This is a genomic window from Pseudomonas umsongensis (genome assembly GCF_002236105.1).
Taxonomy (GTDB): Bacteria; Pseudomonadota; Gammaproteobacteria; order Pseudomonadales; family Pseudomonadaceae; genus Aquipseudomonas; species Aquipseudomonas umsongensis.
Genome location: NZ_NIWU01000005.1, coordinates 57672 through 115076, shown reverse-complemented (window position 1 = coordinate 115076; position 57405 = coordinate 57672). Strand labels below are relative to the sequence as shown.

Here is a 57405-nt window from a genome sequence, read left to right as displayed (position 1 = left end):
TCTGCTCCGCCACCTGGATCAGCTTCTGCTGGCGGCTCATCGCCTGGCGACGCATCAGGGTGTAGGCCTCTTCTTCGTTGCAGTCCTTCATCTTCATCAGCAGCCCCTTGGCCAGCTCGATGCGCTTGCGCTCGGCCAGTTGCTGGTCACGGGCGTGCAGTTGGGCGCGCAGGGCCTGGTCGCTTTCGAAACGCGCCATGGCCACGTCGAGAATCGGTTGCAGGCGCTGTGCGTGAATGCCTTCGACAATGTAGGCACTGACCCCGGACTTGATCGCCTGGCGCATCACGTCGGGGTCGTGTTCGTCGGTGAACATCACAATCGGCCGTGGCTGGTCACGGCTGACCAGCACCACTTGCTCCATGACATCGCGGCTCGGTGACTCGGTATCGATCAGGATCACGTCCGGGCGCACCGTTTCGACGCGTTCGGGCAAGTCGATGGTCAGCCCGGATTCGTCGATAACCTCGAAACCGGCCTCGGTCAGGGCGGCTTTCAAGCGGCCGACTTTTTTCGCGGTGTCGTTGATCAGCAGGATACGCAACATGTCTGCAGTCTCCTGTCAGCGGCTGGCGAGTAGAGGCAAGCTGTCGCTCATGGCGTGCAGCTTGAAGCTGCGGGCATAACTGGCCGGGTCCGAACCGTCCCAGACCCTGCCGTCGATCAATTGGCTGCTGCGCATCTCATTGCCTGGGATGGCAACACCGACGGCGCTGGCAGCCTCTCGGTATAAGTCTAGTTGTTGAACCTGACGGGCCACGGCGAGGTAATCGGGGTCGTCGCGCAACAGCCCCCAGCGACGAAACTGGGTCATGAACCACATGCCATCGGACAGGTAGGGCAAGTTGACCGCCCCCTGCCCATGGAAACGCAGGGCGTGCGGGTCTTGCCATTCGTTGCCCAGGCCGTCGGCATAGTCGCCCAGCAGCCGTGGTTCGATACACGACAACGGCGCATCGAGGTACTGCGCAGCGCTGAGCAATTGCGCGGTACTGCGGCGATTTTCGACACTGTCGTCGATGAAGCGGCTGGCTTCGAGGATCGCCATCACCAAAGCTCGGGCGGTGTTGGGGTATTGCTCGACGAAAGCGCGCGTACAGCCGAGGATTTTTTCCGGGTGGTCTGGCCAGATGGCCTGGGAGGTCGCCAGGGTAAAACCGAGGTTTTGCTTCACCGCGCTGTCAGCCCAGGGCTCACCGACACAGAAGCCGTCGATACGCCCGGCTTGCAGGTGCGCCACCATTTGCGGCGGCGGCACTACGACGCTGTCGACGTCGTGCAGCGGATGAATGCCCTGGCTTGCCAGCCAGTAGTACAACCACATGGCATGGGTGCCGGTGGGAAAGGTCTGGGCGAAGGTCAGTTTTGGGCGAGTTTGGTGCACGTGACGGTCCAGTGCTTCAGGACTGGTCACGCCGACGGCCTGCAAGCCATGGGAGAGGTTGATGCTCTGGCCGTTCTGGTTCAGGCCCATGAGCACCGCCATGTCGGTGGGGGCCACGCCGCCGATGCCCAGGTGCACGGCGTAGATAAGGCCGTAGAGGCTGTGGGCGGCGTCGAGTTCGCCGCTCACCAGTTTGTCCCGCAGGTTGGCCCAGGACGACTGGCGCTTGAGGTTCAAGGTCAGTCCGTAGGGCTGGGCGAAGCCCTGGGTGGCAGCGACCACCACCGAAGCGCAGTCGCTCAGGGCCATGAAGCCTAGGTTGATTTCGGTCTTTTCCGGGGCATCGCTGCCATTGACCCAGGCCAAGGGGCCGATTGAGGGTTCGTTCATCGATTTCGCACCTTCCAAAAAAAACGTCGTCCCGGACCCCGTATGAGCAGGGGCGGCTGACGACGCCGTTGTCCTGGCACGCATTCCGCCGTTGGCCTGCGTGCTGATGCGTGAACCGGTGCAAGGCATATGCCAGCCCGGATTTCATCACATTTACATCAGGATTCGACACGCCCCACCCCGCATCCTGCCGACCTACATCGTCAGGACGCAAAGGAGGTTGGCGTGCCCATCGAATCACTACACGCCACACGTGCCTCTAATACCCGCTCCTGTGAGCGGCTGTTGCATCTGCGTGTCAACCAAATCGCCGTTTGTCTGGCCCCGGCGCAGTGCGTCTCGACCTGCTGCCTACCGATGGGCTGGGAAGGGCTGATTGCAGTCACCAGCGGATTTGAGGTCAACGGCAGTGTGTCGATCCTGCCAGCTGGCCTGGCACCGCTGGTGAAATTGCAGGTGTTCATCGATCTGGGCCATGCGCCGATCACTGCGCGAGATCGTCAGGCACCTTGGGCGGCATTGCCAGTGCCTTTTTCCCAGGTTCAGTCGGAGCAGGCACTAGAGCGCTGGTACCTCGAACAGGCGATGGCTGGCGGAACGGCCTATCAGGCCTTTGCCAGTGTGTTGCGCCAGACTGAGAGTTACGGGCTTGTGCGCTTTCTGCTGGAACAGGGTACCCACAGTGAAAAACTCACGACTCTGGCGCATCGCTATGGGGTGTCGGTATCGCATTTTCGTCGATTGTGCTGGCAGGCGCTCGGTACGGCGCCCAAGCCCGCATTGCGCGGTTGGCGGACGGCCCAGGCGCTGTTGAACATGAGTCTGCAGGACTGTTCCCTGACAGATCTGGCGTTGGAGTTCGGTTTTTCCTCTTCTTCGCATTTCTCCAAGGAAATTCGCGAGCTGGTGGGCTTCACACCCAGCAGCCTGGCGGACATTACCTACCTTCCAAGTAAGTGAAACGATGAATCGCGCAGTTCAAACCTTGTATGTTTTGCCCTTCTGGCTGGCTGCCATACTGATGCTGGTGCCGTATACGGTGCGGGCCAATGCCGACGAATACGTGGCTCGCGAACAGAGTGTGCGCACGTTTTTTTCGGAGTTGTCCGGGCCGTTGGGCAAGCCGGTGATCATCAGCAAGGCTGCCTCGGCCAAGCGGATCTCCGGCAGTTTTGACCTGCGCTCACCGCAACGGACCTTCGAGCGGGTCAGCGCACAGATGGCGTTGATCTGGTACAGCGATGGCCAGGCGATCTACCTGTATGACGCCGCGGAAGTGAAAAGCTCGATGATGTCGCTGCAGACCCTGACCGTGGCCAGGCTTCAGGCGTTTCTCGAACGGTCCGGGCTGCTCGATGGCCGTTATCCGTTGCGCCATGACGGCCTGCGTACGTTCCATGTGTCGGGGCCGCCGATGTATGTCGATCTGGTGGTGCAAGCGGCCGGTCTGATGGATAACCAACGCTCGGAGCTGTTGCTGGGCAGACAGCAGATTGGCGTTATCCAGGTGCACAACACCTTTGTCAGCGACCGTAAATACGAGCTGCGCGATGACAAGGTGACCATCCCCGGGCTGGCAACCGTGATCGAGGATTTGTTGCGCGGGGAGAAGCGCGAGGTCGAGCCGGCCGTGGCGCAAGCCGGGGCACAGCGAGTGCAGGGGGCGATGCCAGCGTTTCCCCTGGAAGGCCTGGCGACCACATCCCCTGATCAGGACCCGGCTGCGCCGCGAATCATTGCCCGGGAGATGGCCGCCGGAAACATTCGCGTGGTGGCCTATCCGGACACCAACAGCCTGCTGGTCAAGGGTTTGCCGGAGCAGGTGCGCTTTATCGAGAATCTCGTGAGTGCACTGGATACGCCGAAACGACATGTGGAGTTGTCGTTATGGATCATCGATTTGCATAAGGACGAACTCAACCAGTTGGGCATCAATTGGCAAGGCACGGTGAATTCGGGCGGGAAATTTTCCGCATCGCTCAATGCTGGCTCGGCGACCACCCTCGATGGGGCATCATTCGTCGCCCAGGTCATGGCGTTGGAGCGCACCAACCGGGCGAATGTGGTCTCGCGGCCGGTCATCCTGACCCAAGAAAACGTGCCGGCGATCTTTGACAACAACCGCACGTTTTATGCGCCACTGGTGGGGGAGCGCACTGTCGATCTGCAGCACGTGACCTATGGCACGCTGGTCAGCGTATTGCCCCGTTTCGCCCGGGCGGACGAGGTCGAAATGTCGCTCAATATCGAAGACGGCAACCAAATCGAAAACCCCGGTGAGGGAGAGCGTCCGAGCACACTGCCGATGGTCGGCCGTACGCGTATCAGCACGGTGGCGCGAGTGCCCCAGGGCAAGAGCCTGTTGGTCGGCGGTTTCACCCGCGAGGACAACAGCGAGCAAATCGGACGGATACCGGTGTTGGGTTCGATTCCGTGGATCGGCCGATTGTTCAGCTATCGGCAGAGCCGCTCGGCCAATACGGTGCGGGTGTTCCTGATTCAGCCCAAGGAAATTCTCGACGCCCTTGAACCCACCACGGTGGAGCCGGATGCGCGACTGCTGAGCCCGCAGCAGCATGAACGGGTGCGTCGATCCTTTTTCCGGAGCTCAGAAAAATGATCCTGCCACCGATTTCTTCCGGTGGGCGAGCGGCCCAGGCACGCTTGAATGCCGAGAAGGCTGCCCAGCATCCGCAACCGCAGGTCGATGCAGAGGTTGATCTTGACGACGGCATAACGGTCGACGTGGCCCGGCGCTTTGTGCAGATCAGCGATGAAATGTCTGCAGCCTTGGCCCAGTTCCGTGGCCGGCGGCAGTTCGAGCTCAAGTCCGACGCGATGACCGACTCCTTCGAAAGAGTCCTGGAGGACGATACCGTGCCCAAGGCGCGGCAGGTACTGAGCCTGGCGCGGCTATCGGACAAGTCCGACAGCTGGTTGCTGCAGATGGTACGCAACCTGTTTCCCGACGATAGCGACCTGGCATTGGTGCTGCGCGAATTGCTGCGCCGGAAAAAACTCGAGACACGGACTCGTCAGCGGCTTGAAATGTTATTGCAGACGGTGGTTGCCCAAGGCTCCCCCAAGCGCATGAGTGCCGGGATCAATACCGCCCTCAAAGCCAGAATGTTCGGTGCGAGCATGACGGTGCGTGCAGGCCTGTTGCGCGAGACCTACCGGGATTTTATTGAGTTCGACTGCGGACCGGTCAGTTGTTATCAGGACTGGATCGCCCTCTACGGTCCGTCGCAACGCCACGCTGTGCTGGCCTTCATTGAAGCGGCATTACTCACCGACATCGGCGCCCAGGATCCCAGTTGTGCACACGTGGAGTTCGGTCAACTGCTGGCCCGGGTGAACGACCTCAAACGCCTGCGTTCAGCAGATGAACTGTTTATTCGCGGCCTGCTCGGTGATGCACTCATCTGCCGGCACAACCCCGATGAACCCGACTGGCTGGTGTTCCTGATCGGTGTGCTGACCTACCCCGATGATCTCGACCAGTTGTTGCTCGGCGTCTTGGGCGAGCGCCTGCTGTTGAGTGCGCACCATGAGCGTTCGACGGTGCTGCAGAAGGTGCGTCGGCTCAGCCTGCAATTACCGACGCCGCTGTTTGCCGATGAACAGGCACCGCTGCGTCTGGCAGAGCAGTTTATGCGCCTGGCTGACATCGCCTATGCCCTCGAATGTATTGAGCAGCGTCGTCCCGGCGGCACCTCATGACTTTTTCCCGGAACTGACCCGCCATGTTCAATGTGTTTTTGCGCAACGTCAGCGCTCGCCCGGAGTTGCTGATCCTGTCGCTGATGGTGATGATCATCGCGATGCTGATCATTCCCCTGCCGACGGTGCTGGTGGATTTTCTCATCGGCCTGAACATCGTGATTTCGCTACTGGTATTCATGGGGTCGTTCTACATCGAACGCATCCTCAGTTTCTCGACCTTTCCGGCGTTGCTGCTGCTGACCACCCTGTTTCGCCTGGCGCTGTCGATCAGCACCAGCCGGCTGATCCTCAGCCAGGCTGATGCGGGGGAGATCATCGCCTCTTTCGGTGAGTTCGTGATCGGTGAAAACCTGGTGGTGGGCTTCGTGATTTTTTCCATCGTCACTATTGTCCAGTTCATCGTGATCACCAAGGGCTCGGAGCGGGTGGCCGAAGTCGCGGCGCGCTTCTCGCTTGACGGCATGCCCGGCAAGCAGATGAGCATCGACGGTGATCTCAAGGCTGGCGCCATAACGGCCGAGGAAGCCAAGGAAAAACGCAGTGTGCTGGAGCGCGAAAGCCAGTTGTACGGCTCGTTCGACGGCGCGATGAAGTTCATCAAGGGCGACGCCATCGCCGGCATCATCATTATCTTCGTCAACTTTATCGGCGGCATGGCCATTGGCGTCGGGCAGATGGGCATGGACCTGTCCACAGCTTTGTCGACCTACACCCTGTTGACCATCGGCGATGGTCTGGTGGCACAGATTCCAGCCTTGCTGATCGCCATCGGCGCGGGCTTCATCGTCACCCGCGTCAACGGCGATGATGCGAATCTGGGGCGTAACATGCTCGCCCAAATGCTGGGGCATCCGTTCGTGCTGGGGGTGACGGCGCTGCTGGCAGTGGGCGTCGGACTGTTGCCCGGTTTTCCGCTGCTGACCTTCCTACCCATCGCCGCGGCCCTGGGACTGCTGGTGTACTTTCGCCGGCGCAAGGCCTCCCGGGGCGAGGGGCAGGGAGACAGTCGGTCAGCGTCGACGCAGGGTGAAGCCTTGCAGACCGGCCCGGGCCTACTCGAGGACATCGATAACGTTGCCACCGAAACCATCCCGCTGATGTTGTTGGTGCCCACCGCGCGCCTCGATGAGTTGACCAGGGCCCGTTGGGCGGCGCGTTTTCGCAGCCAGTTTTTCGTCGATTACGGGCTGCGCATTCCCGAGCCGCAACTGCGCGGCAGCGAAGCCTTGCCGGCCCATCAAGTGGCGGTGCTGATCAACGAAGTGCGCGCGGAGCAATACGATATCCATTTCGATCACTGGCGGTTGCTCGACTACTCGCCGGAACTGGAACCCATGGGCTTTGCCCTGGTGCACGGCAGCGACAGCAATCGCCTGCGCGGGGTGTGGGTCAACGCCACCGACCAGGAACGGGTGCAGCAGTTGGGCTATCACCTGAGGCCGGCGGACGAGGAATGCTACCGCTGCCTGGTCACCTTGCTGGCGCGCAACATCCAGGAGTTTTTCGGCGTGCAGGAAACCAAGCAACTGCTCGACGAAATGGAAACCCGCTGCCCCGATCTCCTCAAGGAAGTCTATCGCCACGTCACGGTGCAGAAGATCGCCGAAGTGCTGCAGCGCCTGATCGGCGAGCGTATTTCCGTGCGTAACATGAAGCTCATTCTTGAGTCCCTGGCCCATTGGGCGTCCCGGGAAAAAGACGTGCTGGTGCTGGTCGAGCACGTTCGTGGCTCGCTGGCCCGCTACATCAGCAACAAGTTTGCCCAGGGTAATGACTTACGGGTGTTGCTGTTGTCGGCTGAATTCGAAGAGGTGGTGCGGCGCGGGATTAGGCAAACCTCGGCCGGCAGTTTCATCAACCTCGAGCCGGCCGAATCCGAAGAGCTGATGGATCGCCTGAGCGTCGCCCTGGACAGTGTGCACATTGCTCAAAAGGACATGGTGCTGCTGTGTTCGGTCGATGTCAGGCGCTACATCAAGAAGCTTATCGAGGGGCGTTGTCGCGAGTTGGACGTGATGTCGTTCGGCGAAGTCAGCGAGACCGTCTCCGTCAATGTGATCAAAACCTTGTGAGGAACCCCGCAATGATGTCAATGGATATAGCCGACCTGTTACGCGAAGCGCTACGTTTTAGTGGCTGCAAGGACAGTCAGATAGGACATTTTGATAGTCACAGCACCATTGAAATGCAGATGAAGAATCTGCCCGATATCAACGTGGCGTTGGTCGATGGCGATGCCTGGATCTGGACGACGGTTGCAGAAGCGAGCCCGGGTGCAATGAGCCGTTGTGCCTTCGATTTGATGCAGTTCTTACTTGAGGGCAATGCTTTTTCCCGCACCGGGCAATTGCACCTTTGCGTGGTTCAGGAACGGCTCGAACTGCGTTTGATGGCGAATGCCCATGCCCTCGGCGACGCTGAGCACTTCGCGCAAGCCCTGGATGCTTTCGTGCAGGCAATCGAAACGCTGTGCGAACTTTTACGTCGATGAACATGCGGTTGGAAAGGCATGCGGCCCATCCTTTGCGCTTGAGCGGACCCTTGATCGAAGCCGCCTTGGGCGATGTGGTAGTTGGCGAGGTCTGCGAAGTACGGCGGCATTGGCGCCTGCCTCAGGTCGTTGCACGGGCGCAGGTCATCGGCTTCAAACCCGACGCTGTTCTGCTCACCTTGCTGGGTGATGCGAAAGGTTTGTCCAGGGAATCGATGATCGTGCCTACGGGCTCGACCCTGCAACTGTCGTGCAGTGATGCCTTGCTCGGCAGCGTAGTCGACCCTCAGGGCACTATCGTCGAGCGTCTGGTACCGTCTACGGCGCTGGCGCAACAGGACTACCCGGTGGATGCCGATCCGCCGTCGTACCAGCAGCGGCGCCCGGTAGACACCCCGTTGCGCACCGGTATTCGGGTCATTGACGGCTTGCTGACCTGCGGTGTCGGCCAACGCATCGGCATTTTCGCCGCCGCCGGCTCCGGCAAAACCACCTTGATCAATATGCTGATCAACCACACCGACGCTGATGTGTTTGTCATCGGTCTGATCGGCGAGCGCGGCCGCGAAGTAACCGAATTCATCGAGCACCTGCGCCAGTCGGAAAAACGCGCGCGCTGCGTGGTGGTGTATGCCACGTCGGATTTTTCCTCGGTGGACCGCTGCAATTCGGCCCTGCAGGCAACCGCCATCGCCGAGTATTTTCGCGACCAGGGGCAACGCGTGGTGTTGCTGCTGGATTCATTGACACGCTACGCCCGGGCGCGTCGCGACCTGGCCCTGGCGGCCGGTGAAGCGCCGGCGCGACGGGGCTATCCGGCCTCAGTGTTCGATGCCTTGCCGCGCCTGCTGGAAAGACCGGGTGTGACCGCTTCCGGCAGCATTACTGCCTGGTACACGGTGTTGTTGGAAAGCGACGACGAGCCGGACCCGATCGCCGAGGAGATTCGTTCGATTCTCGACGGACACATCTACCTCAGCCGAGCATTGGCGGCCAAGGGGCACTACCCGGCAATCGATGTGTTGCGCAGCGTCAGTCGCGTGGCGACGCAAGTCACCCCGCCCCAGGTGCAGCAACTGGCGGCGGCGACCCGGGATACGCTGACGCGGATTGAGCAGCTGCAGGTTTTTCTCGACATGGGTGAGTACAGCCCAGGCGCGGACGCCGGCAACGACCAGGCGCTGCAGCGCCGCGCAGCCCTCGACCAGTGGTTGCGCCAGCCCACGGGTGAATGCTGTGAGCCGGACGAAGCCCTGGGCCAATTACAGGGGCTGATGGCATGAATCCATTAGCCGATCGTCTTCGCCTGTTGGCACTCGGCCAGTTCCGTCGGCAACGCGCTGAACTGCTGATAACGCGTACCCGGCAGCAACTGCAGCCGCTGGTGCAGGAGCGGGCCGCTTTCGACGCACAAAAAGCGGAGCTACACAGTTTGTTGGCCAGCCATCGCGCCAATGACTGTGTGCTTGATCACGGGCAACTGTTGGCGCTGTTGCGAAGGCAGGCGGTCATCCGGCGGCAGATCGATCTGATGCGCTTTGAGCGTGACCGGGTCGATCAGCAGTGCCGGGAGATTGAGCAAGCGTTGCAGGAGCAGCGCGAGCAACTGCGGTTAGCACAGCGCAAGCACGACAAATACGAAGGGGCTGTTCAGCTTCTGTTACGCAGGCAACGGCTGGAACAGGTGCGCCGGGATGAAAGAGAAGTCGAAGAGATGAACGGAGTTTCGCGATGAGCACTGTATCTGTAATTTCACCCTTGCCGGTTCAACCCCTGGAACCCGTCATCGAACGGCCGATGGATGAGTTGCACGACAGGCTGGTATCGGTGCAGGAGGATGAACTGCCCCAAGGTGTCCTGGCGCTGATGGTGCCGTTGATCCTGCGTCATCGGCCTCAGATGGACGCTGGTCGTGCAAGCACTTTGCAGGCGATGGTCACGCTCCCGGAAAAGCTGGCTGCTGAAGTCGACGAAGTACGGCCGCTCACACCGTCGTCTCATCCCCCAGCGCAGTCGCTTTTGAGTAAACCTGTGCAGCCCCGGTTGTTGTCACCTTTGGTTGACGTTGCGCCTGTTGTCGCCAGGGCTGTCGCGTCGGCACCGATAAACCTGGCGACTCCCATCATTGTTGAATCAGGGCCGATCCAACCGGCATCAAACATCGTCGAACCGCTGTCGGTCGAAGTCGCCGCCCGTCCAGGTGCATCCCCGATACCTGAGTTCGAAGGGCAAAGGCCCGAAGCCTTATCGAGCCTCCCCACCGTACGCCATGTGCACATAGCTGCCACACCTGCGGCCTCGGCGCCCGTGATGCCGCCAGTACCTCCTGCCATCGATCCGATCATCGAAACCTTGTCGGTTGCCGACCGGGGCTTGTTTCAGGTTCCGTTCAATAAAGGAGCCGTCAGCGGGCAAGTGACGATCAGCCGCGTGGCCGATGAGCCTGCCCGCAACCTGCAACTCAGCCCGAGCAATGCCCTGGTTTACGAACAACTCAAAGTGTCGCTGGAGCAGGTCCGCGAACCCACGTGGCGCCTGACCAATAGCGAAGACGAACAGCAGCGCCAGGGCTCGCGGCAGCCGCCGGACGACGAGCAGGCCGAAGACGCCGGGCAGGGCGCATGAGCGCACTGAAGTTGCGCCGGATCAACGCCCAGGCACGTGCTGGCGCGCAAGCGATACGACGCTGGCGGAGCGCGAATGTCGTCGCCGGTTCAGGCCATCCGCCAGGGCAATCGGGCTACCTGTGTTTTCGCGCATCAGGTGAGGGCGGGGAATGGCGGGGTTTGATCGACGCCCGCGACTGGTTGCATCAATCACTCCCGGGTTTGCGGTCGTTACTGACAGTCGAGTGCTCGCTGATGAGCATCGCCGAACTGTTCCGCGCGGTGCCGCAACCCTTGCTGCTGGAGGTAGACGACTTGCACTACCAGCAATTATCCGACGTCGATGTGGTGCTTCCCGGGCAATTGCCACCGCAAGAGCTGCCTTGGCTCGACACGCCTCGTGGGCGCTTGTGGTTGACCCGATTGCCATCGGCACGGGCCGCCAGCGCGCCCCTGTACACCGACTCATGGCTGAGCGATTTGCCGCTGTGCCTGGAGCTGATGCTGGGGTCGAGTCACCTCAGACATGGGATACGGCTGAAGGCGGGCGATGTCCTGCGAATTATTCAGCGTTCGCAACGATGCTACCTGGGGCATCTATGCCTCGGCGTTTTCACTTTTACTGAACAGGGGATACACATGCAATTGACCGAGCCCGACGCCCAAGGCTCCGCAGAATCCGCACCGGAGCCCGATGTTGACCTCGGCGCTATGTCGGTGCGTCTGCAGTTCGTGCTCGCGACCCAGGAAATCGACCTGGCCACGCTGTCGCAGTTTATCGGGGGACAACTGATCCCGCTGGCGGACGATGCGACGCGGCACATCGAAGTGCGAGCCAATGGCAAGCCGGTGGCCCGTGGCGAACTGGTGCAACTGGAAGAGCAGTTGGCTGTGGAGTTGCTCGAGGTCTATCGCAACGACTCAATGGACGCAATGCCGCGATGAATGACGTCTCGTTGATTGCGCTGCTGGCGTTCGCTTCACTGCTGCCGTTCCTGGTGGCGGCCGGCACCTGCTACATCAAGTTTTCCATCGTCTTTGTCATCGTGCGCAACGCCTTGGGCTTGCAGCAAGTGCCCTCGAACATGACCCTCAATGCGATTGCCCTGATGCTGGCGATTTTCGTGATGACGCCGGTGATGAAGCAAGGCTATGGCTATTACAAGGAAGAACAGGTGGCTTTTACCGACATCGAGTCGGTGGTGAATTTTGCCGAGAACGGGTTGGGGGGATACAAGGAATACTTGCGCAAATACACCGACCCGGAACTGGCGCTGTTCTTTGAGCGGGCGCAAGCGGTGCAGAGTGAGTCCGACCTCGGTCTGCCCGCCGATGAAGAGCTCACGCCGTCGCTGTTTTCCCTGCTGCCGGCCTACGCATTGAGTGAAATCAAAAGCGCCTTCAAGATCGGCTTTTATTTGTACCTGCCGTTCGTGATCGTCGATCTGGTGATCTCCAGCATTCTGCTGGCACTGGGCATGATGATGATGAGCCCGGTGATCATTTCGGTGCCGATCAAACTGGTGCTGTTTGTGGCACTGGATGGCTGGGCGTTGCTGTCGACCGGGCTGGTCAAGCAATACCTGACCTTGCTGGCGTAGGAGCGGCTCATGAACGATCTGGTCTATGCCGGCAATAAAACCCTGTACCTGATTCTGTTGATGGTGGCGTGGCCGATCATTGTCGCCACGGTGGTCGGCCTGGTGGTGGGTTTGATTCAAACGGTGACGCAACTTCAGGAGCAGACCCTGCCGTTCGGTTTCAAGCTGTTGGCTGTTGCCGCATGCCTGTTCCTGTTGTCGGGCTGGTACGGCGAAACCCTGCTCGATTTCAGCCGTGAAGTCATCCGCCTGGCGTTGGGTTAGCGCGATGTCGGTCACGTTGTTTTTTGACCTGTACGCCTGGTTCGCCGCCGCCATCCTGGGGGTGGCTCGCTTGGCGCCGATTTTTTTCATGTTGCCCTTTCTCAACAGCGGTGTGCTCACGGGGGCGCCACGCCAGGCAGTCATTGTGCTGGTGGCGACGGGGTTCTGGGCCTATGTGGGTGTGCCGTTGCCGGCGCTCGACGGCTTGGCATTCTTCGGCCTGGTGTTGCGTGAGGCCGGCATTGGCGTGCTGCTTGGATGCCTGCTGTGCTGGCCGTTCTGGGTGTTGCACGCCATGGGCAACCTGATCGACAACCAGCGCGGGGCAATGCTCAGCAGCACCGTGGACCCGGCCAATGGCGTCGATACGTCGGAGTTGGCAAATTTTCTCCAGTTGTTCGCCGCAGCGGTCTATCTCGAAGGTGGCGGCATGTTGCTGATGCTTGAAACCGTTGGGCACAGCTACCGCATTTGCGCGCCGGCCAATGGTTGCGAGATACACCTGTCCGCGATTGTTGGCCTGTTGGATGCACTGGTGAGCAAGACCCTGGTAATCAGCGCCCCGGTGGTGGCCACGTTGTTGGTCAGCGAAGCGCTGCTCGGTTTGCTCTCGCGGTATGCGCCGCAAATGAACGCGTTCTCGGTGTCGCTGACGGTCAAGAGCCTGGTGGCGCTGGTGGTGTTGATGTTGTATTTCGGCGTGCACCTGCCGGACGAAGTCCTGCGCATGGGCGGCAAATCCCAAGGGCTGGAACACTATCTGGGCCGTGAAGGGGAGGTCGCCGATGTCGTCCAGCGCCTCGAAGACTGAGAAGCCCACCGCCAAGCGTCTGCGCGACGCCTCACGCAAAGGCCAGACGTTCAAGGCCAAGGATCTGGTGGTCACCTGCCTGACTCTCTGCGGCATCACCTACATGGTGTTCAACAGTTCGCTGGTGGAGGTCATGGAAGTCTATCGACGCATCATTGCCAGTGATTTCGACACGGATATGCAGGCGTACTCGGCGATGCTGGTGCTGGTCGGGCTCAAGGCATTGCTGCCGTTGCTGCTGGTGTGCGTCTTGACCAGTGCACTACCTGCGTTGTTGCAAAGCGGCTTTGCACTGGCCAGCGAGGCCCTGAAGCTCAATCTCGGTGCGCTGAACCCGATCAATGGCTTCAAAAAACTGTTCAGCCTGCGCACCGTCAAGGACACGGTCAAAGCGCTGCTGTACCTGGGCAGCTTTGCCATGGCGCTGTGGATAGTCTGGATCACGCAGCGGCAACTGTTGTTTGCCCAATTGTTCGCCCAGGCCCCGGAGCTGTTCGCGATCTGGGGGCACTTGTTGCTGGTTCTGGTGTTGGCGTTCCTGGGATGCGTGCTGCTGATCGTCGTGCTGGATGCGTTGAGTGAATACTGGTTGTTCATGAAAGATCAAATGATGGACAAGGACGCCGTCAAGCGCGAGCACAAGGAGCAGGATGGTAATCCCGAGATCAAGGGCCGCCGTCGCGATTTGCACAGGGAACTCCTGTCCGAGCAGGTCAAATCCGACGTGCGCAGCTCGCGGATGATCATCGCCAACCCCACCCACATCGCCATCGGGGTGTATTTCCGCCCGGAAATCACCCTGCTGCCGTTCATCTCGCTGATGGAAACCAACCAGCGCGCCCTGGCCGTTCGAGCGTATGCCAAAGAGGTTGGCGTGCCCGTGATCAATGACATCGCACTGGCCCGGCGGATCTTCAAGACCCACCAGCGCTATAGCTTCCTCCAGGTGCAGGAAGTCGAAGAAGTCCTGCGCCTGTTGATCTGGCTCGAGCAAGTCGAGCAGGCCTGATCCCCTTCTTAATCTATCCATCGTTGGCATGAGCGCAATTTGGCAGCGTACCTGCCAGCGCTTTGGCTCAATGCAATCGTCAGCAGCGCTGACGTTTTTTCCAGGAGTGTGGCTGATGAGTCGCAACAACCAACAAGACGAGCAAATCGCTCTGGACATCGTGGATGCCGTGCTGGCGGGTGCGTCGTTAAAGGACGTGCAGGGCATCAGCGATGAGCACATGGACGGTCTCTATGCCTTTGCTTTCCAGTTTTATGAGCAGGGACGGCTGGACGATGCCGAGAAGTTCTTCCACTTCCTGTGCATCTACGACTTACACAATAGCCAGTATTGGCTGGGACTGGCGGCGGTGCACCAGCTCAAGCAAAACCATCAGAAAGCGATCGACCTGTACGCCATCGCCTTTGCCCAGGGCAAGAACGACTACCGCCCGATGTTCTACAGCGGTCAGTGCCAGCTCGCCCTGGGCAAGATTGGCAAGGCCCGATTGTGTTTCGAGTACGTACTCGAGCAGGCCACGGAAGAGGAACTGCGCAAACAGGCCCGGGTGTATCTCGACACCCTGGCTCACATTGAAAAGCATTGTTCGGAGGACTGAACATGAGTGAAATCAGAAGTACATTCAACCCGGCTTATGCCGGAGGGCTCAGCCGTAACGAAGCCTTTGAGATTTACGGCAAAGCCGCCAGCCAGGCGGCCAGAACGGTGGATTTTCAGAAAGCTGGCCAGCAAGCGCTGGCCGGATTGATGTCGGTGAACTACGACAACGAGCACGGTAAATCCACGGCAGCTACGGGGCGTCCACAGTTGCATCTGCCGCAGGCACGCACGAGCGGCAAAGAGTCGGAAGGCGATCTGTTCACGCTGCTGATGGCGATGATCAGCGAGCTGATCGGCGAGGTCGACGTCAACAAGCTGAAACACCGCCTGGCGATGTTGCAGAGCATGGCCGGGGCTAAGCAACAGGGTCATGAAAAACTGGCGGTTGAATATGCTGAGGCCGTCGCGGTACTTGAGGCCGCTGAGGGGACCGTTGGCGGTAGTCAGCAAAACCTGGAGAAGCTGCGCGAGAAAGTCCAGCAGTGTCAGGGCTTGCTGGACGAAAGCGAGGCGCGTCTGACGAAGCTGGACCCTGAATCACCCGAATATGCGAGCGAATTGGCTCTTCGTAATCATCTCAAGGGCGAGCTGGCGAATCATACCCAGGCTTTTGAAAAATCCACCGGTGCCCATCTCAAATTGATCGAAATCGCTAATGCCGCCGTTAAGGTCCTCGCGATCGTGACCGCAAAAGTCCTGGAGGCAGGCGTTGGTGGACCGCAGGTTAAACAATCGGATGAAAAGGCGCTGAGCAGCAGTGCACTGGCACTGTTGAACCGCTTGAAGATCATCGAGCTGCTGGGCGAGTCGGCGCAGAACAAGGAAGAGCTCAGTCAAGAGTTGTTTCTGGAATTGCAGGCCAAACTGCAGGAAAAAATGCAGCTCGAGTCGGACAAGTACCTGGAAGAAGTCCGAAAAGCCGAAGCGTTGCAGAAGACCATGGGCTGTATCGGCAAAATCGTTGGCGCGCTGGTGGCCATCGCCAGCATTGCGGCCGGTGCTCTGACCGGCAACGTGATGCTCATAGCGTTTGGGGTGATCGGGGCTGGGCTCATGATCGCGGACGAGCTGGTCAAGGAATTTACGGGTGTGTCGTTCATGGCGGAAGCGATGAAGCCGCTGATAACGGGAATTCAGGAAGCCATCAGCTTCTTTACCGATCTCTACACCACGGTGCTGGTCGCGGTGGGCGTTGATCCCGAAACGGCGAAGGACATTGCGCAAATCGCCGGCATGATCGCGGGCATCGGCACCACCATTGCAGTCATCGCATTGGCGGCCATCTTGGGTGTTCAGGTGATTGGGCCGATGATCGGCGCGGTCGCGTCAAAACTGGCAACTGTGGTGTCGCAGGCTGCACCTGCGGCGGTGGAGGCCATGAAGCAGATGACCACATCGGCTGCCAACACGGTGACCCAGATGCTGACTCAATTGCGCAGTTTCATCACCAACGGTGCTGATCCTGTAGCCCTGGCACGTTACGCCACCAATGTCGAAATCGCTCGAACCCTTACCGAGTTCGGCGGCGTGGTGCTGGAAAGTGGACTTGGCATTGAAAGCAGCATGCATCAGGCCCAAGCGGCAGAACACCTGACGGACGTGACGGTGCGCATGGCGATCAGCGAATCAATTGCCTCTTACCTCACTCAAGTGGTCGAAGACTACGGCAAGGCCATGCAAGACCGGACCCGACATATCGAACATGTTTTTTCCGATCTGCAACGCAGCCATTCCGTCAGCCTGCAAATGGCTCGGTACATCTGAACCTGCTCATAAAAAGGAATTCGTCATGTCTCAAATAAACGCAACGCCTGTGCGCATGCCAGCGGTCCCGGCGCACGATCCGGTCAACGATGCGGGCCTGAGCGAGTTGGTTGCTCAGGAACAGTTCTCCAAAGAACTTAATGGAAAAAGGCTTTTACAGCCGGCCCTGTCAGACGGGAGCGTTGCAAAGCAAATACTCCAGAGCAGTAACTCGGCTTTTCCTACGGCGCAGGAGCTTGAGAACGCGATCGATGCCTATCAACCCACCGAATCCGACTGGCAAGACTTCACTGCGGCCCGGTTGATGGTCAGCGATGAAGTGCGTAACGATCTGATCTTCGATCCGGGGGCCTGGGAAAAACACGCCAACGTGCTGATCGCCGCGATCATCGCGGTCAACATTGCGCGGGTCGCCAACGCAGCACTGCGCGGGCATTTCAGTGTGATGCAGGCCGAGGCCAGCAAACTCCAGGGCGAGGCCATCATGGAATCCGGCAGGGCGGCGATCTACAGCGCCGTCACGGCAGCGGTGGTCTCCGGTGTAATCGCCGGCTTTGCCATGGTCAAGACCTTTCAAGGGCTTGCGCAAAAACATACTGATATCAGCCTGCATAAACGCAACGCCCTGGACGCTGGCAACATCGAACGTGACCTTACACGTGATCGCAACCGCACTGACTGGAACCCGGAAACGACCTACAAGGTAACGGTGTTCGATGATTCCCGCCGGATGAAACCAGTGGATTTCAAACCCGAGGGCTCGACCCTTACACCCAAGGAGCAGCAATGGTTCAACGAGGAAATTTCCAAGGCACAGAAGGTTGGCCAATCGTCGGACTGGCTCAGCCAGATGAGCAGCAAAGGCATTGAAAGGAAACTCGAAATCGGTCGAGCGCTTAACTCGATATCGACGGTCATGAGTCAGCTTGTCTCCACCATAGTTCGCATGGCCGAGCATGCGGCGCGGCAGGAACAGGTATTGCAAGAAAATGTGCAAAGCACACAAAAGAGCTTGAGCGATGAAGTCGGGGCAAAAGACTCGGCCGATGCGGCGCTCTTGCAAAAACTCATGGACATAGTGATGCAGTTATTTCAATCGCGGATTGAAGTCATTGGCAGAATGGCTTGAGTAGGGAAATACAATGATAATTTCCAATTACACACTGCAAGCCGTTAAATCGTCGGTCAATTTAAACGTTGTTACCGACGCACCTTTACCACCCGAAATTCCTTTCGAGAATCAATCCGCTTCTTCCGTCGGGCAATTGCTGGATCGTTCGGCAAAGGAATTGAGTCGCAACCTTGGAACCATGCTCAAGCTCCAATCGGGCGCTGAAAGAATGGTCGAGAAACTGTTAGCGGGCGCAGCGGAGCAAACCCTCATTGCAGAGCTTGGTGATCTGGTTCAGGCCAAAGCCGAGCGCAGGCAAATGTGGGCGCAGCAGTTGCGCCAGTGTGGCGCGGTGATGACGCATTGCCAAGAAACCCTGCCGCCGGAACAGCGCCAATGCCTGGACGTTGCTCAGGAGCATATTCAGCTCGATCTGCAAGAAAGGTTCTCGCCGCCGACGGAAGTAGCCGAAGCGTTCGAACAGAGCATCAGTTCATCGAATGATTTCTTTGACAAACTGCTGGAGTTGATCAACCTGATCAAAAACGGCTATCTGGCCGGCTATGAACATATCATTGCGGCTTACTCGGAATTCTTTAAAGACTTCAACGAAGAGGTAAGCGCAAAGTTAAAGGACTGGATCAAAGGCGCGAACGAAGGTAAGGAGGTCGATTTAAATGCGGGCAATATCAGGCATGCGTTGAATGCGCTGATTAAAAAATACTCACCCCCAAACGCTGCGGCAGTATTGTTTCCCGCTCCAGGCATGTTTCCCCCTCCAGGCGCTTCCAGGGAGGAAGCGGAAAAATGGCTCAAGGCGTTAGGCCTGCCTGCCACCAGCCTTCGCAATAACGGGAACGGTACGTTCAGTGTGGTCATGGACCTCGGACCGTTGACGACGATGATGAACGGTTTACCGCCCAATGTTTATTGGATTACTTGGGATAACGCGAAATTCCAGTACTGGCAAACCGGCTTCAATGCCCAGGAAGAACGCATGAAGAACACACTGCAATCATTCACCCAGAAATATTCAAACGCCAACTCCTATCACGATAACTTCAATAAGACCTTGTCTGCACATCTGAATCAGTACGCAGATATGTTGAAGGCTATGTTGAATTTTTGAAGCGAAGCTGCCGCACCGAATTTTTTGTTGGAGGTAATAATGCCGGGTTTTATGAATGATGATCTTGAACGTCAGGTTATACAGATGCTGTCGGGTTATCTACAGGTTGATCGACGGACGATCAAGGCGGACTCACGACTGGTGGAAGATTTGTGTGTTGATTCCCTGGGTGTTGTAGAAATTGTTATGTCTGTCAATGAGGCGTTTGGTGTCGATCTACCGGCTGCTGCTGTGAAGGAGTGGCGGACGGTTGGTGACATTTGTCGTTTGGTGAGGGGGGCATGATTTTTAAAGAGAGCTTACAGTTATTGTCGTAATTTCCTACGCCATGGAGGTGATAGTCCTACGGAATCCTCCTGCTCAATTTCCTATAGTCAAGCGCTTGTCATCTTGAGCCTGATCACTCACAGGCTTGATTGCGCTTGAGCAACTTTCTATAGAGAAATTTCAAAGTATGGACATTGCAACTGATCTATCGCCGGTCAAGTCATTCGTTTTTGACCACTGGCTATTGCAAAGCGATGGAACGCTGATGCGAGATGGAGAGGGGGTTCACGTCCCACCCAAAGAGTTAAACGTACTGCGCCTGCTATTGAAGTCAGCGGGGACGGTGGTCAGCAAGGATTATTTGCTGGATCACGTATGGCCCGAAATGGATGCCGCCGAAGAATCGTTGACCCGCTGCATTTATGCATTGCGCAAGCTGCTCAGGGAAAACAAGGATTTCATTACGACCGTGTACGGCCATGGTTATCGATTTACCTGTGCGGTTGTTGAACTCGACACAACGGGTCAGGCGAGTACCGTGGCGCCTTCGCTGGCTGTTCTGCCGTTTCGCAATCAGGGGGAGACAGCAGCGCTGGATCTGCAGGATCTGATGATCCGTCAGTTGACTTTGGCGTTCGGTGAGGTGTTGCGCGTCATTCCCTCGGGATTGATGGCGGCCTATGCTCAACCGGTCGATGTGCGGTCGCTGGTCGGGCAGTTGTCCGCGGACTTCTGCTTGAGCGGGCGCTGTAGCGGCTCGGCCGATCAGCAACAATGGTCGGTCGAGTTGATCCGTGGCCGCGATCACGCTCTGCTGCATGGTCAGACACTGGATGCAAGTGATCTCGGGGCGTCGCTTGGGGCACTGACGTGTGTGGTTGCGCAGCGTATTCCGGGCTTGCATATTGTTGGTGATGCGTGCGCGTCCTACCCGGCCGCGGTGGCGTACCTGCGTGGTTTGTGCAGCGTGCAGCAGCACACTCCGCAAAGTCTGCGCGATGCGCTGGTACAGTTTCGCCAGTGCCTGAAGCTCGATGGCGGGCACACACTGTCCTGGTACGGTTTGGCGGATGCATGGCTGGGGCAGGCAATGATCGGATTGTGTGATCAGGGCCGGGCAATCGATGAGGCACAATCGGCGATTTCCAGTGCCTTGGCATTGGACCCAGGCAACATCCCTGCATTGGCCCGCCAGGCTTTGCTCACCAGTCTGCGAGGCTGCGAGCACGCGGCCCAGGTGCTTTTCCGACGCTGTTTGCTGACTGCCGATCAGGCTGACGTTCATTACTTTCATGCCTGGCATCACTGGTTCTGGCGGCGCAACGAGCAGGCCGCGCTAAGCATCGACAACGCTCTGCGGCATGATCCTGATTGCGTAAGGACGCAGGTCTTGCGTATGCGCATTGCGCTTGCCGCAAGTCCCGAGTCGGCCTTGCTGATGGCTCGTCGAGCCCTGCAACAAGGCGCGTCGGGCAATTCTTTGCTGGTGATTCTCTATGCCGTGGTATTGGCTTATTTTGACCAGCACGCGGCAGCCTGGGACGAGCTCGAACAAGCCGGGCTTTGCGAAAGCGCAATCGGTGAACAGGGACTGGCCGCCTGGAATGTGCTGTTCGGCGTCAATCCATTCAATGCCCGCGACCTGTATGCGAACTGGCGGACTCTGGCCAGACTGCGATCCCTTGATGGCATTGCGTCGTCACGTTGGTCCGGACTGTCAGGTGGTCCGGTGGCTGAGCCGCTCTGGAGTTCTTTGCAACGATCGCCTCATGTGCCCTATCAGGCCTTGACCCAGGAACATCCTGTTCGCAAGCGACCGACGCTGGTCAGCGAGCGGCGCTTGGCATGATACCGCGCAGAATCAAGTGGCTAACGGTGCTGGTGTGCCTTGGCGCGGGCCAGGCGCAAGCCTGGTGCTGGAGTCAGGCGGGGGCGCGACATGCGATTGAACCCGAACTGCTTCGAGCGATTGCCGATGTCGAGTCGGGACAGAATCCGAACGCAATGAACTACAACAAGGACGGTTCTCGAGACATCGGGTTAATGCAGATCAACAGCCATCATTTACCCCGTTTGAGCACCCAGGGCATCACTGAGCAGCGCCTGCTGGCTGATCCTTGCCTGTCAGTTGAAGTCGGTGCGTCGGTGCTTGCCGATTTTATCGCGCGTTATGGCTACAACTGGACGGCAGTGGGTGCGTATAACGCCGGCAATTCTGCGCATCGGCAAGCTGAGCGCCTGCGCTATGCGCGCAAGGTCTGGCAGCGTTATCAGGTGTTTTCCCTGGCTCGACAATGAGGGTGTCATGAGCGCTGGCGCCAGATTCTGATGCTCTGCAGGGCACAATCAGCAGAATTCGATCATGAAGCCTGCAGCCAGCCTTTCTACCATGCCCGTTCATTTCATAGCCCTGGAGCTTGAACGGTGACAGTTCTGACGGCACCTGACCCACAACCTTGCGTTCTACGGATACTCAATGGCGCGCTGCAAGGTTGCGAATTCCCCCTCGGCGCAGGCACAACCCTGTTCGTGGTAGGGACTGTGGATCTACTAGGAGAAGGGGGACTGATTGCCAGTGTCCCAGCGGATGCCATCTTCGTTCCCCTGGAGTCGGGGGGATGCAACTTTGAGGTATTGGCCGGTCAAGTCACGCCGCAAGGCCTGCCGCTGCGGGTGCTCGATGAGTCAACGGAAATACGCCACTGTGCTTTCCAGACCAGGGTGCAGATCGGCAGCCTGCAAATCGCCGTGCGACCTGAAGACCAGCCCTGGGCACCCGAACTTCTCGGGCTGCAACCTGACGCTACCTTTGACGCCGTGGCTGTCGCGTGGTGGCGTGCCCGTTGGTCTGGATGGCTCGCCAGCGGATTGGCGCTGGCTGCCCTGGTCACCGTGGTCGGCATCTGGTCGATGCCTGGACCCACACCTGAAACCGATGTTCGCGCGTTGATCATTGGAGCCAGTGACGAGGCCAAGGTGTTGAGCGGTCGTGACAATGCGATCTATGTGTTCGTGACTTCCGAACGGGATGCCGGCTGGAGTCGCCAAGTGCTGGTGCGCCACAACACACTGAGCGGCAAAGTGCTGGTGATGGATCAGGAGCGTCGTCGGCTCGAGCAACTGCTGGTCGACCATGATCCGCAACTGGCCTGGCACTCCATAGACCTGAAGGATCCTTCGGTACCGCGCCTGTTGCTGAGTGCACAACGCAATCTGCTCACCCCTCTAAAGCAGGCAAAACTGCTCGATGTACTGCTCTCGGCCGCGCCTTATGCCCAGGACATAACGGTGCAAATGCAGGAGGACAAGCAGCTCGTCGATCTGGCGCAAGAGGGTTTGCAGCGGCTGTCGCTGGCCTACAGCCGCATTGAGCACGAGGACAGTGTCACGTTTGCCGTTGCAGGCAATTTGCAGGATTCCGAACTGGCGAACGCCCGCCGGTACATCGACAGCTTTTACCGGCAGTGGGGTGATCGCTACGTGCACTTCACCGTCGAGCTCAAGGACGACTTGCTCGGGGGCAAGTCGTTCCAGACCGGCCCGCAGGGCTACATCAAGATGACTTCGTCATCATGGCATTTTCCTACACAACGCTAAAAGGTGATTCATGGCCGACATTGCTATCCCCATCGACTTTTCCGATGACTTTCTCGGGCGTCAGGCCGAGGCATTCGAAAACGGCGCCGCCTCCCTCAAAACTGCGCTGGACAAAGCGCTGCTTGACTTGAAGAACGATGCATCGGACCCGGGTCTGCTGGCGGCTTATCAGGCCGCGTTTTCGTCCTACACGGTGTTTCGAAACGCTCAGACCAACACGATCAAGGGCTTCAAGGATATCGACATGGCGATCATCCAGGCCGCTCGCTGACTCTTCTTTTTTTGACCGGCCATCGGTACGTGACGATGGCCATTTTCATGAGTACATCGCATGGCTATTCAAAACATTTCTCTGTCTGGTATTGACCGGGCAGTCTTTACGGAACTGCGCGGCCCACACGAAGGCCCGATCGTATCCCTTGAGTCCCGATTGATCGAAGCATTTGCCGGTTCCGCGGTCAGTAGCGAGCAGGACGTTTCAGCCATCAATCAGATGATGCAAAGCCCGAATATCACCAGTCCCGAAGTATTGGCCCAGTTGCAGGAATTGACTGGGCAATACAACGTGGACATCAACCTGCTCAACGTACTGGTCCGCAAAGCGGTAGGTACTGCCGAAACCCTGTTGCGTGCGTCATGAAGCCAGGCATTTTGCTGATGCTGTTGTGCCTGGCGCTGTCGGGGTGTCGCCAACCCGATCTGCTTGAAGGGCTGGATCAGCAGCAGGCCAATGAAGTGCTGTCGGTGCTGCTGCGCAACAATATAGCGGCGGTGAAAGTCGATGCCGGCAAAACTGGTTACGCGGTGAAGATCAATCAGGTCGATTTTTCCGCGGCGGTTGATTTGCTCAACCTCTATTCCTTGCCTTCGCGGCCGCGCCTGCAAGTGGCAGAGATGTTTCCTGCCGACACGTTGGTGGCCTCGCCCCGCGCTGAAAAAGCCCGGCTTTATTCGGCGTTGGAGCAGCGAATCGAACAGTCGCTGGGTGTGCTCGAAGGCGTGGTTTCGGCGCGAGTGCATGTCAGTTACGACCTGGAGGCCGGCGAAGGCGGGCGCAAGACGCCGCCTGTCCACCTCTCGGCAGTGGCGATCCATGAACTCGACGTCGACCCGCAATTGCTGATCACCGACATCAAGCGGTTTCTCAAGAACAGTTTTGCGTCGGTCGAGTACGAGAACATCTCGGTGGTACTGTCCAGGCGCTCGCCGACCCAGCATATCGCGCCGTCCGTGGCCGCCACGCAAGGGGATTCGCACTGGACGTGGTTGTTGTCCGCGTTGACCGGATTGCTGTTGGCCAGTGGCGCAGCCTGGGCTTACCGCCAATCAAGCGCAGGACAGCGTAATGTCGCACGTTGAGTCTTTATCGCAGATTCTCGCCGAGCCCCTGAGTTACTTGCATCCGCAGCGCCTGCGTTTGCCAGAGGAATTTACCTGGCCTGAAGCACGAAGTCTGCTCAATCGAATACTGCTCGAAGGGCTTGAAAAACAGGGGGCATCACCTGCGACGCCGCCGCTGACGGCGGTGGCGCAGCAATGGGTTCGCCATTGGCGACAGTTACCTTATATCGCAAGGCTGATGGGCGCTCATCGCTTGATGCCCGATCTGGCGCGAGGCGCGACGTTGCTTCGCCTGCCATTGCCCCTGCGTCGGTTCGCCGGTTACAGCCTGGGTGTTCGATGCGCCCTGACGATCGGGAACTCGCCTGTTTCGATGGAGCAGGTCGACGCCGCCGGCCTCAATGCGTTATGGAGTTGGTGCGAGCAGGTACCGCCAGCTTTGCTCGAACGCCTTCCCCTGCAATTTTCCGAGCCGGTTGTTCGCCTGCACAGGCAATGGCCAGTCACGCAACCCGATACAGCGCTTTTCTTTTTGGCGGTGCAGCATGCTCGACTCTATCCGAACCCTGACTGACCTTCCCGCGGCGAGCGATGCGCTTGTATCCCGCGAAGACATCGCCGCCGCGCGTCGACGTCGAGCGTTGCAGCAACAGGCCCAGCGCTGGGCCCGTGATTGTGTAGAGCAGGCTCGGCGTGACGCCGAAGCGGTTCACGCCCATGCCTTTTCGCAAGGCTACGCCGACGGCATCTTGCGCGTCATCGAGCATCTGGCTGACAGCTTGCTGGGAGCGCAGGCGTTGGGGCAGCAATTGCGCAGCGACCTTGCGCAGTCCGCTCGTGATTTGCTCGCAGACGCGTTGCACCGTCCCGAATGGCTGGACGAAATGTTCGAGCGTTGGCTAACGGCACAACCGGCCGGCTCGGGCGCAGTGTTGCAAGTGCTGCTGCCGATGCATTGTCGGCCCCAGGGCAACGAACTTCGCGAGCGCCTGAGCCGGCTCTGGTCCGGCGAACTGGTCCTCGACTATCACCCGCAAGAGCGTTATGTGGCGCGGCTTGCGGATCAATTGTTCGAATTCGATCTTGAAACGACGAGGCAACGTCTGGAACCGCGCTTGCTCGCGCGCGTGGCGAACCTGCCGGAGTCGGTTCGCACGCTGGACCGGGCCTCCATGCAGGCGCTCACGGATCTGTATTCGACCTTTGCCGAGCGCTCGGCCGATGCCACGCAAACTGCCCCTACCGAGGTCCCCCATGAAGATTGAAAGCGGTTTGAGTCTGCGCACGACTGAGAGCGGGGGGCGCGCAGCGGTCGAGTCCCTTGAGTCGCATATACGTGCAGCCAACCGGAACATGCCTGAAAACAAGCGTCCGGACCCCGAATTCGAGCGCCTGTATGAGTTGCTGTCAGCCATGGAGGGGCAGGGAGAAAAGGTCATCCATGCGTTTCTCCGTTCACTTCGAGGCGCAGATGGCAAATCACCAGCGTACCCCACTGCCAATGCGTTGATGGCAGTTACGCAGCAGGTGCTGGTTCGATTGAAGGACGACGGGCTGGAAGAGTCGCTGCTTTATGAGGAAATCGAAGGCGCCAACGGCCTTGCATTCAGCATGGACGTCTTCGTCAAGGGCTTCATGCGTGAGGTGTTTCAACCGATGGAGGATGAAGCTTGGGAGAAGAGTGAGTGGTGAGGTGAAAGGAGCAATCCTGAGAGAACTTTTGTTGTTTAAAAAAGGATACGACGATGGCTTTACCTATCGCGGGAAATTTCGGAAGAGTAATTACGCTACCTGGACCTTTGACTGAACCCTCAACTGCGGCCAGTCGCAGTTCGGACTTGATGTTGAGCTCATCAAGACTTGAAGGATCGTCGGCTTTTCATCTGGCTATGCTGGGAACACCCAGGCAAGTCGCAGTGGCCATGGAAAGCATGGACCGTCGTGTAGCGTTTCAGGTAGAGGAGAGCTATAGGCAATTAGGCGAGACAGACCGAACTGTAGTGGGACGGGTGAGCGACTTCATTGACCATGGAGGCTTACCTGAAGAGTTGGTCAATGAAGACTTTTTTGCTCGGGCCACCGAGTTAAATCGAGCGGATAACGAACAAACCCGCGAAAGTCGAATGCGCACGGTGCTTGAAGCCGGTCTGGAGTTGTTGGGGAAAGCCGGGGAGCCCGCCCGCAATTTATTGAACATCACGGCGCGTACAGGCCTGGTCGTCGCGCTGACCACGGTATTGCGCCAGATCGTCGGTTATTACGTGGAAAAAGCTATCCGGGAGGGTGATTCACCCGAGGCATCTCGCGCATGGGAGGTGGCTGCTATAACGATGATTGGACCCGCGATGAGTCTGATGGGCGCCATCCGCGACGAGTGCGCGGGCACGGCCAGTCTTCAGTCACGACTGGGGCGCGTTTGCATGGCCAGCATTACGATGGGCGCACTGATTGCCGCGCACGTGACCGGTGCTTCGAACACCATACTTTCGAGCATCATTAATACCAATATATATACGGTGGCTCGAGATCTGAGCAACGCCTTCTTCCCTTTGCAGGACAACGCAGGCGCAGCCAGTGCCGGAGCTACCGGGGTAACCACGGTAGCTTATGGAACATTGCAATATTTGCTGGCTGAATTGGGAGCCTTGATGCCGCTGAGCGGTCCGGGTCGATACGCGGCCGACCTTGGCTACAGCCTGTGCGCGGATTTCTTCCAGGCTGCAATGAATGCCCTGGGCGCGGTCTTTGACGATTTCATCTTTATCCTGTGCAGAAGCTGGCCCTTGCTGTCTCCTTCGGCTGGACTGGATTCAGTGTTGTCCGACCCGGAGTCACTGCAGCAAAGTGTGCTGCAAGTACGGGCCGGGGCACGTCTGCCCTCACGGGAGCAACTGACTGATACGCTGTTGAATGTCAACGCGTCCCGAACTTCGGCATTTCAGGCCCTCAATCTTGCAGTATCCGCGGCGGCCGTCGAGTTGGCTTTGACTGATATGGGTGAGGAGACTCAAGGCCATGTTGTGAATGTCTGTGTAATGCTTATGCTGATGCTCATCTACTTTCCATTTATCTGGAGTTGTTCCCAGCGTACTGACAATCAATGGTCGCCAGAGCAATTGCGCGAGAATCCTGCGCCGTAAAGGCTTTGCGTGGTGTCGTCAAGAATGTGGAGTGGGGCAGGTCTAGCACAGGTCCTCGCCTGTCCCCCTCCACCCGGCTATAATCGCCGGCTCAATTCGCCGCCAATCGAGTCAAACCCGCCCATGTACACCCTGGCCCGTCAGCTGTTGTTCAAACTTTCCCCGGAAACCTCCCACGATCTGTCCCTGGACCTGATCGGTGCGGGCGGGCGCCTGGGGCTCAACGGTTTGCTGTGCAAGGCCCCGGCAAAACTGCCGGTGAATGTCATGGGCCTGGACTTCCCGAACCCGGTAGGCCTGGCCGCTGGCCTGGACAAGAATGGCGCGGCCATCGACGGCTTTGCACAACTGGGTTTTGGCTTTGTCGAAATCGGCACCATTACCCCGCGCCCACAACCGGGCAACCCCAAACCCCGGTTGTTCCGTTTGCCGGAGGCCGAGGCGATCATCAACCGCATGGGCTTCAACAACCTCGGTGTCGATCACTTGCTGGCCCGCGTGGCGGCCGCCAAGTACAAGGGTGTGCTAGGCATCAATATCGGCAAGAACTTCGACACCCCGGTAGAGCGCGCGGTCGACGACTACCTGATCTGCCTGGACAAGGTCTATGCCCATGCCAGCTACGTGACGGTCAACGTCAGCTCGCCCAACACCCCGGGCCTGCGCAGCCTGCAATTTGGTGACTCGCTCAAGCAGCTGCTGGCAGACCTCGCCGCGCGCCGGGCGGAACTGGCGCTGCGTCATGGCCGGCACGTTCCTCTGGCGATCAAGATCGCACCGGACATGACCGACGAAGAAACCGCGCAGGTCGCACAGGCGTTGATCGAAACCGGGATGGACGCGGTCATCGCCACCAACACCACCTTGAGCCGCGTGGGTGTCGAAGGCATGGAACATGGGGACGAGGCGGGCGGCCTGTCCGGCGCGCCGGTGCGTGACAAGAGCACGCACACCGTGAAGGTGCTGGCCTCGGAGCTGGGCGGTCGCTTGCCGATCATCGCGGCGGGCGGCATCACCGAAGGCAGGCACGCAGCGGAAAAAATCAGCGCGGGTGCGAGCCTGGTGCAGATCTACTCGGGCTTTATCTACAAAGGCCCGGCACTCATCCGCGAGTCGGTAGACGCGATCGCAGCCCTCAGGTAACCCGCCCCCGTTAATGATAACGCTGGAAACCTGACACCCCGCGGCGCTCTCAGGTTTATCGCGAGCATGCTCGCTCCTACAGGTATTGGGTTGGCCATGAAACAGGCATAAAAAAGGGCCCCTTCAAAGGAGCCCCTGGGCCGTAGCCCGCCGTCCGGATGGGACGTGCGTGGTTAATTCACTACATATCAGATTGTATGTCGGAGTGTGTGCCCTGTGTTAGCCGACGGCGTGAAGTTCGTTGAGTCTGTGGATTCCCGCAGTGCCGGTCATACCGTCCCAGTTGTCGCCGCGTCCTTCGCGCCAGCCGTTAATCCAGGCTTGGCGTACCGACGGTAGAGTAAATGGGCAAAGCTCACGGGATTTGCCACCAACGCCATATTGATATCCGCGCAAAAATGCTCTTTCCAACGGATCACGCTTAAGTCTTCTCATAGGGTGTTGCCCTCACTTGTTGACTGTATTCATCGCGTAGACCTCAATCGAGGTCTGGCAGAAAAACTCTGCCGTTGGGGCTCGTTGCCGGCGTGACGAGCCAAGGTGTTGGCGTCATTGCGGCGCCAACCTGTATTGAGTTCTAACCAATGCGTCACATCGAGGGAATGATCGTTTTGTCATAAGGACGTAACCGTTAATGTGCTATGGCACTAAGTAACATGATGTTTGTGGCGTATTTCTTGACCAAACCCCGGTATGATCGGCCCTGCGTTGGATGATCAGGTTAATCCTTTGCTGAGAATGCCTCCCGTTGGCGGGGTGGACTATTCGACGAAGGGTCAACTTATGTCATTTTATTGCATCAACTTTTTTATCTGTCCTTGCATCTAAGCTCATTTAACCCGGGCAGCAAGGGTGGAACGGCACACCTTCGTGCCACGCGGGCGCTCTTCGAGAAAAGCGCCTGATTGAAAACCGGGCCGGCAATGCGTTGCCGCTCCACTCAGCAAAGGCTCCGAATTCTCATGTCCGATCGTTTCGAACTCTTCCTCACTTGCCCTAAAGGCCTTGAAGGCCTGCTCATCGAGGAAGCCGTCGGGCTTGGCCTTGAGGAAGCACGTGAGCACACTTCCGCCGTGCGTGGCATGGCCACCATGGAAACCGCTTATCGCCTGTGCCTGTGGTCGCGCCTGGCCAACCGGGTCCTGCTGGTGCTCAAGCGTTTTCCGATGAAAGACGCCGAAGACCTCTACCACGGTGTGCTGGACATCGAGTGGCAAGACCACATGCTCAATGACGGCACGCTGGCCGTCGAATTCAGCGGCCACGGCTCGGGTATCGACAACACCCACTTCGGTGCCTTGAAGGTCAAGGACGCCATCGTCGACAAACTGCGCACCCCACAGGGCGACCGTCCGTCCATCGACAAGCTCAACCCGGACCTGCGCATCCATCTGCGTCTGGACCGCGGTGAAGCGATCCTCTCCCTCGACCTGTCCGGCCATAGCCTGCACCAGCGTGGCTATCGCCTGCAGCAAGGCGCGGCGCCGCTGAAGGAAAACCTGGCGGCGGCGATCCTGATCCGTTCCGGCTGGCCACGCATCGCCGCTGAAGGCGGAGCCCTGGCTGACCCGATGTGCGGTGTCGGCACCTTCCTGGTCGAAGCGGCGATGATCGCTGCCGACATCGCGCCGAACCTGCGCCGCGAACAATGGGGTTTCACTGCGTGGCTCGGTCACGTACCGGCGCTGTGGAAAAAACTCCATGAAGAAGCTTCCGAGCGTGCAGCTGCCGGCCTGGCCAAGCCACCGTTGTGGATTCGCGGTTACGAAGCCGATCCGCGCCTGATTCAACCGGGGCGCAACAACGTCGAGCGTGCCGGCCTGAGCGAGTGGATCAAGATCTACCAGGGCGAAGTCGCGACCTTCGAGCCGCGTCCGGACCAGAACCAGAAAGGCCTGGTGATCTGCAACCCCCCTTACGGCGAGCGTCTGGGCGACGAGGCGAGCCTGCTCTACCTCTACCAGAACCTTGGCGAACGTCTGCGCCAGGCTTGCCTCAACTGGGAAGCCGCGGTATTCACCGGTGCGCCGGACCTGGGCAAGCGCATGGGCATCCGTAGCCACAAGCAATATTCGTTCTGGAACGGCGCCCTGCCGTGCAAGCTGTTGCTGATCAAGGTGTTGCCGGATCAATTCGTCACCGGTGAGCGTCGTACCCCGGAGCAGCGTCAGGCCGAGCGTGAGCAGGCGGCCTACGATCAGGCGCCGAGCGAGCCGCAAGAGCGCCAGTACAACAAGAACGGCAACCCGATCAAACCTGCGCCAGCCCCGGCACCGGTGATTGAGCAGCCGCGCCTGAGTGAAGGCGGGCAGATGTTTGCCAACCGCCTGCAGAAAAACCTCAAGGCGCTGGGCAAGTGGGTCAAGCGTGAGGGCATCGACTGCTATCGCGTCTACGATGCCGACATGCCGGAATACTCCATGGCCATCGACCTCTACCACGATTGGGTCCACGTCCAGGAATACGCCGCACCGAAATCCATTGATCCGCAAAAGGCCTCGGCGCGCATGTTCGACGCCCTGGCGGCGATCCCGCAGGCCCTGAACATCGACAAGAACCAGGTGGTGGTCAAGCGCCGCGAGCGTCAGAGCGGTACCAAGCAATACGAGCGCCAGGCGGCCCAGGGCAAGTTTGTCGAGGTTAATGAAGGCGGCGTGAAACTGCTGGTCAACCTCACCGATTACCTCGACACCGGGCTGTTCCTCGACCACCGGCCGATGCGCATGCGCATTCAGAAAGAGGCTGCCGGCAAGCGCTTCCTCAATCTGTATTGCTACACCGCAACTGCCAGTGTGCACGCGGCCAAGGGCGGCGCGCGCAGCACCACCAGCGTCGACCTGTCGAAAACCTACCTGGACTGGGCGCGTCGCAACCTGTCGCTGAACGGTTTCTCCGACAAGAACCGCCTGGAGCAGAGCGATGTGATGGTCTGGCTGGATGCCTGCCGTGAAGAGTACGACCTGATCTTCATCGATCCGCCGACTTTCTCCAACTCCAAGCGCATGGAAGGCATCTTCGACGTGCAACGTGACCAGGTGCAACTGATCGACCTGGCCATGGCGCGGCTGGCACCGGGTGGGGTGTTGTACTTCTCCAACAACTTCCGCAAGTTCGAACTCGAGCCTAACCTCAGCGAGCGCTACGCGATCGAAGAGATCACCGCCCAGACCATCGATCCGGATTTTGCCCGTAACGCCAAGATCCATCGCGCGTGGAAGATCACTGCTCGCTGACAGGCGAGCCGGACGCGGGGGGGCATCTGCCACACCGCGTCATCGTTCTTCGCTTTGTAGGAGCCAGCGGTGCGGCGATCCGACTTGCCGGCGAACCAGCCGCCGCGTTGTACCCTGCTACACCGCTGCGTCTGGTTCGCGGGCAAGCCTCGCTCCTACAGGAGGGGAGGCGCACCAGATGTTGTTGGTCCCGCACCACTGGTCAAATTAGTGGCTAATAGCTATAACTCAACTCACGGCCAATGGGCTTTCCCGCACATGGCGTTTTGAGTTGCGTCTATGTCGTTGTACGCCGTGCGCCCCAAGATCCTGGGTTTTATCAGCGAAGATGTCTCGGCCGGGCTGGTCGCGCTCATGGTCTTGCTCGTCGGCGCGATTCTCACGGCACTGCTCGCCTGGTCGACGCTAAACCTGTTTCACAATCAATTGCGTCAACGCTTCCAGTTACTAGCCAGCGAACGCTACAGCCGTATCGAAGAACGTTTCCAGGATCAGGAGCAGCGCCTCGATGGCCTGCGCCGCTTCTTTGCCAACTCCGATACGGTCTCGCACGCGGAATTCAACGGCTACACCCAACCCCTGTTGCACCGGACCCAGGCGTATTCGTTCGCCGAGCGGGTCAGCCGCGACCAGCGGGCGGCCTTTGAGCGCCGGGCGCGCGAGGAGGGCCTGAGCGGGTTCACCCTGCGCGAACTCAATGCCGCCGGCCAACTGCAATTGGCCGGCGAGCGGGATGAGTACGTTGCGGTGCTGTATAGCCAGACGCAAAGCAAGCTCGGTGCGCCGCTGGGTTATGACTTGCTGGCTCAGCCCTTGCGTCGGGCCACCTTGGAGCGGGCCGACCAGCATCAGGGCATGGCCGTGTCGCAACCGATGCACCTGGTCAATATCGAGCCGGCTTATGCGCGAGGCGTACTGTTGGTCGCGCCGGTCATGCCGCACAGCAACAAAGGCGGCGCAACCGGCAAACCGTTCGGGTATGTCATGGCGGTGATCAGCATGCGCCAGTTGCTGGCGGACGGGTTGCCGGAGGCGGGTCGCGATTATCTCTCGGTGCGTATCCTCGACCTGTCCACCGATGAGCAGCACGAGGTGCTGTTTGAATCGCCCAATGCACCAGCGCACAGTGACTTGTCCACGACGCGCTTGTTACGTCTCGCCGATCATGATTATCAGGTCGATATCCGGCCCAGCGAGGCTTTTCTCCAAGCCAACCACTCTTCAGTGACCACGCTGGTCGTGCTCGGTGGCTTGCTCAGTGTGTTGCTCAGCGCCTTGCTGTATGTACTGGTCAGTCAGCGGCAGCGGGCGCTGAAAATGGTCGAGCAAAGGACCGCGGAGCTGCGCGCCCGCGAACAGGAACTGCGCGGCACCCATGGCCAGTTGCGCGGGGTGCTGGATGCCGCGACCCAGGTAGCCATCATCGCCACGGACCTGCGCGGGGTGATCAGCACTTTCAATGCCGGCGCCGAGCAGATGCTCGGTTATACCGCCGCCGACGTGGTCGGGCACATGACCCTGGAAAACCTGCACTTGCCCCGGGAGCTCGCGGCACGCTCGGCGGAATTGAGTGCGCGTTACGGCAAGCCGGTACCGGCCTGTCACGCGATGCTGGTCGAGGGCGGCGAGGAGGGTGGCCATGAGGCGCGGGAGTGGACGTTGGTACGCGGCGATGGCAGCCATCTGATTGTCAACATGCTGGCGACCCCGGTCCTCGACGAGCAGGGGTTGTGGGTCGGGCACCTGGCGATCTGCATCGACATCACTGAACGCAAGCGCGTGCACGAGGCCCTGGCCGCGCGGGACCTGTTGTTGAAGAAGCTCAGTGCCCATGTGCCCGGCGGGATCTACCAGTTCAAGATGGAGTTCGACGGGCGCTTCAGCGTGATCTACGCCAGCGACGGTATTCGCGAGATCTATGAGCTGGAGCCGGACGTGCTGTTGCTCAACGCCGAAGCGATTTTCACGCGGATTCATCCTCAGGACACCACCCGCGTGCGCGCCTCGATCCGCGCCTCCGCCAACAGCCTCAGCCACTGGCGCGAGGAGTACCGCGTGCAATTGCCCCAGCGCGGCCTGCGCTGGGTCCGTGGCGAGGCGACCCCGGAGGAACTGCCCGGCGGCGGCGTGCTCTGGCATGGCTACATTTCCGACATTACCGACACCAAGCGAGTGGAAGAAGAATTGCGGGCGCTGTCGGTCACCGATTCCCTGACCGGTATCCACAATCGTCGCTATTTCCAGGAACGGCTGACCACCGAGATGGCGCGGGTGGAGCGCGGTGGTGGCGAACTGTCGGTGATCATGCTCGACATCGACCACTTCAAGCGTATCAATGACCAGTACGGCCACGCCGTCGGCGATCGGGTGTTGCAGGCGGTGTGCGAGCGCATTGGTCATCGGCTGCGGCGCTCGGATGTGTTCTGCCGCCTGGGTGGCGAGGAGTTCATGGTCCTTTGCCCGGACATCGGTGGCGAGCAGGCCCATCTGTTGTCACTGGAGTTGTGGCAAAGCCTGCGCAGTGCGCCGATCGATGAAGTAGGCGTGGTCACCGCCAGTTTCGGCATTGCCAGCTGGCGACCCGGAGAAGGTGCGGATGCGCTGTTGTTACGGGCGGACTCGGGGGTGTATGTGGCGAAGCAGGAAGGCAGGGATCGGGTGCAGGGGGAGATGAACTGAGCCGGGGGTTGTACACCATCACTGTGGGAGCGAGCCTGCTCGCGAAGACGGCAGCACATTCAACATCGATGTGACTGATAAGCCGCTTTCGCGAGCAGGCTCGCTCCCACAGTTGATTGAGGTGGGGTTAGAGCACCGAAGCGGTCTGCGCCAGTTTCGGCTGGCGATACAGGTCCAGCAGCACCTGGTCGAGCACCGACGACGCGCCAAACGGTGCCTTGTCGTTGAGAATCGCTACCACCGCCCAGGTGTTGCCGTTGATGTCGCGGCTGAAGCCGGCGATCGCCCGCACGGTGTTCAAGGTGCCGGTCTTGACGTGGGCTTCACCGCGCATTGCGGTGGTCTTCAGGCGTTTGCGCATGGTGCCGTCGGTACCGGCAATCGGCATTGAGGCGATGTACTCGGCGGCATAAGGGCTGCGCCAGGCGGCCTGCAGCATCGACGCCATTTCCCGGGCACTGACACGTTCGGCACGAGACAGCCCGGAGCCGTTCTCCATCACCAGGTGCGGCGCGGTGATGCCTTTCTTCGCCAACCACTGGCGCACCACGCGCTGGGCGGCCTTGGCGTCGTCGGCGTCGGCGTCGGTGCGGTACTTCTGGCCCAGGCTCAGGAACAGCTGCTGGGCCATGGTGTTGTTACTGTATTTGTTGATGTCGCGGATGATTTCCGCCAGATCCGGCGAGAAGGCCCGGGCCAGTACCTTGGCGCCCTTGGGCGTTGCCGCCAGCACGTCCTTGCCCTGGATGCTGCCGCCCAGTTCTTTCCAGATCGCGCGCACGGCACCGGCCGTGTAGGTCGCGTGGTCCAGCAATGACAGGTAGGTTTGCGAGCTGCAGCCATCACCCAACTGGCCACCGACGGTCACGGTCACGCTGCCATCGGCCTGGGGCACCGGGTTGTAGCGCACGCCGCCGGTGCATTGCTTGGAATTGATCGCCTTGACCTGGTTTTCGATGCGGATGCTGGCAATCGGTGGTTCCACGGAGACCAGCACCCGGCCGCCATCGTTGCGCGCCACGAAACGCAGGGCCTTGAGGTTGACCAACAACGCATCGGGCTTGACCAGGAACGGCTTGTTCTCGTCGTTGCCGTCGTCGTTGAACTCGGGCAGTTGCGGTTGCACGAAGAAGTTCTTGTCCAGGACCAGGTCGCCGGTCACCTGGGTCACGCCGTTGGCGCGCAGGTCGCGCATCAGCAGCCAGAGTTTTTCCATGTTCAGCTTCGGATCACCGCCACCCTTGAGGTAGAGGTTGCCGTTGAGGATGCCGCCGCTCAGGGTGCCATCGGTATAGAACTCGGTTTTCCACTGGTGATTGGGGCCGAGCATTTCCAGGGCCGCGTAAGTGGTGACCAGTTTCATGGTCGACGCCGGATTGACCGAGACGTCGGCGTTGAAAATGGTCGGGGTGCCGGGGCCGTTGAGCGGAATCATCACCAGCGACAGGGCGTTGTCCTGCAATTTGCTGGCCTTGAGGGCTTTTTCGACATTGGGCGACAGGCTGGTGTTGATCTGATCAGCGGAAACGGGGAGGGCCAGGGGGAAAAGCAGGCCGGCCAGGAGCAATGGACGCAACGATTTGATCATGTAAATAAAACCCTACAGCCGAGGGGGAAAAAGACGAGGGCATGAAGATAAATTCCCTCAGTAGTCATGAAAGTGTCGGCATTATGCCCCAAGGTGCTACAGCGTGTGCCGTGCGTGGGGCCTCCAATCGGCTATTTTTTACCGACGGTAGGCATCGCGGCCCAGAGAATCGGGCAATTGGCGGCTTAAACTGCTAAAGTGCGGCCCGTTATTACTTAAGAGGATTGTTCCAATGGCGACTAACCGTTCCCAGCGTCTGCGCAAAAAATTGTGCGTCGATGAATTTCAAGAGCTGGGTTTCGAACTGAACCTGGATTTCAAGGAAGATCTGTCCGAAGAAGCCATTGATGCCTTCCTCGAGGCCTTCCTTAAAGAAGCCATGGAAGCCAACGGTCTGGGCTATGTCGGCGGTGATGACTACGGTCTGGTTTGCCTGATCAAGCGTGGCTCGGTCAGCGCTGAACAGCGCGCTGCCGTTGAAGCCTGGCTCAAAGGCCGCACCGAGCTGACCAGTGTTGAAGTCAGCCCGCTGCTGGACGTCTGGTACCCGGAAAAGCCGATCAATCCGGTAGCTTGATGTTCTGAAAAAATCGGCGACCCTTGAGTCGCCGTTTTTTTTGGATCAAAAGATCGCAGCCTCGTTTCACTCGTCAGCTCCTACAGGGCCACGCGTTCAATGTAGGAGCTGCCGAAGGCTGCGATCTTTCAGCTTTTACTCCAATTCAGAATCACCAGCGTCACCACCCCCGCCACAATTCCCCAGAACGCCGAACCGATGGAAAACAGCGTCAGCCCCGATGCCGTGACCATGAAGGTAATCAGCGCCGCTTCACGCTCCTTCGCCTCGCTCATGGCGATGCTCAAGCCATTGATGATCGAACCGAACAACGCCAGTGCGGCAATCGACAGCACCAGCTCCTTGGGCAAAGCGGCAAACAACGCTGCCAGCGTCGCGCCGAACACACCGGCGATGCCATAGAAAATCCCGCACCAGACCGCCGCCGTGTAGCGTTTGTTGCGATCCTCATGGGCATGTGGCCCGGTGCAGATCGCCGCGCTGATGGCAGCCAGGTTGATCCCGTGGGAACCGAATGGCGCCAGCAACAACGAGGCGATGCCGGTGGTGGTGATCAGCGGCGAGGCCGGCACGTTGTAACCGTCGGCGCGCAGCACGGCGATGCCCGGCATGTTTTGCGAAGTCATCGCGACCACGAACAACGGGATGCCGATACTGATGGTCGCGGCCAGGGAGAAATGCGGTGTGGTCCACACAGGCGTGGCCACTTCCAGGTGGAACGCGCTGAAGTCCAGAAGCCCCATGACCCCGGACAACGCCGTGCCGATCAGCAATGCGCCCAATACTGCATAACGCGGCGACAGGCGCTTGACCACCAGGTAGGTAAAGAACATGCCCAGCACCAGCGCGGTGCGATGCTGGGCCGCGACGAAAATCTCGCTGCCGATCTTGAACAGGATCCCCGCCAGCAAAGCCGCCGCCAGGGACGCCGGAATCTTTTTCACCAGGCGCTCGAAACTGCCGGTCAGCCCGCAAATGGTCACCAGCACTGCGCAGGTGATATAGGCTCCGATCGCTTCACCGTAGGTCACGCCCCCCAGGCTGGTGATCAGCAGAGCCGCGCCCGGGGTGGACCAGGCAATGGTGATGGGGGTGCGATAGCGCAACGACAGGCCGATCGAGCACACCGCCATGCCGATGGATATCGCCCAGATCCACGAGGAAATCTGCCCGCTGGTCAGCCCGGCTGCTTGCCCGGCCTGGAACATCAGCACCAGTGAACTGGTGTAGCCAGTCATCATGGCGATGAACCCGGCGACGATGGCCGATGGCGATGTGTCGGCCAGGGGGCGCAGTTGCGTGTGCGTGGCGTCTGTCATGACAGCGTTGTTCCTTGTTCAGGCTGCGAATTCTGCTTTAAAGCCTAAACTCAAACGTAATGGATCGTTGCGATACAGCGGAAGTGACAAACAGCCGTACAGTCGTGTTGGCACCAACCATTGTGTACAATCGCAGTGTTTTTTACGCGATACTTGCCAGCGACCCACTGTGCCGTATTACAGTCACCGTCAATTCGCCGCAGTTCTCCCGACTCGAGTGCCCATGAACGAACAGTTGCAACCCCTAAAGAAACAGCCGCGCGCAGGCAAAGCCGGCCGCAGCGGAACCCAGGACGATATTGTCTACGCGCATATCTTCGAGGCTATCCTCGAACAGCGCCTGGCGCCCGGCACCAAGTTGAGCGAAGAAGCGCTGGGGGAAATTTTCGGGGTCAGCCGCACCATCATTCGCCGCGCGCTGTCGCGCCTGGCCCATGAAGGCGTGGTATTGCTGCGTCCCAATCGCGGGGCTGTCGTTGCCAGCCCGAGTGTCGAAGAGGCGCGTCAGGTGTTCATGGCCCGGCGCCTGGTGGAACGTGCGATCACTGAACTGGCGGTTCAACACGCCACCGCCGAGCAAATTGCCGAATTGCGCCAGATGGTCAACGACGAGCGCGACAGTTTCTCCCGTGGCGATCGTGGTGCCGGCATCCGCCTGTCTGGCGAGTTCCACCTGAAGCTGGCCGAAGCGGCAAAAAACGCCCCGCTGATCAGCTTCCAGCGCAGCCTGGTGTCCCAGACTTCGCTGATCATCGCCCAGTACGAAAGCGGCAACCGTTCCCACTGCTCCTACGACGAACACACCCAACTGATCGACGCCATTGAAAAGCGCGACGCTGAACTGGCGGTGAACCTGATGATGCATCACATGGATCACATCGACAGCAAGCTCAATCTCGATGAAGAAAGTGCGTCGGATGATTTGCATGCGGTGTTCTCGCATTTGCTGCAGACCAAGAAGCCGGGGCGTTCGCCAGCCAAGCTTTGAAAGATCGCAGCCTCGTTTCACTCGACAGCTCCTACAGAGGAATGCATTCCATGTAGGAGCTGCCGAAGGCTGCGATCCTTTGATCTTTCTGGCAGCCAATAAAAATCCCCCGGACTGTAGAGTGCGGGGGATTTTTCATGCCCGAAAAACCTAGCGCTGATGCACCAGATTCCCCGCCGCATAAGTCTGCAACACCGTCCGGTCATCCCCCAGCGTCATCAACACAAACAACGTCTCGGCAATGTTATTGGCCTGCTGCAGGCGATAGCCCAGCAACGGCGTGGCGTTGTAGTCCAGCACCAGGAAGTCGGCGTCGGTGCCCGGCTGCAGATTGCCGATCTTGTCTTCAAGACGCAGCGCACGGGCGCCGCCGAGGGTGGCCAGGTACAGCGACTTGAACGGGCTCAGGCGCGCGCCTTGCAGCTGCATGACCTTGTAGGCCTCGTTCAGCGTTTGCAGCAGCGAGAAACTGGTGCCGCCGCCTACATCGGTGCCGATGCCGACATTGAGCTTGTGCTTCTCGGCCATCGGCAGGTTGAACAGGCCGCTGCCGAGGAAGAAGTTCGACGTCGGGCAGAACGAGATGGCCGAACCGGTTTCGGCCAGTCGCGCGCATTCGTCATCGCACAGGTGCACACCGTGGGCGAACACCGAGCGCTCGCCGAGCAACTGGTAGTGGTCGTAGACGTCCAGGTAGCCCTTGCGCTCCGGGAACAGTTCCTTGACCCACTCGATTTCCTTGAGGTTTTCGCTGATGTGGGTCTGCATGTACAGATCCGGGTATTCGGTCAGCAACTGGCCGGCCAGGGTCAACTGTTCCGGGGTGCTGGTCGGGGCAAAACGCGGGGTGACGGCATAGTGCAGGCGACCCTTGCCGTGCCAGCGCTCGATCAGCGCCTTGCTTTCCAGGTAGCTGGATTCGGCGGTGTCGGTCAGGTAGTCCGGGGCGTTGCGGTCCATCATCACCTTGCCGGCGATCATGCGCAGGTCCAGCTGCTCGGCGGCCTCGAAGAACGAGTTCACCGATTGCGGGTGCACGCTGCCGAACACCAGCGCGGTGGTGGTGCCGTTGCGCAGCAGTTCCTTGATGAAAATGTCCGCCACTTCGTCAGCGTGAGCCTTGTCGGCGAACTGGCTTTCACAGGGGAAGGTGTAGGTGTTGAGCCAGTCCAGCAGTTGCTCGCCGTAGGCGCCGACCATGCCGGTTTGTGGCAGATGGATGTGGGTGTCGATGAAGCCGGGGGTGATCAGTGCATCCTGGTAATGGGTGATCTCGATATCGGCCGGCAGCGTTGGCAGCAGTTCACTGGCGTGGCCAAGGGCACTGATCTTGCCGTTTTCGATCACCAGCAAACCGTCCTCGAAATACTCATAGGAGGCTTCGATCCCGACTTCGGCGGGGTCGGCGATGCTGTGCAGAATGGCGGCGCGGTAGGCTTTGCGAGTCAGGGGCATGTCAGTTCTCAATTTGAGGCTTTCAAGTTGGTGGCCTGGCTGCGGCGTGAAACGGGCAGCAACTTGGCAATCGGTTCGGCGCGGGACGTTTGTTGGCCGAAACTGGCGTTATAAGTGGCGATGATCTCGCCGGCGATGGAGATGGCGATTTCCACAGGCAGCTTGCCTTTGACTTCGCCGATGCCCATCGGGCAGCGCATGCGTTGCACGACACTGCTGTCGAAGCCGCGGTCGCGCAGGCGGTGTTCGAACTTCACCCGTTTGGTTTTCGAGCCGATCAGGCCGAAGTAGGCGAAGTCGTTGCGCTTGAGAATGGCGGCGGTGAGTTCGAGGTCGAGCTGGTGGTTGTGGGTCATGACGATGCAGTAGCTGCCGGCGGGCAGGTCGTCGATTTCATCCACCGGTTCTTCGCTGACGATCTTGCGTACGCCGTGGGGAATCTGTTCCGGGAATTCGTCTTCCCGCGAGTCGATCCAGCGCACCCGGCAGGGCAGGCTGGCCAGCAGCGGTACCAGCGCGCGGCCGACGTGGCCGGCGCCAAACACGGCGATCTGCGCCTGGACCTGGCCCATCGGTTCGAACAGCAACACGGTCGCGCCGCCGCAGCACTGGCCCAGGCTGGCGCCGAGGCTGAAGCGCTCGAGATGGGTGTCCTGCTTGCCGCTGGCGAGCATTTCGCGGGCGATCTGCATGGCCTTGTATTCCAGGTGTCCGCCACCGATGGTGTCGAAGGCCTGGCGGGCGCTGACAACCATCTTCGAGCCAGCATTGCGCGGCGTCGAGCCGAGCTCTTCGATGATGGTCACCAACACGCAGGGTTCACCCTGGTTTTGCAGGTCGGCGAGGGCGTCGATCCAGTTGTACATGTTTCACCTCAACATCTCTGTTGTCTGTTCGGGCCTCTTCGCGAGCAGGCTCGCTCCCACATTTGGAATGCTTTCCCCTGTGGGAGCGAGCCTGCTCGCGAAGGCCGCGCCTCGGTCTTAGAGCGAAGCCAACTCGGCATCGGCCTCGACAGCCTTCGCCGCCTTCAACTGGCGCATCTGCTCACAGCCCCACAACACCCGCTCCGGCGTCGCCGGCGCGTCGATCTTCGGTTGATGCCGGTAGTCGCCCAGGCTCGCCACGGCGTCCTTGATCGCGCACCAGGCGGCGATGCCGAGCATGAACGGCGGTTCGCCCACGGCCTTGGAATGGAACACCGTGTCTTCCGGGTTCTTGCGGTTTTCCACCAGCTTCACCCGCAGGTCCAGCGGCATGTCCGCCACGGCCGGGATCTTGTAGCTGGCCGGGCCGTTGGTCATCAGCTTGCCCTTGTTGTTCCACACCAGCTCTTCCATGGTCAGCCAGCCCATGCCCTGGATGAAACCGCCTTCGACCTGGCCGATGTCGATGGCCGGGTTCAGCGAGGCACCGACGTCGTGGAGGATGTCGGTGCGCAGCATTTTGTACTCGCCCGTCAGGGTGTCGATGATCACCTCGCAGCAGGCTGCACCGAAGGCGTAGTAATAGAACGGACGCCCCCGGGCCTGGCTGCGGTCGTAGTAGATTTTCGGGGTCTTGTAGAACCCGGTACTCGACAGCGACACCTGGGCGAAGTACGCCTGCTGGATCAGTGCTTCGAAAGTCAGGATGTGATCGCGAACCCGCACGTGGCCGTTGTGGAACTCCACGTCTTCTTCACTGACCTTGTATTGCCGCGCGGCAAATTCCACCAGGCGTTTCTTGATGGTTTCAGCGGCATTCTGCGCAGCCTTGCCGTTCAGGTCGGCGCCGCTGGAGGCCGCGGTCGGCGAAGTGTTCGGTACTTTGTCAGTGTTGGTCGCGGTGATCTGCACGCGGTCCATTTCCACCTGGAACACCTCGGCCACCACTTGCGCGACTTTGGTGTTCAGGCCCTGGCCCATCTCGGTGCCGCCATGGTTCAGGTGGATGCTGCCGTCGGTGTAGACGTGTACCAGGGCGCCGGCCTGGTTGAGGAAGCTGGCGGTGAAGGAGATGCCGAATTTCACCGGGGTCAGCGCCAGGCCCTTTTTCAGGATCGGGCTGTTGGCGTTGTAGCGACGGATCGCTTCGCGGCGCTCGGCGTACTGGCTGCTTGCTTCCAGTTCGGCGGTCATTTCCTCGAGCATGTTGTGCTCGACGGTCTGGTAGTAATGGGTGACGTTGCGCTCGGTCTTGCCATAGTAGTTGGCCTTGCGCACCGCCAGCGGATCCAGCCCCAAGTGACGGGCGATGGCGTCCATCACTTCTTCGATGGCGACCATGCCTTGCGGGCCGCCGAACCCACGGTAGGCGGTGTTCGAGGCGGTGTTGGTCTTGCAGCGATGACCGTTAACGGTCGCGTCGCCCAGGTAATACGAGTTGTCCGAGTGGAACATCGCGCGGTCGACGATCGACGCCGACAGGTCTGGCGAACAGCCGCAGTTGCCGGCCAGTTCCAGGTTGATGCCGTGCAGGCGTCCGGTGCTGTCGAAGCCCACGTCGTATTCGACATAGAACGGGTGCCGCTTGCCGGTCATCAGCATGTCTTCGACACGGGGCAGGCGCATCTTGGTCGGCTGGCCGGTGAGGTGCGCGATCACTGCGCACAGGCAGGCCGGGCTGGCCGCCTGGGTTTCCTTGCCGCCAAAACCGCCACCCATGCGACGCATGTCGACCACGATCTTGTTCATCGAAACGTCCAGCACTTCGGCCACCAGTTTCTGCACTTCGGTGGGGTTCTGGGTCGAGCAGTAGACGATCATGCCGCCGTCTTCGGTGGGCATCACCGAGGAAATCTGGGTTTCCAGGTAGAAGTGTTCCTGCCCGCCGATGTGCAGCGTGCCCTGGATGCGATGTTCGGCAGTGGCCAGCGCCGTCGCCGAATCGCCGCGCTGGTGCGTGTGGCTGTCGAGCACGAAGTGGCGCTTGCGCAGGGCTTCGACCACGTCCAGTACCGGTTCCAGGTCTTCGTATTCGATGATCGCGGCCATCGCCGCCTTGCGTGCGGTTTCCAGGTCTTTGGCGGCAACGGCCACCACGGGTTGACCGACGAATTGCACGGTGTCGATCGCCAGCAGCGGATCGCCCGGCAGCAACGGGCCAATGTCCTTCAAGCCCGGTACGTCTTCGTGGGTAATGGCGATGCGCACACCCTCGAAGGCATAGCACGGCGAGGTGTCGATGCTAATGATCCGGGCGTGGGCACGGTCCGACATGCGGGCGTACACGTGCAACTGGTTCGGAAACTCCAGGCGATCATCGATGTACTGCGCTTCACCGGACACATGCTTGGCGGCGCTGTCGTGCTTGACGCTGCGGCCGACACCGGTGGTCAGGTCCTTGGCGAACAGTTCAGCCAGTTCGGCCTGGGTCTTCTCTACGGCGTGATGGTTAGACATAAGCGGTCACCCGAGTCTCGATGTGCGGCGTTTGCAGTTCGATGAAGTATTTGCGCAGCAGGTTTTGTGCGCTGAGCAGGCGGTATTCCTTGCTGGCGCGGAAGTCCGACAGCGGTGTGAAATCTTCGGCCAGGGCAGCGCAGGCGCGTTCAACGGTGGCGCTGTTGAAGGGCGAACCGATCAGCGCGGTTTCGCAACTGTTGGCGCGTTTCGGAATGGCCGCCATGCCACCGAAGGCCACGCGGGCATCGGCGACCACACCGTTTTCCAGGCGCAGGTTGAATGCCGCGCACACGGCCGAAATGTCATCGTCCAGGCGCTTGGACACCTTGTAGGCGCGGAACAGCTGTTCGACGCTGGCGCGAGGCACGATGATCTTCTCGATGAACTCGCTTTCCTGGCGCGCCGTGACGCGGTAATCGATGAAGTAATCCTCCAGGGCCAGGGTGCGGCGGGTTTCGCCCTTGCACAGGACAATTTGCGCGCCCAAGGCAATCAGCAGGGGCGGCGAGTCGCCGATGGGCGAGGCGTTGCCGATGTTGCCGCCCAAAGTGCCCTGGTTGCGGATCTGCAGGGAGGCGAAGCGTTGCAGCAGTTCGCCGAAGTCCGGGTACTCGGACTTCAGGGCCTCGTAGCAGTCGGAGAGGGCGGTGGCGGCGCCGATTTCCAGGCGGTCGTCGAAGCGTTCGATGCGCTTCATTTCGGCGACGTTGCCGACGTAGATCATCACCGGCAACGTGCGGTGGAACTGGGTCACTTCCAGCGCCAGGTCAGTGCCGCCGGCCAGCAGCCGGGCCTGTGGATAAGCGTCGTAGAGGTCGGCCAGGTCGGCCACGGTCAAAGGCACCAGGCAACGCTTGTCACCGCTGTTGAGTTCGCCGATATCGGTCGGCGCGATGGCTTTGAGCCGGGCAATGGTCTGGGTTTCGTTGGCATCGAACTGATCCGGCTTTTTAGCGCAGCAGGACTGCTCGGCGGCTTCCAGGATCGGCCGATAGCCGGTGCAGCGGCAGAGGTTGCCGGCCAGGGCTTCGTGGGCCTTGTGCTGATCCGGTGCATCGCTGTTCTTTTGCAGGGCAAACAACGACATCACGAAACCTGGGGTGCAGAACCCGCATTGCGAGCCGTGGCACTCGACCATGGCCTTCTGCACGCTGTGCAGTTCGCCCTTGTGCTTGAGGTCTTCGACGCTGATCAGTTGCTTGCCGTGCAAGGACGAAACGAACGTCAGGCACGAGTTGAGGCTGCGGTAGCGAATGTGTTCGCGGCCCGCATCATCGGTCTGCAATTCGCCGACCACCACGGTGCACGCGCCACAGTCTCCGCTGGCGCAGCCTTCTTTGGTGCCGGGTTTGCCCACATGGTCGCGCAGATAATTGAGCACGGTCAGGTTCGGGTCCAGGGCGTGCTCGCTACGGAGTTCCTGGTTGAGTAAAAACTGGATCACGGAAGGCCTCGCAGACTCATTATTGTTGTTAACCGCCATGAACCGAATTTAGCAGGTCTGACTTTTCGGTCAATGATTTTCTGACTTAAAGGTCAGGAAAATGCATTTTGTCGATTAACGTCGCTTTTCTTCATTATTGACCCTCGATCAACAGCCTGCTTTTTGCTTGAATCGTGCCAAAAACCACTGGGTGGGCCCTGCGCCATGACGTATCAATTGCGCTACACTGCGCCGCTTGTACAAATCGAAGAGTTTGAAGGACAACCATGACGTTCAAGGCGCCGGACAGCCTCGCCGAGCAAATCGCGCATCATCTCGCCGAACGCATCATTCGCGGCGAAATGAAGCCCGGGGAGCGCATCCAGGAACAGAAGGTCACGCAGGCACTCGACGTCAGTCGTGGCTCGGTCCGCGAGGCTTTGCTGATTCTCGAGCGCCGGCACCTGATCGCCATCCTGCCGCGACGTGGCGCCCACGTCACCGAACTCACCGCGCACAAGGTCAAGAGCCTTTGCACGCTGATGAGCGAGATGTACATCCTGCTCGCCAACGCCGTGGCCACTGGCTGGAAAGTCCAGGCCGATCTGGCGCCGTTCGTGCAGATCCAGCAGCGCCTGACGGCCAGCTACGAGCGCCAGGACATCCATGCCTTCGTCGACGACAGTTTCAACGTGATGCGTGCCACGTACTCGTTTGCCAACAATCCTTACCTGCAGGAAACCGTCGAGAATCTGCAGCCGGCCATGAGCCGTGCGTATTTTCTCGCCCTGGAGCAACGCAAGGCCTCGATGAGTGAGTATCTGGAGCTGTTCGAACGTCTGCTTGCTGCAGTGATCGCCCGTGATTTTCCACTGATCCGCGAAGTGCTGACCGCTTATGGCCAGCGCAGTTGCGATCTGGTGATCTCTGCCCTGACGGACGCATAAGCGTGCGGCTAAAGTGCATCAAGTTGGCGGGGTTCAAGTCCTTCGTCGACCCGACCACAGTGAACTTCCCCAGCAACATGGCGGCGGTGGTTGGGCCCAATGGTTGCGGCAAGTCGAACATCATCGACGCCGTGCGCTGGGTGATGGGCGAAAGTTCGGCGAAGAACCTGCGCGGCGAGTCGATGACCGACGTCATCTTCAACGGCTCCACCAGCCGCAAGCCGGTGAGCCAGGCGAGCATCGAACTGGTATTCGATAACGCCGATGGCACATTGCTCGGTGAATACGCCGCCTATGCGGAAATTTCCATTCGCCGCAAAGTCACCCGCGACAGCCAGACCACCTATTACCTCAACGGCACCAAATGCCGGCGCCGCGACATCACCGATATCTTCCTCGGCACCGGCCTGGGCCCGCGCAGCTACTCGATCATCGAACAGGGGATGATCTCCAAGCTGATCGAGTCCAAGCCTGAAGACCTGCGCAACTTCATTGAAGAGGCGGCGGGGATCTCCAAGTACAAGGAGCGTCGGCGCGAAACCGAAAACCGCATCCGCCGCACCCACGAAAACCTGGAGCGCCTGACCGACCTGCGCGAAGAGCTCGAACGTCAGCTCGAACGCTTGCACCGCCAGGCCGAAGCGGCCAAGAAGTACCAGGAATTCAAAGGCGAGGAGCGCCAGCTCAAGGCGCAACTGTCGGCCCTGCGCTGGCAGGACCTGAACGATCAGGTCGGCCAGCGCGAAGCGATCATCGGCACCCAGGAAGTCAGTTTCGAAGCCCTGGTGGCCGAACAGCGCAACGCCGACGCCAGCATCGAACGCTTGCGCGACGGCCATCACGACCTCTCCGAGCGCTTCAATCTGGTGCAGGGGCGCTTCTATTCGGTCGGCGGCGACATCGCCCGGGTCGAACAGAGCATCCAGCACGGCCAGCAGCGCTTGCGCCAATTGCAGGACGACTTGAAGGAAGCCGAGCGTGCGCGCCTGGAGACCGAGTCGCACCTGGGGCACGACCGCACACTGTTGCTGACCCTCGGCGAAGAACTGGACATGCTTACGCCGGAGCAGGAAGTCACCAGCGCCGCCGCCGAAGAGGCTGCCGCTGCGCTGGAGGAATCCGAAACCACCATGCACGGCTGGCAGGAGCAGTGGGACACGTTCAACCTCAGTGCCGCCGAGCCACGGCGCCAGTCGGAAGTCCAGCAGTCACGGATCCAGCAGCTGGAAACCAGCCTGGAGCGCCTGGCCGAACGGCACCGGCGCCTGGGTGAAGAGCGCGCCTTGTTGTCGGCGGACCCGGAAGACGCGGCGATCATGGCGCTCAACGAGCAGCTCGCCGAATCCGAGGCGACCCTCGAGGATTTGCAAACCAGTGAAGAAGCTCAGGTTGAAAAGCTCGAGCAACTGCGCCAGCAATTGCAGCACGCACTGTCGGCACAACAACAGGCCCAGGGCGATCTGCAGCGCCTCAACGGTCGCCTGGCGTCGCTCGAAGCCTTGCAGCAAGCCGCACTAGACCCGGGCACCGGCACCGCGCAATGGCTGAGCGAGCAGAATTTGGCGGACCGCCCGCGCCTGGCCGAAGGCCTGAAAGTCGAAGCCGGTTGGGAGCTGGCGGTGGAAACCGTACTGGGCGCCGACCTGCAAGCGGTGCTGGTGGATGACTTCAACGATTTCGATTTGTCCGGGTTTACTCAAGGCGATCTGCGCTTGCTCAGCCCCGCGACCGACGGCGCGCGCGTGCCCGGCAGCCTGCTCGATAAAGTCGAGGCGCAGATCGATCTGTCGCCGTGGCTGGGGCAGGTCAAACCCGTCGAAAGCCTCGAACAAGCGCTGGGGTTGCGTGGGCAGCTGGCAGCGGGCCAGAGCCTGATCAGCCGCGACGGATATTGGGTCGGTCGGCACTTTTTGCGCGTGCGCCGCGCCAGTGAAGCGGAAAGCGGGATGCTCGCCCGTGGTCAGGAAATCCAGAAACTGGGCCTTGAACGCGAAGAACGTGAAGCGGCCGTCGAAGCCTTGGAAACCGAATTGCAAAACCTGCGGGCGCAACAGCGCCAGCAGGAAAACGGCCGCGAACATTTGCGCCGCCTGCTGCAGGACGAAGCGCGCCAGCAAGGTGAACTCAAGGCTCAGCTGTCGGCCGGCAAGGCCAAGGCCGAGCAGTTGAACCTGCGGCGCACGCGCCTCGATGAAGAGCTCCAGGAGTTGGCGGAACAGCGAGCCCTGGAACATGAACAGATCGGTGAAGCGCGCCTGCACTTGCAGGAGGCCCTCGACGCCATGGCCCTGGACACCGAGCAGCGCGAGCTGCTGCTGGCGCAACGCGACAGCTTGCGCGAACGGCTTGACCGGGTGCGCCAGGAAGCCCGCCAGCACAAGGATCACGCCCATCAACTGGCCGTACGCCTGGGCTCGCTGCGAGCCCAGCATGACTCGACGCGCCAGGCCCTGGAGCGCCTGGAAATGCAGGCCGAGCGCCTGACGGAAAAACGCGAGCAACTGAGCCTCAATCTGGAAGAGGGCGAGGCGCCGCTGGAAGAGCTGCGCCTGAAACTTGAAGAATTGCTCGACAAGCGCATGACCGTCGACGAAGAGCTCAAGACCGCGCAGATCGCCCTGGAAGATGCCGACCGCGAACTGCGTGACGCCGAAAAGCGCCGCAACCAGGCCGAACAACAGTCCCAACTGATTCGCGGCCAGCTTGAAAACCAGCGCATGGAATGGCAAGCCCTGACCGTGCGGCGCAAGGCGTTGCAGGACCAGTTGCTCGAAGACGGCTACGACCTGCACGGCGTGCTGGCCACGCTGACCGCCGAGGCGAGCGAGAAAGCCGCCGAGGAAGAACTCGAGCGCATTGCCGCGCGAATCCAGCGCCTGGGCGCGATCAACCTCGCGGCCATTGATGAGTATCAGCAACAATCGGAGCGTAAACGTTATCTGGACGCCCAGAACGACGATCTGGTCGAAGCGCTCGATACGCTCGAGAACGTGATTCGCAAGATCGACAAGGAAACCCGAAACCGTTTTAAAGATACCTTTGATCAGATCAATGGCGGTTTACAGGCACTTTTCCCAAAAGTTTTCGGTGGAGGGCGCGCGTATTTGGAACTGACGGGCGAAGATCTACTCGATACAGGGGTGACGATCATGGCGCAGCCGCCTGGAAAGAAGAACAGCACCATCCATTTGCTATCAGGTGGCGAAAAGGCCCTGACCGCATTGGCCCTGGTTTTTGCGATCTTCAAGCTGAACCCGGCGCCGTTCTGCATGCTCGATGAAGTGGACGCGCCATTGGATGACGCTAACGTCGGACGCTATGCACGACTGGTCAAGGAGATGTCGCAGACGGTGCAGTTCATCTATATCACCCACAACAAGATCGCCATGGAAATGGCTGAACAACTGATGGGGGTGACGATGCACGAACCGGGTTGCTCGCGTCTGGTGGCGGTGGATGTCGAGGAGGCCATGGCGATGGTGGACGCCTGAAATATGGCTTTCAGGTCGGATTTTTTAGCGGTGGGACCTAATTAGCCATGCCGACTTGCTGGCCAATCGACATAATCGCGGGGCCAACGTGCCAGACGGTGTAAAGTTGCCTTTGGTCGTGCTAGTTTAATGTCAATTTTTCGTATACGTGGGCAAAACGCCTGTCAGAACATAGAGTTGGCGCCACGTTTTAAAGCGGTTTACAGAATGTAAGCCCCTTATTTTTCAGCATTTTTTATAGAGGCACGGGATTACATGGAAATCGGTCTGCGCGAGTGGCTGATCGTCATCGGCATTATTGTCATTGCCGGTATTCTTTTCGATGGCTGGCGCCGTATGCGCGGCGGCAAGGGAAAGCTGAAATTCCGTCTTGACCGGAGCCTGTCCAACTTGCCCGACGAGGACACCAGCCCCGAGGTGTTGGGCCCGTCTCGCGTCCTGGATACGCACAAGGAACCGCAACTGGACGAGCACGACCTGCCGTCAGTGAGCATGCCTGCCCGCGATTCGGGCTCCAAGCGCGGCAAGCGTGGCCATGGCGAGCCTTCCCAGGGTGACATGAACCTCAGCCTGGACCTGGACGGCGGCCCTAGCTTCAGTAGCCGTGACGACGATTTCCCGGATGACACCAAGGCATCGCCTGCGGTCAGCGAAAAAGAGCAGCCGCAAGCAGAAGAAGTGCTGGTCATCAGCGTAATTTGCCGCGACCCGGCCGGCTTCAAGGGCCCGGCGCTGCTGCAGAACATTCTCGAAAGTGGCCTGCGTTTCGGCGAAATGGACATCTTCCACCGTCACGAAAGCATGGCGGGCAATGGCGAAGTGCTGTTCTCCATGGCCAACGCGGTCAAGCCTGGCGTCTTCGACCTGGACGACATCGACCACTTCAGCACCCCGGCGGTGAGCTTCTTCCTCGGCTTGCCAGGCCCGCGTCATCCGAAGCAGGCCTTCGACGTGATGGTGGCTGCAGCACGTAAACTGTCACAAGAGTTGAACGGCGAGCTGAAGGACGACCAACGCAGTGTACTGACCGCCCAGACGATCGAGCACTACCGTCAACGCATCGTTGAATTCGAGCGTCGCGCACTGACCCAGAAGCGCTGATATTTGTAACGTGTGGAAACCTCCGTACCCCTGTAGGAGCCGGCTTGCTGGCGATGGCGATGTCGAATACGCCTTCGCCGGCAAGTCGGATCGCCGCACCGCAGGCTCCTACAATGAATCAACGCCGCATCGAAATTGAGCAGCCTCGGCTGCTCTTTTGCTTTATGAGAGACCACCCATGACTGCCGCCCAAGACCGCATTCTAGAGCTACGTGCCGAGCTGGATCAGCACAACTATCGTTATCACGTGCTGGACGAGCCGAGCATCCCGGACGCCGAGTACGACCGGTTGTTCAACGAGCTCAAGGCCCTCGAAGCGACCCATCCCGAGCTGGTCACCAGCGACTCGCCAACCCAGCGGGTCGGTAGCGCGGCGCTGTCGGCGTTCACCCAGGTACGCCACGAAGTGCCGATGCTCAGCCTGGGCAACGCCTTCGAAGAAACCGACATGCGCGAGTTCGACCGTCGGGTGACCGAGGGCCTGGACCTGCCGGCCGGTGATCTGTTCGGCGCTGGCGCGGCGGTTGAATACAGCTGCGAACCCAAGCTCGATGGCCTGGCGGTCAGCCTGCTCTATCAGGACGGCATGCTGGTGCGCGGGGCCACCCGCGGCGACGGTACCACCGGCGAAGACATCAGCGTCAACGTGCGCACCGTGCGCAACATCCCGCTCAAGCTGCACGGCACTGGCTGGCCGGCGACCCTGGAAGTGCGCGGCGAAGTGTTCATGTCCAAGGCCGGTTTCGAGCGGCTCAATGCCACGCAACTGGAAGTCGGCGGCAAGACTTTCGCTAACCCACGCAACGCCGCGGCAGGCAGCTTGCGCCAGCTGGATTCGAAGATCACCGCCAACCGTCCGCTGGAGTTTTGCTGCTACGGCATCGGCCAGGTGTCTGCGGACATCGCCGACACGCACATCGGCAACCTGCAGCAACTCAAGGCCTGGGGCATGCCGATCAGCCATGAGCTGAAGCTGGCGAACGGCATCGATGAGTGCCTGGATTACTACCGCGACATCGGCGAGCGCCGCAATGCGTTGCCCTATGAAATCGACGGTGTGGTGTTCAAGGTCAACAGCATCGCGTCCCAGCGCGAACTGGGCTTCCGTGCCCGAGAACCGCGCTGGGCCATCGCCCATAAATTCCCGGCCATGGAAGAACTCACCGAGCTGCTCGACGTGGAATTCCAGGTCGGCCGCACCGGCGCGGTGACGCCGGTGGCGCGCCTCAGGCCGGTCAAGGTTGCCGGTGTCACCGTGGCCAACGCGACGCTGCACAACATGGACGAAGTGGCGCGCCTGGGCCTGATGATCGGTGACACGGTGATCATTCGCCGCGCCGGCGACGTGATTCCGCAAGTGGTGCAAGTGGTCACCGAGCGTCGCCCGGAAGACGCCCGGCCGGTGCAGATCCCGCAGCAGTGCCCGGTGTGCGGCTCCCATGTCGAGCGCACGCAACTGGTCAAGCGCAGCAAGGGTCGCGAGACGGTCAGCGAAGGCGCGGTGTACCGCTGCGTCGGGCGCCTGGCCTGTGGTGCACAACTCAAGCAGGCGATCATTCACTTCGTCTCCCGCCGCGCCATGGACATCGAAGGCTTGGGCGACAAGAGCGTCGAACAGCTGGTCGATGAAGGGCTGGTGAGTTCGCCGGCTGACCTGTACGCCCTGAAGTTCGAAGACATCGTCGACCTGGAAGGCTTTGCCGAGCTGTCGAGTAACAAGCTGCTCAGTGCTATTGCCGACAGCAAGAAACCGGGTCTGGCACGCTTCATCTACGCCCTGGGCATTCCCGATGTCGGCGAAGAGACGGCCAAGGTGCTGGCACGTTCCCTGGGTTCGCTGGAGCGGGTGCAAAAAGCCTTGCCACAAGTGCTGACCTACCTGCCGGACGTCGGCCTGGAAGTGGCCCACGAAATTCACAGCTTCTTCGAAGATGCGCACAACCAGCAGGTCATTACCGAACTGCTCAACCACGGTTTGCAGATTCAGGACCAGGGCGAGTTGGGCGCCGAGTTTGCCGCCAGCACCACGTTGGGCGGTTTCCTCGACAAGCTGCACATCCCTTCGGTGGGGCCGGGCGGGGCGCAGAAACTGGCTGACAAGTTCGGTTCGCTGCAAGCGGTGATCAGCGCCGACTGGTTGGACATGCGCCAGGCATTGCCCGAGAAGCAGGCCACTTCGGTTCGCGAATTTTTCGCCATCGAGGCCAATCGCCAACTGGCCGAAGCCGCCGAGAAGCAACTGGCGGATTTCGGCATGCACTGGCACAGCGAGAAGAAAGTCGTCGAAGGCCTGCCCCTAGCCGGCCAGACCTGGGTGCTCACAGGCTCGCTGGAACTGATGAGCCGCGATGTGGCCAAGGACAAACTCGAAAGCCTCGGTGCCAAAGTCGCAGGCTCCGTATCAGCCAAGACCCATTGCGTGGTCGCGGGGCCGGGAGCGGGGTCGAAGTTGACCAAGGCCAATGAGCTGGGGTTGAAGGTGCTGGATGAAGAGGCGTTCGTCGAGTTCCTGAAAAAACACGGTATTGCGGTCTAAGTGATCGTTCCCACGCTCTGCGTGGGAATGCAGCCCGGGACGCTCCGCGTCCCATTCGAGAGCTGGAACGCGGAGCGTCCCTTGAGGCATTCCCACGCAGAGCATGGGAACGATCTTCACCCAGGAATGATCTAGTCTTGGCAAGCCCCAGGGAGAGATCGCTCATGCACCGCTTCTTCGAACAGCTCACGTCGCGTATCGCGGCCCCCTTCATCGGCGAAAGCTCGCGCAACAGCAAGATCTGGCCCTGTCGATGCGGGCAGTCGCTGTTCTTTCGCAACAGCCAGTGCCTGGCCTGTTCTGCAGCCTTGGGTTATCAGCCAGAGCAAAGCCGCCTGTCTTCGCTGCAACCAGGCGAACAGCACGACACCTGGCTGCTCGATGCCGATCCCTCTGCCGGCCTGTTTCGTCGCTGCGCCAATCTCGATTCGCCCGCCGCCTGCAACTGGTTGCTCCCCGCCAATGACCACGACTCACTGTGCATCGCCTGTAGCCTGAACCGTACCATCCCCGACTTATCCATTGCCGAAAACCACGAGCGCTGGCGCAAGATGGAAATCGCCAAGCGCCGACTGGTTGCGCAATTGGTCAGCCTCGGGTTGCAGGTGGTCCCGAAAACCCTGGATGAGGAAGTCGGCCTGGCCTTCGACTTCATCGGCGTCGACCTCGAAGGCAATGCACCCACCACCGGCCACGCCAATGGCCTGATCACCCTCGATATCAAGGAAGCCGACGACGCCCACCGCGAACAGGTGCGGGTGCAAATGCACGAACCCTATCGCACCTTGCTCGGGCATTTTCGTCATGAAGTCGGGCATTACTATTGGGACCGCTTGATTGCTGATAGTGACTGGCTGGATCCCTTTCGCGACCTGTTCGGCGACGAACGCGCCAGCTACGCCGAGGCCCTGGAGCGGCATTATCAGCAAGGCGCGCCGCTCGACTGGCAGCAGCAGTACGTCAGCGCCTACGCCACCATGCACCCCTGGGAAGACTGGGCCGAAACCTGGGCTCACTACCTGCACATGATGGACGCCGTCGACACCGCGCTCGGGTTTGGCATGAGCGCACGGGAAATGGACCTCGACTATCAGCCCTTTCCCCCCAGCACCCTCTACGATCCGCAGCACCCCGGCGGTACCGCGTTCCTCTCATTCGTCAATGCGTGGATCGAACTGGCCGGCATGCTCAATGAATTGTCGCGCAGCATGGGCCAGCCGGATTTCTACCCCTTCGTGCTGCCGCCCGCGGTGATCGCCAAGCTGCACTTCATCCACCTGGTGATCCAGCGCGCGGGCGGCAGGGCGGATGAAGTACTGGCACAATAGTTGTGCATGATGGCAATTCAGTTTCAGTTAAGTTCGTTTCGCTAAGGTGAGCCCCGTAGGCAACACATAAAAGATACGGAGACACCCCATGAAATCCTTCACTGCCCTGTTCGTCACATCCCTCATCGCCATGTCCGCCAGCCTCGCCCATGCACGTGACCTCGGGCCCGACGAAGCCCTGAGACTGCGAGACGCTGGTACCATTGTGTCTTTCGAGAAGCTCAACGCCACCGCGCTGGCCAAGCACCCAGGCTCCACGGTCACGGAAACCGAACTGGAAGAAGAGTACGGCAAGTACATCTACCAGATTGAACTGCGCGATCCGCAGGGCCTCGAGTGGGACCTGGAGCTGGACGCGGTCAGCGGGCAGATTCTCAAGGATCATCAGGACACGTAATGACGCTGCAATCCTTTTCACTTCGACGCGCCAGCGCCCGCCTGGCGCTGGCGCTGCTGGTTTTTTGCTCGGTGGTGGCGGCCCGCGACCTCGACCAGGACGAGGCCCTGCGCCTGCGCCAACAAGGTGTGATCCTGCCGCTCGAGCAACTTTTACAGCAGGCACTGGATCGTTATCCGGGCGCCAAGCTGCTGGAAGCCGAGCTCGAAGAAAAGCATGACGTCTACATTTATGAAGTCGAATTGCTGACCAGCGAAGGCGTGGTCCGCGAACTGGACATCGACGCCACCACCGGCCGTTTACTCAAAGACAAGGAAGATTGACCGATGCGTTTGCTCCTGGTGGAAGACCACGTGCCGCTGGCCGACGAACTGCTGGCCGGTCTCAATCGCCAAGGGTATGCCGTGGACTGGCTGGCCGACGGTCGCGACGCGGTGCACCAGGGCAGCACCGAACCCTACGACCTGATCATCCTCGACCTCGGCCTGCCGGGGCTGCCCGGGCTTGAGGTGTTGACGCGGTGGCGTGCCGGTGGCTTGGCGACGCCGGTGCTGATCCTCACCGCCCGCGGTTCCTGGGCTGAGCGCATCGAAGGCCTCAAGGCCGGCGCCGACGACTACCTGACCAAGCCTTTCCACCCCGAAGAACTGCACTTGCGCATTCAGGCGCTGTTGCGCCGCTCCCATGGCCAGGTCAATCAACCGACCCTGAAGGCCGGCGGGCTGCACCTGGACGAGGGGCGCCAGTGCGTGACCCGCGAGGGCGCCGACATCCAGCTCACGGCCGCCGAGTTTCGCCTGTTGCGCTACTTCATGCTGCACCCGGAACAGATCCTCTCCAAAAGCCACCTGGCCGAACACCTCTACGACGGTGAAACCGAGCGCGACTCGAATGTGCTGGAAGTCCACGTCAATCACCTGCGCCGCAAACTCGGGCGCAGCGTGATCGAAACCCGTCGTGGCCAAGGTTACCTGCTGGGTGGACAAGCCCGGTGAGGTCGATCCAGCGCCGCTTGAGCCTGGGCCTGATCAGCGTGATGGTGATCGTCGGCCTGGTGTTGGCGCAAACCAGCCTGTGGCTGTTCGAAGTGGGATTGCAGCGCTACCTCGAAGCCGGGTTGCGCAACGACAGCGAAAACCTGTTGATAGCGCTGGTGCGCGGCCCCCAGGGCTTGCAACTGGATGAGCGACTATTGTCGCCGGCTTATCAGCGGCCGTTTTCTGGCCATTATTTCCGCATCGATTTCGCCGACAGCCATTGGCGTTCTCGTTCATTGTGGGACCAGGAACTGCCACGCCTCGAGCACCCGGGCCTGGAAAGCAACCTGCAACTGGGCCCGGAAGGCCAGCAGTTGCTGGTGCTGCGTTCCGACTATCGGCGCCTGGGCCAGTCGATTTCCATCAGCGTGGCCCAGGACTACACCCCGGTGCGCGAAAGCTTCCAGCGCATGCAGCAGATCGGCCTCGGCCTGGGACTGGCGGGCCTGCTGCTGATCCTGCTGCTGCAGCGGATCACCGTGCGACGCGCCTTGCGCCCGTTGGATAAAGCCCGGGAACAGATCGCGCAACTGCAACAGGGCCAACGCTCGCAACTCGACGATCAGGTGCCGATCGAACTGGAACCGCTGGTGACCCAGATCAACCATTTGCTGGCCCACACCGAAGATAGCCTCAAGCGCTCGCGCAATGCCCTGGGCAACCTCGGCCACGCCCTGAAAACCCCGTTGGCGGTGTTGTTGAGCCTGGCTTCCAGCGAGCAACTCGATGCGCACCCGCAACTGCGCCAGGTCCTCAAGGATCAGCTGGAACAGGTCCGCCTGCGACTCAATCGCGAACTCAACCGCGCCCGCTTGAGCGGCGACGCCTTGCCGGGGGCCTTGTTCGATTGCGATGCCGAACTGCCGGGATTGCTCGCCACCTTGAACATGATCCACGGCGAACACCTGCACCTCAGCTATGTCGCGCCCACCGGCCTGCAACTGCCCTGGGACCGCGAAGACCTGCTGGAACTGCTCGGCAACCTGCTGGACAACGCCTGCAAATGGGCAGACGCCGAAGTGCGCCTGAGCGTGATCGAAACCGCGCAAGCCTACGAGTTAAATGTGGAAGACGACGGCCCGGGGATCCCCCAGGACCAGCGCGACCAGGTGTTCAGCCGCGGCACGCGCCTGGATGAACAGACCGACGGGCATGGCCTGGGCCTGGGTATTGTGCGCGACATCGTCGACACCTGGGGCGGGGAATTGCTGCTGCACGAAAGCGAGTGGGGCGGCTTGAAAGTGACCATCGAGCTGCCCAAGCGCTGAAACAGCGGGGCGCTCAACGCCTCTCGAGCAACCCGGCCGCCTGATCCAGCAAGGCCAAAGGCTCCTTCGCCTTGTGGATATCCACCGACAGCAACTGGCGAAACTTGCGCGCCCCCGGAAACCCGGTGCCCAGCCCCAGTACATGCCGGGTGATATGGTGCATCGCCCCGCCGGTTTCCAGGTGTGCGGCGATATAAGGCCGCAACTGCGCCAACGCCTCGGCGCGCGTGATCACCGGCGCCGTGCTGCCAAACAACTGCTGATCCACCTCGGCCATC

Annotated in this window: 52 protein-coding genes (2 of these 52 running past the window's edge); 42 read left to right on the top strand and 10 right to left on the bottom strand. The window is 60.1% G+C overall.

Annotated elements, in window-relative coordinates; all coding sequences use genetic code 11:
- On the bottom strand, positions 1-547 hold the 5' portion of the coding sequence (locus tag PSUM_RS22715; protein ID WP_008056396.1) for an ANTAR domain-containing response regulator. 29 nt of this gene lie to the left of the window's left edge; 547 of the gene's 576 nt are visible here — the first part of the coding sequence; it begins with the start codon at positions 545-547; its stop codon lies off the left edge, out of view.
- Between the two features lie 15 nt (positions 548-562).
- Positions 563-1774, bottom strand: a complete 1212-nt coding sequence (locus PSUM_RS22710; protein WP_083349585.1) for a CmpA/NrtA family ABC transporter substrate-binding protein — start codon at positions 1772-1774, stop codon at positions 563-565.
- A gap of 225 nt (positions 1775-1999) precedes the next feature.
- Here PSUM_RS22710 and PSUM_RS22705 point away from each other — a divergent pair, with 225 nt between their 5' ends.
- The 29 genes from PSUM_RS22705 to PSUM_RS22565 all read left to right on the top strand — a co-directional run bounded on the left by PSUM_RS22705 (position 2000) and on the right by PSUM_RS22565 (position 28374).
- Positions 2000-2734: a helix-turn-helix domain-containing protein gene (locus tag PSUM_RS22705; RefSeq protein ID WP_169840446.1), complete on the top strand. Its 735-nt coding sequence runs from the start codon at positions 2000-2002 to the stop codon at positions 2732-2734.
- A gap of 4 nt (positions 2735-2738) precedes the next feature.
- Positions 2739-4394, top strand: a complete 1656-nt coding sequence (gene sctC / locus PSUM_RS22700) for a type III secretion system outer membrane ring subunit SctC (protein WP_083349583.1) — start codon at positions 2739-2741, stop codon at positions 4392-4394.
- Complete coding sequence (sctW, locus tag PSUM_RS22695; RefSeq protein WP_020795883.1) at positions 4391-5497, top strand: type III secretion system gatekeeper subunit SctW; 1107 nt, start codon at positions 4391-4393, stop codon at positions 5495-5497. Before sctC ends, sctW begins: the two co-directional genes overlap by 4 nt.
- 23 nt (positions 5498-5520) lie before the next feature.
- The gene (locus PSUM_RS22690) at positions 5521-7572 is read left to right on the top strand and encodes an EscV/YscV/HrcV family type III secretion system export apparatus protein (RefSeq protein ID WP_033045165.1); all 2052 of its coding nucleotides are present in this window, start codon (positions 5521-5523) and stop codon (positions 7570-7572) included.
- A gap of 11 nt (positions 7573-7583) precedes the next feature.
- Positions 7584-7991 carry an InvB/SpaK family type III secretion system chaperone gene (locus PSUM_RS22685; RefSeq protein WP_033045164.1) on the top strand — a complete coding sequence of 136 codons (408 nt, stop codon included), beginning with the start codon at positions 7584-7586 and terminating at the stop codon, positions 7989-7991.
- Positions 7988-9274 carry a type III secretion system ATPase SctN gene (sctN, locus tag PSUM_RS22680; RefSeq protein WP_033045163.1) on the top strand — a complete coding sequence of 429 codons (1287 nt, stop codon included), beginning with the start codon at positions 7988-7990 and terminating at the stop codon, positions 9272-9274. Before PSUM_RS22685 ends, sctN begins: the two co-directional genes overlap by 4 nt.
- The gene (locus tag PSUM_RS22675) at positions 9271-9726 is read left to right on the top strand and encodes a type III secretion protein (RefSeq protein WP_033045162.1); all 456 of its coding nucleotides are present in this window, start codon (positions 9271-9273) and stop codon (positions 9724-9726) included. Before sctN ends, PSUM_RS22675 begins: the two co-directional genes overlap by 4 nt.
- Positions 9723-10616, top strand: a complete 894-nt coding sequence (locus PSUM_RS22670; protein ID WP_083349582.1) for a SpaN/EivJ family type III secretion system needle length determinant — start codon at positions 9723-9725, stop codon at positions 10614-10616. Before PSUM_RS22675 ends, PSUM_RS22670 begins: the two co-directional genes overlap by 4 nt.
- Positions 10613-11542 (top strand): FliM/FliN family flagellar motor switch protein, encoded by a 930-nt coding sequence (locus tag PSUM_RS22665; RefSeq protein ID WP_083349581.1) that lies wholly within the window; start codon positions 10613-10615, stop codon positions 11540-11542. Before PSUM_RS22670 ends, PSUM_RS22665 begins: the two co-directional genes overlap by 4 nt.
- Positions 11539-12198: an EscR/YscR/HrcR family type III secretion system export apparatus protein gene (locus PSUM_RS22660; protein ID WP_020795891.1), complete on the top strand. Its 660-nt coding sequence runs from the start codon at positions 11539-11541 to the stop codon at positions 12196-12198. The genes PSUM_RS22665 and PSUM_RS22660 overlap by 4 nt, the downstream gene beginning before the upstream one ends.
- A gap of 9 nt (positions 12199-12207) precedes the next feature.
- On the top strand, positions 12208-12462 hold the full coding sequence (locus PSUM_RS22655; protein ID WP_020795892.1) for an EscS/YscS/HrcS family type III secretion system export apparatus protein: 255 nt from the start codon (positions 12208-12210) through the stop codon (positions 12460-12462).
- A 4-nt stretch (positions 12463-12466) separates the two neighbouring features.
- Positions 12467-13273: a type III secretion system export apparatus subunit SctT gene (gene sctT / locus PSUM_RS22650; RefSeq protein WP_020795893.1), complete on the top strand. Its 807-nt coding sequence runs from the start codon at positions 12467-12469 to the stop codon at positions 13271-13273.
- On the top strand, positions 13248-14282 hold the full coding sequence (locus PSUM_RS22645) for an EscU/YscU/HrcU family type III secretion system export apparatus switch protein (RefSeq protein WP_020795894.1): 1035 nt from the start codon (positions 13248-13250) through the stop codon (positions 14280-14282). The genes sctT and PSUM_RS22645 overlap by 26 nt, the downstream gene beginning before the upstream one ends.
- 115 nt (positions 14283-14397) lie before the next feature.
- A complete protein-coding gene (sicA, locus tag PSUM_RS22640; RefSeq protein WP_033045155.1) occupies positions 14398-14880 on the top strand; it encodes a type III secretion system translocator chaperone SicA in 483 nt (160 codons plus the stop codon).
- A gap of 2 nt (positions 14881-14882) precedes the next feature.
- Positions 14883-16646, top strand: a complete 1764-nt coding sequence (sctE, locus tag PSUM_RS22635; RefSeq protein ID WP_083349580.1) for a type III secretion system translocon subunit SseC family protein — start codon at positions 14883-14885, stop codon at positions 16644-16646.
- 25 nt (positions 16647-16671) lie between these two features.
- Entirely contained in the window at positions 16672-17775 is a 1104-nt protein-coding gene (locus PSUM_RS22630; protein ID WP_020795897.1) for an IpaC/SipC family type III secretion system effector, read from the top strand.
- Positions 17776-17788: 13 nt separating this feature from the next.
- Positions 17789-18886 (top strand): IpaD/SipD/SspD family type III secretion system needle tip protein, encoded by a 1098-nt coding sequence (locus tag PSUM_RS22625; protein WP_020795898.1) that lies wholly within the window; start codon positions 17789-17791, stop codon positions 18884-18886.
- Between the two features lie 39 nt (positions 18887-18925).
- On the top strand, positions 18926-19171 hold the full coding sequence (locus tag PSUM_RS22620) for an acyl carrier protein (protein WP_093935803.1): 246 nt from the start codon (positions 18926-18928) through the stop codon (positions 19169-19171).
- Positions 19172-19298: 127 nt separating this feature from the next.
- On the top strand, positions 19299-21002 hold the full coding sequence (locus PSUM_RS22615; protein ID WP_231989887.1) for a winged helix-turn-helix domain-containing protein: 1704 nt from the start codon (positions 19299-19301) through the stop codon (positions 21000-21002).
- Positions 20999-21451 (top strand): transglycosylase SLT domain-containing protein, encoded by a 453-nt coding sequence (locus PSUM_RS22610; protein ID WP_033040152.1) that lies wholly within the window; start codon positions 20999-21001, stop codon positions 21449-21451. The genes PSUM_RS22615 and PSUM_RS22610 overlap by 4 nt, the downstream gene beginning before the upstream one ends.
- Before the next feature lie 126 nt (positions 21452-21577).
- Entirely contained in the window at positions 21578-22750 is a 1173-nt protein-coding gene (locus PSUM_RS22605) for a PrgH/EprH family type III secretion apparatus protein (protein ID WP_083349578.1), read from the top strand.
- 10 nt (positions 22751-22760) lie between these two features.
- Positions 22761-23021 carry a type III secretion system needle filament subunit SctF gene (sctF, locus tag PSUM_RS22600; protein WP_020795902.1) on the top strand — a complete coding sequence of 87 codons (261 nt, stop codon included), beginning with the start codon at positions 22761-22763 and terminating at the stop codon, positions 23019-23021.
- A 60-nt stretch (positions 23022-23081) separates the two neighbouring features.
- A complete protein-coding gene (gene sctI / locus PSUM_RS22595) occupies positions 23082-23390 on the top strand; it encodes a type III secretion system inner rod subunit SctI (RefSeq protein ID WP_020795903.1) in 309 nt (102 codons plus the stop codon).
- The gene (locus tag PSUM_RS22590; protein WP_020795904.1) at positions 23387-24109 is read left to right on the top strand and encodes an EscJ/YscJ/HrcJ family type III secretion inner membrane ring protein; all 723 of its coding nucleotides are present in this window, start codon (positions 23387-23389) and stop codon (positions 24107-24109) included. The genes sctI and PSUM_RS22590 overlap by 4 nt, the downstream gene beginning before the upstream one ends.
- Positions 24110-24146: 37 nt before the next feature.
- Positions 24147-24665: a secretion system protein gene (locus PSUM_RS22585; RefSeq protein WP_231989886.1), complete on the top strand. Its 519-nt coding sequence runs from the start codon at positions 24147-24149 to the stop codon at positions 24663-24665.
- Positions 24637-25356, top strand: a complete 720-nt coding sequence (locus tag PSUM_RS22580; protein WP_083349576.1) for an oxygen-regulated invasion protein OrgB — start codon at positions 24637-24639, stop codon at positions 25354-25356. The genes PSUM_RS22585 and PSUM_RS22580 overlap by 29 nt, the downstream gene beginning before the upstream one ends.
- Entirely contained in the window at positions 25346-25783 is a 438-nt protein-coding gene (locus tag PSUM_RS22575) for a hypothetical protein (RefSeq protein WP_083349575.1), read from the top strand. The genes PSUM_RS22580 and PSUM_RS22575 overlap by 11 nt, the downstream gene beginning before the upstream one ends.
- Before the next feature lie 53 nt (positions 25784-25836).
- Positions 25837-27231, top strand: a complete 1395-nt coding sequence (locus PSUM_RS22570) for a hypothetical protein (RefSeq protein WP_083349574.1) — start codon at positions 25837-25839, stop codon at positions 27229-27231.
- A gap of 123 nt (positions 27232-27354) precedes the next feature.
- Entirely contained in the window at positions 27355-28374 is a 1020-nt protein-coding gene (locus tag PSUM_RS22565; protein WP_033040162.1) for a quinone-dependent dihydroorotate dehydrogenase, read from the top strand.
- A gap of 219 nt (positions 28375-28593) precedes the next feature.
- Here PSUM_RS22565 and rmf read toward each other — a convergent pair whose 3' ends face one another.
- Positions 28594-28809 carry a ribosome modulation factor gene (rmf, locus tag PSUM_RS22560; protein WP_003223300.1) on the bottom strand — a complete coding sequence of 72 codons (216 nt, stop codon included), beginning with the start codon at positions 28807-28809 and terminating at the stop codon, positions 28594-28596.
- Positions 28810-29336: 527 nt separating this feature from the next.
- Between rmf and rlmKL the strand changes: the two genes are divergently transcribed.
- Both rlmKL and PSUM_RS22550 read left to right on the top strand, forming a co-directional pair.
- Positions 29337-31607 carry a bifunctional 23S rRNA (guanine(2069)-N(7))-methyltransferase RlmK/23S rRNA (guanine(2445)-N(2))-methyltransferase RlmL gene (gene rlmKL / locus PSUM_RS22555; RefSeq protein ID WP_020795912.1) on the top strand — a complete coding sequence of 757 codons (2271 nt, stop codon included), beginning with the start codon at positions 29337-29339 and terminating at the stop codon, positions 31605-31607.
- A gap of 279 nt (positions 31608-31886) precedes the next feature.
- Positions 31887-34286, top strand: a complete 2400-nt coding sequence (locus tag PSUM_RS22550) for a sensor domain-containing diguanylate cyclase (RefSeq protein ID WP_083349573.1) — start codon at positions 31887-31889, stop codon at positions 34284-34286.
- Between the two features lie 127 nt (positions 34287-34413).
- Here PSUM_RS22550 and dacB read toward each other — a convergent pair whose 3' ends face one another.
- On the bottom strand, positions 34414-35874 hold the full coding sequence (dacB, locus tag PSUM_RS22545) for a D-alanyl-D-alanine carboxypeptidase/D-alanyl-D-alanine endopeptidase (RefSeq protein WP_020795914.1): 1461 nt from the start codon (positions 35872-35874) through the stop codon (positions 34414-34416).
- Between the two features lie 232 nt (positions 35875-36106).
- On the opposite strand from dacB, the gene PSUM_RS22540 reads away from it, so the two are divergent.
- The gene (locus PSUM_RS22540) at positions 36107-36451 is read left to right on the top strand and encodes a YggL family protein (protein ID WP_008056407.1); all 345 of its coding nucleotides are present in this window, start codon (positions 36107-36109) and stop codon (positions 36449-36451) included.
- Positions 36452-36579: 128 nt separating this feature from the next.
- Here the strand turns inward: PSUM_RS22540 and PSUM_RS22535 are convergent, their stop codons facing one another.
- Positions 36580-37770, bottom strand: a complete 1191-nt coding sequence (locus PSUM_RS22535; RefSeq protein WP_033045248.1) for a benzoate/H(+) symporter BenE family transporter — start codon at positions 37768-37770, stop codon at positions 36580-36582.
- 223 nt (positions 37771-37993) lie between these two features.
- Between PSUM_RS22535 and PSUM_RS22530 the strand changes: the two genes are divergently transcribed.
- The gene (locus PSUM_RS22530; RefSeq protein ID WP_020795916.1) at positions 37994-38758 is read left to right on the top strand and encodes a GntR family transcriptional regulator; all 765 of its coding nucleotides are present in this window, start codon (positions 37994-37996) and stop codon (positions 38756-38758) included.
- A 150-nt stretch (positions 38759-38908) separates the two neighbouring features.
- On the opposite strand, the gene guaD is transcribed toward PSUM_RS22530, so the two are convergent.
- From guaD to xdhA, 4 genes are all read right to left on the bottom strand, one after another.
- A complete protein-coding gene (gene guaD / locus PSUM_RS22525) occupies positions 38909-40213 on the bottom strand; it encodes a guanine deaminase (RefSeq protein WP_083349572.1) in 1305 nt (434 codons plus the stop codon).
- An 8-nt stretch (positions 40214-40221) separates the two neighbouring features.
- Positions 40222-41079, bottom strand: coding sequence for a xanthine dehydrogenase accessory protein XdhC (gene xdhC / locus PSUM_RS22520; protein WP_020795918.1), 858 nt, complete (start codon positions 41077-41079; stop codon positions 40222-40224).
- A gap of 117 nt (positions 41080-41196) precedes the next feature.
- Positions 41197-43596 carry a xanthine dehydrogenase molybdopterin binding subunit gene (xdhB, locus tag PSUM_RS22515; RefSeq protein ID WP_020795919.1) on the bottom strand — a complete coding sequence of 800 codons (2400 nt, stop codon included), beginning with the start codon at positions 43594-43596 and terminating at the stop codon, positions 41197-41199.
- Entirely contained in the window at positions 43589-45043 is a 1455-nt protein-coding gene (gene xdhA, locus PSUM_RS22510) for a xanthine dehydrogenase small subunit (RefSeq protein WP_083349571.1), read from the bottom strand. The genes xdhB and xdhA overlap by 8 nt, the downstream gene beginning before the upstream one ends.
- 266 nt (positions 45044-45309) lie before the next feature.
- Here xdhA and PSUM_RS22505 point away from each other — a divergent pair, with 266 nt between their 5' ends.
- From PSUM_RS22505 to PSUM_RS22465, 9 genes are all read left to right on the top strand, one after another.
- Positions 45310-45969: a GntR family transcriptional regulator gene (locus tag PSUM_RS22505; RefSeq protein WP_020795922.1), complete on the top strand. Its 660-nt coding sequence runs from the start codon at positions 45310-45312 to the stop codon at positions 45967-45969.
- A 2-nt stretch (positions 45970-45971) separates the two neighbouring features.
- Complete coding sequence (gene smc / locus PSUM_RS22500; RefSeq protein WP_083349570.1) at positions 45972-49460, top strand: chromosome segregation protein SMC; 3489 nt, start codon at positions 45972-45974, stop codon at positions 49458-49460.
- A gap of 255 nt (positions 49461-49715) precedes the next feature.
- The gene (zipA, locus tag PSUM_RS22495) at positions 49716-50561 is read left to right on the top strand and encodes a cell division protein ZipA (protein WP_020795924.1); all 846 of its coding nucleotides are present in this window, start codon (positions 49716-49718) and stop codon (positions 50559-50561) included.
- Between the two features lie 178 nt (positions 50562-50739).
- Positions 50740-53097 (top strand): NAD-dependent DNA ligase LigA, encoded by a 2358-nt coding sequence (gene ligA / locus PSUM_RS22490; RefSeq protein ID WP_020795925.1) that lies wholly within the window; start codon positions 50740-50742, stop codon positions 53095-53097.
- 164 nt (positions 53098-53261) lie between these two features.
- Entirely contained in the window at positions 53262-54425 is a 1164-nt protein-coding gene (locus tag PSUM_RS22485; RefSeq protein ID WP_033045460.1) for a zinc-binding metallopeptidase family protein, read from the top strand.
- 88 nt (positions 54426-54513) lie between these two features.
- Positions 54514-54822 (top strand): PepSY domain-containing protein, encoded by a 309-nt coding sequence (locus tag PSUM_RS22480; RefSeq protein WP_020795927.1) that lies wholly within the window; start codon positions 54514-54516, stop codon positions 54820-54822.
- The gene (locus PSUM_RS22475) at positions 54822-55145 is read left to right on the top strand and encodes a PepSY domain-containing protein (RefSeq protein ID WP_020795928.1); all 324 of its coding nucleotides are present in this window, start codon (positions 54822-54824) and stop codon (positions 55143-55145) included. Before PSUM_RS22480 ends, PSUM_RS22475 begins: the two co-directional genes overlap by 1 nt.
- 3 nt (positions 55146-55148) lie before the next feature.
- Positions 55149-55817, top strand: coding sequence for a response regulator transcription factor (locus PSUM_RS22470; RefSeq protein WP_083349569.1), 669 nt, complete (start codon positions 55149-55151; stop codon positions 55815-55817).
- Positions 55814-57127 (top strand): sensor histidine kinase, encoded by a 1314-nt coding sequence (locus PSUM_RS22465; RefSeq protein ID WP_083349568.1) that lies wholly within the window; start codon positions 55814-55816, stop codon positions 57125-57127. The genes PSUM_RS22470 and PSUM_RS22465 overlap by 4 nt, the downstream gene beginning before the upstream one ends.
- Before the next feature lie 13 nt (positions 57128-57140).
- On the opposite strand, the gene dusA is transcribed toward PSUM_RS22465, so the two are convergent.
- Positions 57141-57405: the final stretch of a tRNA dihydrouridine(20/20a) synthase DusA gene (dusA, locus tag PSUM_RS22460; RefSeq protein ID WP_083349567.1), read on the bottom strand. 731 nt of this gene lie beyond the right edge of the window; 265 of the gene's 996 nt are visible here — the last part of the coding sequence; its start codon lies off the right edge, out of view; it ends in the stop codon at positions 57141-57143.

What these genes read in the sequence shown, in the direction of transcription:
- PSUM_RS22710 (WP_083349585.1), bottom strand. Translation starts at nt 1,774, where the DNA reads ATGAACGAACCCTCAATCGGCCCCTTGGCCTGGGTCAATGGCAGCGAT.
- sctC (WP_083349583.1), top strand. Translation starts at nt 2,739, where the DNA reads ATGAATCGCGCAGTTCAAACCTTGTATGTTTTGCCCTTCTGGCTGGCT.
- sctW (WP_020795883.1), top strand. Translation starts at nt 4,391, where the DNA reads ATGATCCTGCCACCGATTTCTTCCGGTGGGCGAGCGGCCCAGGCACGC.
- PSUM_RS22690 (WP_033045165.1), top strand. Translation starts at nt 5,521, where the DNA reads ATGTTCAATGTGTTTTTGCGCAACGTCAGCGCTCGCCCGGAGTTGCTG.
- PSUM_RS22685 (WP_033045164.1), top strand. Translation starts at nt 7,584, where the DNA reads ATGATGTCAATGGATATAGCCGACCTGTTACGCGAAGCGCTACGTTTT.
- sctN (WP_033045163.1), top strand. Translation starts at nt 7,988, where the DNA reads ATGAACATGCGGTTGGAAAGGCATGCGGCCCATCCTTTGCGCTTGAGC.
- PSUM_RS22675 (WP_033045162.1), top strand. Translation starts at nt 9,271, where the DNA reads ATGAATCCATTAGCCGATCGTCTTCGCCTGTTGGCACTCGGCCAGTTC.
- PSUM_RS22670 (WP_083349582.1), top strand. Translation starts at nt 9,723, where the DNA reads ATGAGCACTGTATCTGTAATTTCACCCTTGCCGGTTCAACCCCTGGAA.
- PSUM_RS22665 (WP_083349581.1), top strand. Translation starts at nt 10,613, where the DNA reads ATGAGCGCACTGAAGTTGCGCCGGATCAACGCCCAGGCACGTGCTGGC.
- PSUM_RS22660 (WP_020795891.1), top strand. Translation starts at nt 11,539, where the DNA reads ATGAATGACGTCTCGTTGATTGCGCTGCTGGCGTTCGCTTCACTGCTG.
- PSUM_RS22655 (WP_020795892.1), top strand. Translation starts at nt 12,208, where the DNA reads ATGAACGATCTGGTCTATGCCGGCAATAAAACCCTGTACCTGATTCTG.
- sctT (WP_020795893.1), top strand. Translation starts at nt 12,467, where the DNA reads ATGTCGGTCACGTTGTTTTTTGACCTGTACGCCTGGTTCGCCGCCGCC.
- PSUM_RS22645 (WP_020795894.1), top strand. Translation starts at nt 13,248, where the DNA reads ATGTCGTCCAGCGCCTCGAAGACTGAGAAGCCCACCGCCAAGCGTCTG.
- sicA (WP_033045155.1), top strand. Translation starts at nt 14,398, where the DNA reads ATGAGTCGCAACAACCAACAAGACGAGCAAATCGCTCTGGACATCGTG.
- sctE (WP_083349580.1), top strand. Translation starts at nt 14,883, where the DNA reads ATGAGTGAAATCAGAAGTACATTCAACCCGGCTTATGCCGGAGGGCTC.
- PSUM_RS22630 (WP_020795897.1), top strand. Translation starts at nt 16,672, where the DNA reads ATGTCTCAAATAAACGCAACGCCTGTGCGCATGCCAGCGGTCCCGGCG.
- PSUM_RS22625 (WP_020795898.1), top strand. Translation starts at nt 17,789, where the DNA reads ATGATAATTTCCAATTACACACTGCAAGCCGTTAAATCGTCGGTCAAT.
- PSUM_RS22620 (WP_093935803.1), top strand. Translation starts at nt 18,926, where the DNA reads ATGCCGGGTTTTATGAATGATGATCTTGAACGTCAGGTTATACAGATG.
- PSUM_RS22610 (WP_033040152.1), top strand. Translation starts at nt 20,999, where the DNA reads ATGATACCGCGCAGAATCAAGTGGCTAACGGTGCTGGTGTGCCTTGGC.
- sctF (WP_020795902.1), top strand. Translation starts at nt 22,761, where the DNA reads ATGGCCGACATTGCTATCCCCATCGACTTTTCCGATGACTTTCTCGGG.
- sctI (WP_020795903.1), top strand. Translation starts at nt 23,082, where the DNA reads ATGGCTATTCAAAACATTTCTCTGTCTGGTATTGACCGGGCAGTCTTT.
- PSUM_RS22590 (WP_020795904.1), top strand. Translation starts at nt 23,387, where the DNA reads ATGAAGCCAGGCATTTTGCTGATGCTGTTGTGCCTGGCGCTGTCGGGG.
- PSUM_RS22580 (WP_083349576.1), top strand. Translation starts at nt 24,637, where the DNA reads ATGCTCGACTCTATCCGAACCCTGACTGACCTTCCCGCGGCGAGCGAT.
- PSUM_RS22575 (WP_083349575.1), top strand. Translation starts at nt 25,346, where the DNA reads ATGAAGATTGAAAGCGGTTTGAGTCTGCGCACGACTGAGAGCGGGGGG.
- PSUM_RS22570 (WP_083349574.1), top strand. Translation starts at nt 25,837, where the DNA reads ATGGCTTTACCTATCGCGGGAAATTTCGGAAGAGTAATTACGCTACCT.
- PSUM_RS22565 (WP_033040162.1), top strand. Translation starts at nt 27,355, where the DNA reads ATGTACACCCTGGCCCGTCAGCTGTTGTTCAAACTTTCCCCGGAAACC.
- rmf (WP_003223300.1), bottom strand. Translation starts at nt 28,809, where the DNA reads ATGAGAAGACTTAAGCGTGATCCGTTGGAAAGAGCATTTTTGCGCGGA.
- rlmKL (WP_020795912.1), top strand. Translation starts at nt 29,337, where the DNA reads ATGTCCGATCGTTTCGAACTCTTCCTCACTTGCCCTAAAGGCCTTGAA.
- PSUM_RS22550 (WP_083349573.1), top strand. Translation starts at nt 31,887, where the DNA reads ATGTCGTTGTACGCCGTGCGCCCCAAGATCCTGGGTTTTATCAGCGAA.
- dacB (WP_020795914.1), bottom strand. Translation starts at nt 35,874, where the DNA reads ATGATCAAATCGTTGCGTCCATTGCTCCTGGCCGGCCTGCTTTTCCCC.
- PSUM_RS22540 (WP_008056407.1), top strand. Translation starts at nt 36,107, where the DNA reads ATGGCGACTAACCGTTCCCAGCGTCTGCGCAAAAAATTGTGCGTCGAT.
- PSUM_RS22535 (WP_033045248.1), bottom strand. Translation starts at nt 37,770, where the DNA reads ATGACAGACGCCACGCACACGCAACTGCGCCCCCTGGCCGACACATCG.
- PSUM_RS22530 (WP_020795916.1), top strand. Translation starts at nt 37,994, where the DNA reads ATGAACGAACAGTTGCAACCCCTAAAGAAACAGCCGCGCGCAGGCAAA.
- guaD (WP_083349572.1), bottom strand. Translation starts at nt 40,213, where the DNA reads ATGCCCCTGACTCGCAAAGCCTACCGCGCCGCCATTCTGCACAGCATC.
- xdhC (WP_020795918.1), bottom strand. Translation starts at nt 41,079, where the DNA reads ATGTACAACTGGATCGACGCCCTCGCCGACCTGCAAAACCAGGGTGAA.
- xdhB (WP_020795919.1), bottom strand. Translation starts at nt 43,596, where the DNA reads ATGTCTAACCATCACGCCGTAGAGAAGACCCAGGCCGAACTGGCTGAA.
- PSUM_RS22505 (WP_020795922.1), top strand. Translation starts at nt 45,310, where the DNA reads ATGACGTTCAAGGCGCCGGACAGCCTCGCCGAGCAAATCGCGCATCAT.
- zipA (WP_020795924.1), top strand. Translation starts at nt 49,716, where the DNA reads ATGGAAATCGGTCTGCGCGAGTGGCTGATCGTCATCGGCATTATTGTC.
- ligA (WP_020795925.1), top strand. Translation starts at nt 50,740, where the DNA reads ATGACTGCCGCCCAAGACCGCATTCTAGAGCTACGTGCCGAGCTGGAT.
- PSUM_RS22485 (WP_033045460.1), top strand. Translation starts at nt 53,262, where the DNA reads ATGCACCGCTTCTTCGAACAGCTCACGTCGCGTATCGCGGCCCCCTTC.
- PSUM_RS22480 (WP_020795927.1), top strand. Translation starts at nt 54,514, where the DNA reads ATGAAATCCTTCACTGCCCTGTTCGTCACATCCCTCATCGCCATGTCC.
- PSUM_RS22475 (WP_020795928.1), top strand. Translation starts at nt 54,822, where the DNA reads ATGACGCTGCAATCCTTTTCACTTCGACGCGCCAGCGCCCGCCTGGCG.
- PSUM_RS22470 (WP_083349569.1), top strand. Translation starts at nt 55,149, where the DNA reads ATGCGTTTGCTCCTGGTGGAAGACCACGTGCCGCTGGCCGACGAACTG.